The 54,542-nt window shown below is 64.7% G+C and carries 59 protein-coding genes and 2 pseudogenes (2 of these 61 only partly in view); 27 read left to right on the forward strand and 34 right to left on the reverse strand.

Features of this window, described 5'->3' with window-relative positions:
* Positions 1–658: the 3' portion of a LacI family DNA-binding transcriptional regulator gene (locus tag AC1DRE_RS05965; protein WP_476983890.1), read on the forward strand. It extends 320 nt beyond the left edge of the window; the window shows 658 of its 978 coding nt (coding positions 321–978); the start codon falls outside the window, past its left edge; its stop codon occupies positions 656–658.
* Here AC1DRE_RS05965 and AC1DRE_RS05970 read toward each other — a convergent pair.
* From AC1DRE_RS05970 to AC1DRE_RS05985, 4 genes are all read right to left on the reverse strand, one after another.
* Positions 655–1,308, reverse strand: a complete 654-nt coding sequence (locus AC1DRE_RS05970) for a DedA family protein (RefSeq protein WP_476983761.1) — start codon at positions 1,306–1,308, stop codon at positions 655–657. The two genes, AC1DRE_RS05965 and AC1DRE_RS05970, sit on opposite strands and share 4 nt — an antisense overlap.
* Positions 1,305–1,571 (reverse strand): hypothetical protein, encoded by a 267-nt coding sequence (locus AC1DRE_RS05975; protein ID WP_476983762.1) that lies wholly within the window; start codon positions 1,569–1,571, stop codon positions 1,305–1,307. The genes AC1DRE_RS05970 and AC1DRE_RS05975 overlap by 4 nt, the downstream gene beginning before the upstream one ends.
* A gap of 351 nt (positions 1,572–1,922) precedes the next feature.
* Positions 1,923–3,026, reverse strand: a complete 1,104-nt coding sequence (locus AC1DRE_RS05980) for an FAD-dependent oxidoreductase (RefSeq protein ID WP_476983763.1) — start codon at positions 3,024–3,026, stop codon at positions 1,923–1,925.
* A gap of 107 nt (positions 3,027–3,133) precedes the next feature.
* Positions 3,134–3,688 (reverse strand): cysteine hydrolase family protein, encoded by a 555-nt coding sequence (locus AC1DRE_RS05985; protein ID WP_476983764.1) that lies wholly within the window; start codon positions 3,686–3,688, stop codon positions 3,134–3,136.
* A gap of 240 nt (positions 3,689–3,928) precedes the next feature.
* Here AC1DRE_RS05985 and AC1DRE_RS05990 point away from each other — a divergent pair, with 240 nt between their 5' ends.
* The 4 genes from AC1DRE_RS05990 (at position 3,929) to AC1DRE_RS06005 (ending at position 5,774) form a co-directional block, all read left to right on the forward strand.
* A complete protein-coding gene (locus AC1DRE_RS05990; RefSeq protein WP_476983765.1) occupies positions 3,929–4,270 on the forward strand; it encodes a YegP family protein in 342 nt (113 codons plus the stop codon).
* 67 nt (positions 4,271–4,337) lie between these two features.
* Positions 4,338–5,030, forward strand: coding sequence for a hypothetical protein (locus AC1DRE_RS05995; RefSeq protein WP_476983766.1), 693 nt, complete (start codon positions 4,338–4,340; stop codon positions 5,028–5,030).
* Complete coding sequence (locus AC1DRE_RS06000; protein ID WP_476983767.1) at positions 5,023–5,424, forward strand: YidH family protein; 402 nt, start codon at positions 5,023–5,025, stop codon at positions 5,422–5,424. The genes AC1DRE_RS05995 and AC1DRE_RS06000 overlap by 8 nt, the downstream gene beginning before the upstream one ends.
* Before the next feature lie 2 nt (positions 5,425–5,426).
* Positions 5,427–5,774: a DUF202 domain-containing protein gene (locus AC1DRE_RS06005; protein WP_476983768.1), complete on the forward strand. Its 348-nt coding sequence runs from the start codon at positions 5,427–5,429 to the stop codon at positions 5,772–5,774.
* 38 nt (positions 5,775–5,812) lie between these two features.
* Here AC1DRE_RS06005 and AC1DRE_RS06010 read toward each other — a convergent pair whose 3' ends face one another.
* Positions 5,813–5,989 carry a hypothetical protein gene (locus tag AC1DRE_RS06010; RefSeq protein ID WP_476983769.1) on the reverse strand — a complete coding sequence of 59 codons (177 nt, stop codon included), beginning with the start codon at positions 5,987–5,989 and terminating at the stop codon, positions 5,813–5,815.
* Positions 5,990–6,310: 321 nt separating this feature from the next.
* Between AC1DRE_RS06010 and AC1DRE_RS06015 the strand changes: the two genes are divergently transcribed.
* On the forward strand, positions 6,311–6,781 hold the full coding sequence (locus AC1DRE_RS06015; protein WP_476983770.1) for a sensor histidine kinase: 471 nt from the start codon (positions 6,311–6,313) through the stop codon (positions 6,779–6,781).
* Positions 6,782–6,862: 81 nt separating this feature from the next.
* Here AC1DRE_RS06015 and AC1DRE_RS06020 read toward each other — a convergent pair whose 3' ends face one another.
* Positions 6,863–8,341 (reverse strand): MFS transporter, encoded by a 1,479-nt coding sequence (locus tag AC1DRE_RS06020; protein ID WP_476983771.1) that lies wholly within the window; start codon positions 8,339–8,341, stop codon positions 6,863–6,865.
* A gap of 84 nt (positions 8,342–8,425) precedes the next feature.
* Here AC1DRE_RS06020 and AC1DRE_RS06025 point away from each other — a divergent pair, with 84 nt between their 5' ends.
* Positions 8,426–8,803 carry a MarR family winged helix-turn-helix transcriptional regulator gene (locus tag AC1DRE_RS06025; RefSeq protein WP_476983772.1) on the forward strand — a complete coding sequence of 126 codons (378 nt, stop codon included), beginning with the start codon at positions 8,426–8,428 and terminating at the stop codon, positions 8,801–8,803.
* A 54-nt stretch (positions 8,804–8,857) separates the two neighbouring features.
* Here AC1DRE_RS06025 and AC1DRE_RS06030 read toward each other — a convergent pair whose 3' ends face one another.
* Both AC1DRE_RS06030 and AC1DRE_RS06035 read right to left on the reverse strand, forming a co-directional pair.
* The gene (locus AC1DRE_RS06030; RefSeq protein ID WP_476983773.1) at positions 8,858–10,114 is read right to left on the reverse strand and encodes an FAD-dependent oxidoreductase; all 1,257 of its coding nucleotides are present in this window, start codon (positions 10,112–10,114) and stop codon (positions 8,858–8,860) included.
* Entirely contained in the window at positions 10,107–11,447 is a 1,341-nt protein-coding gene (locus AC1DRE_RS06035) for an MFS transporter (protein ID WP_476983774.1), read from the reverse strand. The genes AC1DRE_RS06030 and AC1DRE_RS06035 overlap by 8 nt, the downstream gene beginning before the upstream one ends.
* A gap of 49 nt (positions 11,448–11,496) precedes the next feature.
* Here AC1DRE_RS06035 and AC1DRE_RS06040 point away from each other — a divergent pair, with 49 nt between their 5' ends.
* From AC1DRE_RS06040 to AC1DRE_RS06055, 4 genes are all read left to right on the forward strand, one after another.
* Positions 11,497–12,318, forward strand: a complete 822-nt coding sequence (locus AC1DRE_RS06040; protein ID WP_476983775.1) for an IclR family transcriptional regulator — start codon at positions 11,497–11,499, stop codon at positions 12,316–12,318.
* Between the two features lie 132 nt (positions 12,319–12,450).
* Positions 12,451–13,581, forward strand: coding sequence for a cupin domain-containing protein (locus AC1DRE_RS06045; protein ID WP_476983776.1), 1,131 nt, complete (start codon positions 12,451–12,453; stop codon positions 13,579–13,581).
* Positions 13,581–14,414 carry a fumarylacetoacetate hydrolase family protein gene (locus AC1DRE_RS06050; protein ID WP_476983777.1) on the forward strand — a complete coding sequence of 278 codons (834 nt, stop codon included), beginning with the start codon at positions 13,581–13,583 and terminating at the stop codon, positions 14,412–14,414. The genes AC1DRE_RS06045 and AC1DRE_RS06050 overlap by 1 nt, the downstream gene beginning before the upstream one ends.
* Positions 14,414–15,166, forward strand: a complete 753-nt coding sequence (locus AC1DRE_RS06055; RefSeq protein WP_476983778.1) for a maleylpyruvate isomerase family mycothiol-dependent enzyme — start codon at positions 14,414–14,416, stop codon at positions 15,164–15,166. The genes AC1DRE_RS06050 and AC1DRE_RS06055 overlap by 1 nt, the downstream gene beginning before the upstream one ends.
* A 94-nt stretch (positions 15,167–15,260) precedes the next feature.
* Here the strand turns inward: AC1DRE_RS06055 and AC1DRE_RS06060 are convergent, their stop codons facing one another.
* Positions 15,261–15,629 (reverse strand): VOC family protein, encoded by a 369-nt coding sequence (locus AC1DRE_RS06060; RefSeq protein ID WP_476983779.1) that lies wholly within the window; start codon positions 15,627–15,629, stop codon positions 15,261–15,263.
* A 60-nt stretch (positions 15,630–15,689) separates the two neighbouring features.
* Here AC1DRE_RS06060 and AC1DRE_RS06065 point away from each other — a divergent pair, with 60 nt between their 5' ends.
* Positions 15,690–16,136: a MarR family winged helix-turn-helix transcriptional regulator gene (locus AC1DRE_RS06065; RefSeq protein WP_476983780.1), complete on the forward strand. Its 447-nt coding sequence runs from the start codon at positions 15,690–15,692 to the stop codon at positions 16,134–16,136.
* Between the two features lie 31 nt (positions 16,137–16,167).
* Here the strand turns inward: AC1DRE_RS06065 and AC1DRE_RS06070 are convergent, their stop codons facing one another.
* The 3 genes from AC1DRE_RS06070 to AC1DRE_RS06080 form a co-directional block, all read right to left on the reverse strand.
* On the reverse strand, positions 16,168–16,488 hold the full coding sequence (locus AC1DRE_RS06070) for a GYD domain-containing protein (RefSeq protein ID WP_476983781.1): 321 nt from the start codon (positions 16,486–16,488) through the stop codon (positions 16,168–16,170).
* Between the two features lie 259 nt (positions 16,489–16,747).
* Positions 16,748–18,046, reverse strand: coding sequence for an Nramp family divalent metal transporter (locus AC1DRE_RS06075; RefSeq protein WP_476983782.1), 1,299 nt, complete (start codon positions 18,044–18,046; stop codon positions 16,748–16,750).
* 113 nt (positions 18,047–18,159) lie between these two features.
* A complete protein-coding gene (locus AC1DRE_RS06080; RefSeq protein ID WP_476983783.1) occupies positions 18,160–19,095 on the reverse strand; it encodes a dihydrodipicolinate synthase family protein in 936 nt (311 codons plus the stop codon).
* Between the two features lie 163 nt (positions 19,096–19,258).
* Between AC1DRE_RS06080 and AC1DRE_RS06085 the strand changes: the two genes are divergently transcribed.
* Positions 19,259–20,278, forward strand: coding sequence for a LacI family DNA-binding transcriptional regulator (locus AC1DRE_RS06085; protein WP_476983784.1), 1,020 nt, complete (start codon positions 19,259–19,261; stop codon positions 20,276–20,278).
* A 78-nt stretch (positions 20,279–20,356) separates the two neighbouring features.
* Here the strand turns inward: AC1DRE_RS06085 and AC1DRE_RS06090 are convergent, their stop codons facing one another.
* Both AC1DRE_RS06090 and AC1DRE_RS06095 read right to left on the reverse strand, forming a co-directional pair.
* Positions 20,357–21,142: a TM2 domain-containing protein gene (locus AC1DRE_RS06090; RefSeq protein WP_476983785.1), complete on the reverse strand. Its 786-nt coding sequence runs from the start codon at positions 21,140–21,142 to the stop codon at positions 20,357–20,359.
* Between the two features lie 419 nt (positions 21,143–21,561).
* Positions 21,562–21,972, reverse strand: coding sequence for a nuclear transport factor 2 family protein (locus AC1DRE_RS06095; RefSeq protein WP_476983786.1), 411 nt, complete (start codon positions 21,970–21,972; stop codon positions 21,562–21,564).
* Between the two features lie 1,018 nt (positions 21,973–22,990).
* Here AC1DRE_RS06095 and AC1DRE_RS06100 point away from each other — a divergent pair.
* The gene (locus tag AC1DRE_RS06100) at positions 22,991–23,425 is read left to right on the forward strand and encodes a transposase (protein WP_476983787.1); all 435 of its coding nucleotides are present in this window, start codon (positions 22,991–22,993) and stop codon (positions 23,423–23,425) included.
* On the opposite strand, the gene AC1DRE_RS06105 is transcribed toward AC1DRE_RS06100, so the two are convergent.
* The 7 genes and pseudogenes from AC1DRE_RS06105 to AC1DRE_RS06135 form a co-directional block, all read right to left on the reverse strand.
* The gene (locus AC1DRE_RS06105; RefSeq protein ID WP_476983788.1) at positions 23,422–24,417 is read right to left on the reverse strand and encodes an aldo/keto reductase family protein; all 996 of its coding nucleotides are present in this window, start codon (positions 24,415–24,417) and stop codon (positions 23,422–23,424) included. The two genes, AC1DRE_RS06100 and AC1DRE_RS06105, sit on opposite strands and share 4 nt — an antisense overlap.
* 11 nt (positions 24,418–24,428) lie before the next feature.
* Positions 24,429–25,316: a LacI family DNA-binding transcriptional regulator gene (locus AC1DRE_RS06110; RefSeq protein ID WP_476983891.1), complete on the reverse strand. Its 888-nt coding sequence runs from the start codon at positions 25,314–25,316 to the stop codon at positions 24,429–24,431.
* Positions 25,317–25,367: 51 nt separating this feature from the next.
* Positions 25,368–25,496, reverse strand: a pseudogene (locus AC1DRE_RS06115) (LacI family DNA-binding transcriptional regulator); the annotation flags it as partial.
* A gap of 1,497 nt (positions 25,497–26,993) precedes the next feature.
* Positions 26,994–27,284 carry a hypothetical protein gene (locus tag AC1DRE_RS06120; RefSeq protein WP_476983789.1) on the reverse strand — a complete coding sequence of 97 codons (291 nt, stop codon included), beginning with the start codon at positions 27,282–27,284 and terminating at the stop codon, positions 26,994–26,996.
* Positions 27,285–27,373: 89 nt separating this feature from the next.
* Positions 27,374–28,015 (reverse strand): RraA family protein, encoded by a 642-nt coding sequence (locus AC1DRE_RS06125; protein WP_476983790.1) that lies wholly within the window; start codon positions 28,013–28,015, stop codon positions 27,374–27,376.
* Between the two features lie 30 nt (positions 28,016–28,045).
* Positions 28,046–29,035, reverse strand: coding sequence for a hydroxyacid dehydrogenase (locus tag AC1DRE_RS06130; protein ID WP_476983791.1), 990 nt, complete (start codon positions 29,033–29,035; stop codon positions 28,046–28,048).
* Between the two features lie 9 nt (positions 29,036–29,044).
* The gene (locus AC1DRE_RS06135) at positions 29,045–30,361 is read right to left on the reverse strand and encodes an MFS transporter (RefSeq protein WP_476983792.1); all 1,317 of its coding nucleotides are present in this window, start codon (positions 30,359–30,361) and stop codon (positions 29,045–29,047) included.
* A 173-nt stretch (positions 30,362–30,534) separates the two neighbouring features.
* Between AC1DRE_RS06135 and AC1DRE_RS06140 the strand changes: the two genes are divergently transcribed.
* Positions 30,535–32,154, forward strand: coding sequence for an IclR family transcriptional regulator (locus tag AC1DRE_RS06140; protein ID WP_476983793.1), 1,620 nt, complete (start codon positions 30,535–30,537; stop codon positions 32,152–32,154).
* Between the two features lie 261 nt (positions 32,155–32,415).
* On the opposite strand, the gene AC1DRE_RS06145 is transcribed toward AC1DRE_RS06140, so the two are convergent.
* Entirely contained in the window at positions 32,416–32,757 is a 342-nt protein-coding gene (locus AC1DRE_RS06145; RefSeq protein WP_476983794.1) for a DUF3592 domain-containing protein, read from the reverse strand.
* 81 nt (positions 32,758–32,838) lie between these two features.
* On the opposite strand from AC1DRE_RS06145, the gene AC1DRE_RS06150 reads away from it, so the two are divergent.
* Positions 32,839–33,753 (forward strand): CobW C-terminal domain-containing protein, encoded by a 915-nt coding sequence (locus AC1DRE_RS06150; RefSeq protein WP_476983795.1) that lies wholly within the window; start codon positions 32,839–32,841, stop codon positions 33,751–33,753.
* A gap of 53 nt (positions 33,754–33,806) precedes the next feature.
* On the forward strand, positions 33,807–33,929 hold the full coding sequence (gene ykgO / locus AC1DRE_RS06155) for a type B 50S ribosomal protein L36 (RefSeq protein ID WP_011693081.1): 123 nt from the start codon (positions 33,807–33,809) through the stop codon (positions 33,927–33,929).
* A gap of 7 nt (positions 33,930–33,936) precedes the next feature.
* Here the strand turns inward: ykgO and AC1DRE_RS06160 are convergent, their stop codons facing one another.
* On the reverse strand, positions 33,937–34,632 hold the full coding sequence (locus AC1DRE_RS06160; protein ID WP_476983796.1) for a GntR family transcriptional regulator: 696 nt from the start codon (positions 34,630–34,632) through the stop codon (positions 33,937–33,939).
* Between the two features lie 171 nt (positions 34,633–34,803).
* Here AC1DRE_RS06160 and AC1DRE_RS06165 point away from each other — a divergent pair, with 171 nt between their 5' ends.
* Entirely contained in the window at positions 34,804–36,024 is a 1,221-nt protein-coding gene (locus AC1DRE_RS06165; protein ID WP_476983797.1) for a glycerate kinase, read from the forward strand.
* On the opposite strand, the pseudogene AC1DRE_RS06170 reads toward AC1DRE_RS06165, so the two are convergent.
* A pseudogene (locus tag AC1DRE_RS06170) lies at positions 35,990–36,511 on the reverse strand (sugar phosphate isomerase/epimerase family protein); the annotation flags it as partial. The gene AC1DRE_RS06165 and the pseudogene AC1DRE_RS06170 sit on opposite strands and share 35 nt — an antisense overlap.
* On the opposite strand from AC1DRE_RS06170, the gene AC1DRE_RS06175 reads away from it, so the two are divergent.
* From AC1DRE_RS06175 to AC1DRE_RS06185, 3 genes are all read left to right on the forward strand, one after another.
* The gene (locus tag AC1DRE_RS06175) at positions 36,509–36,925 is read left to right on the forward strand and encodes a substrate-binding domain-containing protein (protein ID WP_476983798.1); all 417 of its coding nucleotides are present in this window, start codon (positions 36,509–36,511) and stop codon (positions 36,923–36,925) included. The pseudogene AC1DRE_RS06170 and the gene AC1DRE_RS06175 overlap by 3 nt on opposite strands.
* The gene (locus AC1DRE_RS06180) at positions 36,879–37,079 is read left to right on the forward strand and encodes a substrate-binding domain-containing protein (protein ID WP_476983799.1); all 201 of its coding nucleotides are present in this window, start codon (positions 36,879–36,881) and stop codon (positions 37,077–37,079) included. The genes AC1DRE_RS06175 and AC1DRE_RS06180 overlap by 47 nt, the downstream gene beginning before the upstream one ends.
* 81 nt (positions 37,080–37,160) lie before the next feature.
* Complete coding sequence (locus AC1DRE_RS06185) at positions 37,161–37,496, forward strand: hypothetical protein (RefSeq protein ID WP_476983800.1); 336 nt, start codon at positions 37,161–37,163, stop codon at positions 37,494–37,496.
* A 42-nt stretch (positions 37,497–37,538) separates the two neighbouring features.
* Here the strand turns inward: AC1DRE_RS06185 and AC1DRE_RS06190 are convergent, their stop codons facing one another.
* Positions 37,539–38,288, reverse strand: a complete 750-nt coding sequence (locus tag AC1DRE_RS06190) for a LysR family transcriptional regulator substrate-binding protein (RefSeq protein ID WP_476983801.1) — start codon at positions 38,286–38,288, stop codon at positions 37,539–37,541.
* A 164-nt stretch (positions 38,289–38,452) separates the two neighbouring features.
* Here AC1DRE_RS06190 and AC1DRE_RS06195 point away from each other — a divergent pair, with 164 nt between their 5' ends.
* Positions 38,453–38,857: a DUF5997 family protein gene (locus AC1DRE_RS06195; protein WP_104174676.1), complete on the forward strand. Its 405-nt coding sequence runs from the start codon at positions 38,453–38,455 to the stop codon at positions 38,855–38,857.
* Between the two features lie 48 nt (positions 38,858–38,905).
* Here the strand turns inward: AC1DRE_RS06195 and AC1DRE_RS06200 are convergent, their stop codons facing one another.
* Positions 38,906–39,382, reverse strand: a complete 477-nt coding sequence (locus AC1DRE_RS06200; protein WP_476983802.1) for a hypothetical protein — start codon at positions 39,380–39,382, stop codon at positions 38,906–38,908.
* A 309-nt stretch (positions 39,383–39,691) separates the two neighbouring features.
* On the opposite strand from AC1DRE_RS06200, the gene AC1DRE_RS06205 reads away from it, so the two are divergent.
* Entirely contained in the window at positions 39,692–40,306 is a 615-nt protein-coding gene (locus AC1DRE_RS06205) for a dTMP kinase (RefSeq protein WP_476983892.1), read from the forward strand.
* On the opposite strand, the gene AC1DRE_RS06210 is transcribed toward AC1DRE_RS06205, so the two are convergent.
* The 7 genes from AC1DRE_RS06210 to AC1DRE_RS06240 form a co-directional block, all read right to left on the reverse strand.
* A complete protein-coding gene (locus AC1DRE_RS06210; protein WP_476983803.1) occupies positions 40,275–41,090 on the reverse strand; it encodes a hypothetical protein in 816 nt (271 codons plus the stop codon). The genes AC1DRE_RS06205 and AC1DRE_RS06210 overlap by 32 nt on opposite strands.
* A 216-nt stretch (positions 41,091–41,306) precedes the next feature.
* The gene (locus tag AC1DRE_RS06215; RefSeq protein WP_476983804.1) at positions 41,307–42,842 is read right to left on the reverse strand and encodes a glycoside hydrolase family 32 protein; all 1,536 of its coding nucleotides are present in this window, start codon (positions 42,840–42,842) and stop codon (positions 41,307–41,309) included.
* A gap of 135 nt (positions 42,843–42,977) precedes the next feature.
* Positions 42,978–44,072, reverse strand: a complete 1,095-nt coding sequence (locus AC1DRE_RS06220) for a LacI family DNA-binding transcriptional regulator (RefSeq protein WP_476983805.1) — start codon at positions 44,070–44,072, stop codon at positions 42,978–42,980.
* 100 nt (positions 44,073–44,172) lie between these two features.
* Entirely contained in the window at positions 44,173–45,537 is a 1,365-nt protein-coding gene (locus AC1DRE_RS06225; protein ID WP_476983806.1) for a right-handed parallel beta-helix repeat-containing protein, read from the reverse strand.
* A 27-nt stretch (positions 45,538–45,564) separates the two neighbouring features.
* Positions 45,565–46,518 carry a carbohydrate ABC transporter permease gene (locus tag AC1DRE_RS06230; RefSeq protein WP_104174670.1) on the reverse strand — a complete coding sequence of 318 codons (954 nt, stop codon included), beginning with the start codon at positions 46,516–46,518 and terminating at the stop codon, positions 45,565–45,567.
* Positions 46,518–47,405 (reverse strand): carbohydrate ABC transporter permease, encoded by an 888-nt coding sequence (locus AC1DRE_RS06235; protein WP_364124600.1) that lies wholly within the window; start codon positions 47,403–47,405, stop codon positions 46,518–46,520. Before AC1DRE_RS06235 ends, AC1DRE_RS06230 begins: the two co-directional genes overlap by 1 nt.
* Positions 47,406–47,488: 83 nt before the next feature.
* Positions 47,489–48,766: an ABC transporter substrate-binding protein gene (locus AC1DRE_RS06240; protein ID WP_364124603.1), complete on the reverse strand. Its 1,278-nt coding sequence runs from the start codon at positions 48,764–48,766 to the stop codon at positions 47,489–47,491.
* Positions 48,767–49,110: 344 nt separating this feature from the next.
* Here AC1DRE_RS06240 and AC1DRE_RS06245 point away from each other — a divergent pair, with 344 nt between their 5' ends.
* From AC1DRE_RS06245 to AC1DRE_RS06260, 4 genes are all read left to right on the forward strand, one after another.
* Positions 49,111–49,302 (forward strand): hypothetical protein, encoded by a 192-nt coding sequence (locus AC1DRE_RS06245; RefSeq protein ID WP_476983807.1) that lies wholly within the window; start codon positions 49,111–49,113, stop codon positions 49,300–49,302.
* A 57-nt stretch (positions 49,303–49,359) separates the two neighbouring features.
* Positions 49,360–50,565: a NosD domain-containing protein gene (locus tag AC1DRE_RS06250; protein WP_476983808.1), complete on the forward strand. Its 1,206-nt coding sequence runs from the start codon at positions 49,360–49,362 to the stop codon at positions 50,563–50,565.
* Positions 50,566–50,667: 102 nt separating this feature from the next.
* Positions 50,668–53,259, forward strand: coding sequence for a GH32 C-terminal domain-containing protein (locus AC1DRE_RS06255; RefSeq protein WP_476983893.1), 2,592 nt, complete (start codon positions 50,668–50,670; stop codon positions 53,257–53,259).
* Between the two features lie 58 nt (positions 53,260–53,317).
* Entirely contained in the window at positions 53,318–54,382 is a 1,065-nt protein-coding gene (locus tag AC1DRE_RS06260; protein WP_476983809.1) for a LacI family DNA-binding transcriptional regulator, read from the forward strand.
* On the opposite strand, the gene AC1DRE_RS06265 is transcribed toward AC1DRE_RS06260, so the two are convergent.
* Positions 54,366–54,542, reverse strand: the 3' portion of a protein-coding gene (locus AC1DRE_RS06265; RefSeq protein ID WP_476983810.1) for a PspC domain-containing protein. It continues 3 nt past the right edge of the window; the window shows 177 of its 180 coding nt (coding positions 4–180); its start codon lies off the right edge, out of view — the gene reads right to left on this strand; it ends in the stop codon at positions 54,366–54,368. The two genes, AC1DRE_RS06260 and AC1DRE_RS06265, sit on opposite strands and share 17 nt — an antisense overlap.

The following is a 54,542-nucleotide window of genomic DNA, read 5'->3' on the forward strand; positions in this document are numbered from 1 at the left end:
CATGGCTCTCCGGCCCGCCGGCCTGCTGGTGGACGCCCCCAACGCCAAGTTCCTGGAGGAGCTGTCCGCTGCCGGTCCCCTGGTGCTGCTCGACGCCCCGGGGCTGGAGGGCTACGCCCCGTCAGTGAACCTCGATGTGGCGCACGGCGCACGGGAGCTGGCGTCGCACCTGGCCGCTTCGGGGCACAAACGTGTTGCCTATGTGGACAGCGTGACCGGCACGGCCACCTTCGAGGTGAGGCGCAGCGCCTTCCTCAAGGAGGCCTCGGAACGCGGGATTTCAGTGCCGCCCGGATGCATCATCAGCACCACGATCGACGTCGGCACAGCGGCGAGCGCGTTCGCCGTCGCCTGGCCGCAGTGGCAGCGGCAAGGTGTCACCGCCGTCGTGTGCGGCACCGACACGCACGCCTATGGCGTGCTTCAGGAAGCCCGCGTCGCGGGAGTCCGGATCCCCGAAGAACTGGCGGTGGCGGGGTTCGACGACCTGCCGTATTCAGCGACCAGCAATCCCAGCCTGACCAGCGTGCACCTCCCGGCCACTCCCCTGGGGCTGAAGGCCGGCGAGCAACTGCGCTTCCTCATGGAGGGCCGCCCCTTGGACCAGCCGCAGGTGACGCTGGAGAGTTCGCTGGTTGTCCGCGGCTCCACAGCCTAGCGCCCGTTCTGGCCGACCCGCTCCCGCTGCCGCCGGTACGCCCTGACCGACAACCACGCAACGGTGGCCGCAATCGCGGCATAGACGGCGTAGTTGAGGTACTTGGAGTACTCCTCAATCAGCCTGTACTGGGCCCCGAGGAGAACACCGAGACCGATCAGCAGGGCATTCCACAGCCCGCTGCCGGCAATCGTGAACACGCTGAAGGTGGCCAGGTTCATCCTCCCTGCACCGGCGGGGACGGAAATCAGGCTGCGCACCCCGGGGAAGAACCTGCCGAAGAACACCGCCGACTTGCCGTGGCGCTGGAACCAGTCCGCAGCCTTTTCGAAGTCCTCGCGGTCCATCAGGGGAAGCCTGGACAGTGCGCTGATCGCGCGTTCCAGGCCCAGTCTGGCGCCGAGCCAGTACAGCAGCAATGCACCGGCGTACGCGCCGAGGGTGCTCGCGAAAAATACGAGGCCCAGGCTCATGGTCCCCTGCTTGGTGAGAAACCCGGCCAGCGGCAGGATCACCTCGCTCGGGATGGGCGGAATGATGGTTTCGGCAAGCGTAAAGAGGCCCACGCCCCACTCGCCCATTGCGTCGATGCCGCGCGCAGCGAAGCCGGCTATCTCCGTGAGGTCGTCCACGGCATTTGCGGGCATCATGACCGGGCCTGGGCACCGGGGCGGATCCTCATAAAACCAAAAACTGAGGAGAGCAGCAGCATCCCGCCGCCGATGGCAATCAGGTATCCGGCCACGGGGACGGCCCCCTGCTCAGCCCTGCTGGAACCCGGCGCTGCCGCTGCCAACGTCCGGGCGGACCGGGACAGCGGCGAAGGCGTCATCGCCGGCGGGGTAGCCAGGGCTGCAGCTGGCTGCGTTCCGGCGGACGAGGCTGGCGTCGGCGACAATCCCTGGCCGGTCACGGCTCCCTGGGACGGCACGCTTTCCGCGCCGGACCCGGTGACAACGGGCCGGGTTTCGGCGGGACGTGCTCCACCCTGCCCGGGTCCGGGGCTGTCCGGTTCAGCCGGGGAAGACGCCGGAGATGTGGGCGCCGGGGAAGGCGGGCCGCCTTTCACGCAGAACCCTCCAGCGGCAGCCGGAACCTGTTTGTCAGGACACGGCTCAGCGCTTGCGGGCACCGCCAAAGCCAGAATACCGGCGGCGACGACGGACAGCACCGCGAGGACGCAGAGAAGCAGCCGACCGTTGCACATGTCATCCAACGGTACCCTCTGTAGCGGGTTCCGGCCTGCTGACCGCCGGCCAGGGCCTTAGCGGCGGGCTGTGAAGCGGGCCGGTGCAGCACCGCCGTCCGCCAGGTCCGCAAGCACCCGGCCCACTGCCGGAGTGAACTTGAAACCGTGCCCGGAGAAGCCGGCGCCGACGACAACCGGGCCAGAGCGGTCCAGCACAAAGTCCTCGTTGGCGGTGCTGGTGTACGTGCAGCTGATCGGAACAGCCGATGCCGGATCAACGCCCGGGAGCCACTCACGGACGTACCGCGCCAGCGCCTCCAGCTGGACCGGTTCGGGGATGAAGCTGCGGGCGTCAGGGTCGGTCACCGGCCCCACGCCGTGCCAGCCGGCCTTGATCCCCTCACCCGGAGTGAGCATTCCGTAAACCGGGCTGTACCAGTAAGAGTCCCGGCGATCGTCCGGGTCGGGGTTGTGGTTGAAGCTGGGCCAGACCAGCGAGTCGTCCAGCGGCGTGAAATGCGCGGGTTGCTCCTGCGTCACCACGAGCCTTGGAAGACTGACCAGGTTTGCCACAAGCTTGCCGGTCCAAGCTCCGGCGGTGACCACAACGCGGCGCGCGGTGATCTCGGCTGAGTCTGTCACGACGACGGCACGGTCGTCGCCGGCGACGCGGATGTCACGGACCGGCGTCGAATACTCGAAGCGCGCGCCGTGTGCCTCCGCGGCCTGGCGCAGCGCCACCAGGGCCTCGGCGGCCCGGACACGCCCCGAGCCGGGAACCACCAGGACGTCGCCCCGGAAGTTCATGCCCTGCCAGCGGCTGGCCGCCTCCGACGCCGAAATGAAGTGGCTTTCGATGCCCCGCTCGGCGTGCGCCGAGCGGACGTCCTGCAGCCGGCTAGCGTTGCCGTGATTCACTAGGCCCACGAGGTCCAGGAGCTGCCTGCCCGATTCGACGGCGAGCTCGTCCCAGAGATCCTTGGCCTCGGCAACCAGGTCGAGATAGTCGGCCTCCGCGTACGCCATGTTGAAATTGCGGGTCGCACCATGGGAAGCACCGATGTGGTGCCCCTGCTCGAACTGCTCCAGAAGGACAACAGACCGGCCACGGCGGGAAAGCTGCCACGCGGCAGCAGACCCCATCGCCCCTCCGCCGACCACAACGACGTCAACTTCCACCACGGCTCCACCCAACTCAGTCCCGAAGCCTCCTCTTGAGGCCTGTGCCGGTTCCTATTCTGCCAATCCGGCCGGTGGTCCGCGTCCGTGGGACCCGGTTGTCCGCCTCAGCCCGCGAAAGTCACGTCCTTTGTGTCCTCGACCGCGGCAGTCCGGTCCGGGGCCGTGTGGTACTTCCAGTAGAGGTTCGTATGTGCGATGACCTTGTCCGGCGGCGGAGCGCCCCACTCACTCTGGTCCTCGGTGGTATGAGCGTCACCGACGAGCGTCACGTCGTAGCCGCGGACAAAGGCCCCATGGATCGTGGACCGGATGCATTCGTCCGTCTGCGCGCCGGCCACAACCAGGCGTCCGATCCGGGCCCCGGCCAGCACCTCTTCCAGGTCGGTGTCCTCGAAGGAATCCGCGAACGACTTGTGCACCAGCGGTTCCGATTCTTGGCGTTTCAGCTCCGGGACGAACTCCCAGGCTTCACTCCCCTTCGTCAGCTGCTCGGACGAATGCTGGACCCAGACGATCGGCACTCCTTCGTCGCGGGCCCTGTCCACGAGCGTGGCGATGTTGGCCACCACCTCATCGCGCTGGTGCACCCCGGCCACGACGCCGTTCTGGACGTCGATCACCATCAAGGCGGTGTTGGGTCGATCTGACAGTTTGGTCATGACGAGCTCCTCTGCGCATTGGACGGATCCCGGTTTGGCATCCGTCGCATGCATTTTACGTGGGCTTAACTTGATCGGTCTTGTGAGGGTACAAGGGACCACGACAGACTTGAAGCACTTGATGAACCGATCAATTCTGATCGTTCGACCAGACCAGCGGAAAATGTTCGCAGAGATGCGTGCGGCCTGTGCGCGGCGAAGCCGCCGAGGGACAGGCTCCGCCGACCGGAAGGATTAGTTATGGCCGGCAAGTTTGAAGTTTTCGTTGACGCAAAAGCCCAGTACCGGTTCCGGCTCACTGCCCCGGACGGAACAGAACTGGCTGTGTCGGCTGCGTTCAGCGACAAAGCGGCGGCCGTGGCGGGCATCGAGGCGGTCCGCGAATGTGCGGGCATGGGGCTGATCAGCGACCTTTGCCCGGCCGGCGGTTCGGCTCCGGCCGGCATCCCGGTGCCGGCGGCCCTGCTGGCAGTCCCGGTTCCTCCGGCCTGCGAACCGCGGCGGACAACGGTGGATGCCGTCCGCATCCATGCGACGGCACGCCGGGCCGCGGCTGCGCCGCATTGGTCCGGCGCAGCCTAGGAAGCCCGTAGCCTAACAAGCTCCGGGGCGCTGCCGCAGCATTCCGACGCCCGATGACGTCAGGAGCATGATCCCGCCGAACGCCAGCAGGTATCCGGCCATCGTCATCGTTGTCCCGGGCGGCGCTGGTTGCCGTGCGGCCATGCCCGCTGCCGGACCGCCCGGGGAGGCGCCAGCTGATGAGCCGGGGACCTGCGACGCCGTCACCGCGGGAGATGCGGACGACGACGGCGCGGCTCCCCCGGTGCCCGCGGCTCCCGGATCGCTGTCAACGTTTTCCGGCGTTTGGCTGCCGGGTGCCGTTGGCATGACCTCCACCGCCGTGGCGCTCGGGCCGGGCTGGCCCGGGGCGGGGGCCGGCGCCGGGGTTTCCGTGGGCGAGGGCGCCGCCGTCGGCGTCACTGGGGGCGACGGTGCCGGCGTCGTCGGAGGCGGGACAAGCGGGCTCAGCGGGACGCAAACCCCACCTCCGCCGAGCGGAACCTGGCCGGCGGGGCAGGGCTCCGCCGCTGCCGCCGTCGCGATCGTCAACACGCTGACGACGACGGCGGACCACAACGCCACAATGCCCAAAACTTTCCGTCCGGTGCCCACGCCGTACAACGCTACCCAACTGTCGGAGGAAACGCGGGACCCCTCCGGCCGTGGCTTCCTGGGGAAACGCCGACCCGGGCCACCTGACCGGAACGGCGGAAACGTGGTAGGCAATAGGGGGCAGCACCGGCAGACCGGCCGTGCACGGAAGGACCACGTTGACTGAAGATTCGAACACTGGCGGGCCGGAGGCGAGGAACCGTTTCACGTCCCGGATCCTCCGTGGCGGCACCGAGCCGGATCCGAGGTTCACTCTGGCGAACGAACGCACCTTCCTGGCGTGGATCCGCACGTCACTGGCCCTGCTTGCCGGCGGCGTCGCCGTCGAGGCGTTTATGGCCGGCCTCCTCGGGCCCGAACTGCGCAAGACGATTTCCGTGCTGCTGCTGGTCCTGGCACTCGTGATTGGCGGCGGCTCCTTCTTCCGGTGGCTCAACGTGGAACGTGCCATGCGGTCGAAAACCCCGCTGCCGCTCCCCCTCATGGCCCCGGTGCTGGCAATCGGCGGGGCCCTCGTGGCGGCCATCATGGTGGTTTTCGTGATCGTCCGGCCGGCCTGAGCATGGCCGCCCGCAGCGGTGCCTCCTGGCACGGCGATACCGGCCTCCAGCCGGAACGCACTGACCTGGCCTGGAGCCGCACCACCCTGTCCATGGTGATCGCTGCGTCCGTCTTCCTGCGGTGGATGCCCCACCACGGCTGGTTCGTCGGGACGCTCGTCGGCGGCGCCGTCGTCACCGCACTGGCCATCAACCTCACCCAAAAGCGCCGTTTCCACCGGGCCGTCCGGGGCATCACGCAGGAAACCATGCCACCGCACATAGGTTCGACGGCGGCCGTCGCGGCCAGCGTGGTCATCCTCGCGGCGTTGGGAATCTACACCGTGCTGTTCCTGCCGCTGCAGCCTTGACGGCGGAACCGTAATTCGTGCAGCCGTGATTCGAATGCTCAGAAAAGGCTCAGCTGGCCGCCGGCGGAGCCGTCGGCGTCAGGCGGGCCCCACTCGGGCGGTGTCATTCCCAACACGTCCTTGAAGTCCGGTAGCAGCTCGCCAATGCAGGTCTGACCTTCCAAAACCGGGATCACCACCGTGTTGGCACTGCCGTCGGTGCTGGAATCTTTCACCGGGTGAGTTTACGGCAGGGCCCCGACAGTGGCGGGGTTCGACACTGTGCCGGACCTGGTACCGAGGCCTTAGACGCCTTCGGGAAGCCGAGGGCCGCGTCGATATGCATGCGATGACCCCTGGCCATGAACCGCCAGGTGAAGCTACGCGCACCGGGCCAAGACGCTGTTCGCCTTAATTCTGCCGGAAATTTGCACGAGACCTGCGGATAACTGCCGGAACCCTTGATGCTTGGAACTCAGACTTGATCCAGTCGCACCGATCCAGCCAGACCAAGTGTGCGGATGCTCAGCAAGGTATGCAAGGAAGCAGGGAAAGCCGTGAGTCAAGCAGCTCTGGACGAACGTACCGCCGCCGCCGCCGCCGTCATTACGGGTGACATAGCTAGTGACTTCCACACCTTGGGACTCGCCGGCTGCATGGATAGGCTGACCATTCCCCTACGCCAGAACGGTGTATTTGTGCGCTGGGAGACACCGCACCATGGCGTCGAGATACCGGCAGCCTGCGCTCTGCTGCTCTATCAGGCCGCGCAGGAAACACTCACCAACGCGTTCAAATACTCCCAGGCCACCGAACTGACCCTCCGGCTGTCAGCCGTCTACCACGGTGTCCGGCTGACGATCACGGACAACGGCGTCGGCTTCCAAAGCCAACTCCTTGGGGGCAGGCAGCATGGGTACGGCGTGTGCCTGATGACCATGGCTGTCCACGAAGCCGGCGGTACCATCTCGATTGATTCCGCCCCCGGCAAAGGCACCATGGTGTCCATCACCTTTCCCCTGGACTAGCGGCCCAGAGGAATCCGAAGCACCGGCCACGAATCGGCCCGCGCCAGCCAGGATTCGTGTGGGTCCTGGCTGGCGGGCAACTCATCTGCCTGTTGTCGCCGGCTTCCGCTGGCGGGACGGCGCCGCGGCAATCAGGAGGGCGGTCACCGCCACCGCTGCGCTCAGGATCAAACCCGGGCGGTACTGTTCCAGCATCGCTGCCGCATCCACGACGGCACCCGGTTCGGGCGCATTGCCGTGTCCGCTGACCATTGCCGTGGTGACGGCCAGTACCAGGGCAGCACCCACTTGCGTACTGGTCTGGATCAGGCCTGCCGCCAGGCCTTGCTCGGAATCCCGGATACCTGCGGTGGCCTGGACGTTGATGGAGGGGAAGGCCAAGGCGAAACCGACGCCCAGCAGCAGGACTGACGGCAGAATGTCGGTCACGTAATTGGGCGAGGTGCCCACGCGAAGGAACAGCACGTATCCGAGCGTCAACGCCGCCAGCCCGGTCAGGATCAGCCGCGGAGCACCAAACCTGTCGATCAGCCGGTCCGCGAAGGGTGCGCTCGAGGCCACCAGCAGGCCGGTCGGGAGCAGCGCCAGGGCCATGCCAAGCGGGCTCCATCCCAGCACGGACTGCAGGTAGAGGGTCAGGATGAACTGGAAGCTCAGATACGAGCCGAACAGCCCCACGGCGCTGAGGTTGGCCCGGGCCACCCAGCCTTCCTTGAGGATGCTGAACCGGATCAGCGGGTGCTTGACGCGGTTTTCGATCACGGCGAACGCTGCCAGCACCGCTGCGGAGGCCACGAATCCGGCGATAGTTGCCACAGACCCCCAGCCGTTCGCGGGTGCCGCAACCAGCGTGTAGACCAGCCCCAGCATGCCGGCCGCGAGCGTGATGGCGCCCCAGACGTCATGCCCGCTCTCTTGCTCCCCGGTTGCGTCCTTGCCTGCGGCGCCGTCCCGGGGGATGTACTTCAGGCCAAGGATCACGACGGCGACTGCCACCGGAACGGAGACCAGGAAGGTCCAGCGCCAGCTCAGTGACGTCATGAGGCCTCCCACAACCAGGCCGAGGGAGAATCCGCTGGCACCGAACGTGGTGAAGATGGACAAGGCGCGGTTGCGTTCGCGCCCCTCCGCGAAATTGGTGGTGATGATCGAGAAGGCAGTGGGAGCCGTGAATGCGGCGGCCAGGCCCTTGACGAAACGGGTGGCGATCAGCAGGGCCGGGTCATCCACCAGGCCGCCGAGCAGAGATGCGGCGGCGAAGACGCTGAGCGCAATCAGGAAGATGCGCCGCCGGCCGAGTAGGTCCGCCATCCGTCCGCCCAGCAGGAGCAGGCTTCCGTAGCCGAGAACGTAGGCGGAGACGATCCACTGGAGGGATTCGGTTCCGAGATGGAGTTCGGTGCCGATCGAGGGCAGGGCCACACCGACCATGGATACGTCCAGTGCGTCGAGCGCCAGGACGGTGCACAGGACCAGGAGGAGCATCCATTGTGCCCGGGTCCAGCGCACAGCTGATAGCCCGTCTCCGGCTGATCTTTCAAGGATGGAAGTTGAGGTCATGGCAACAACTTATATGACGCGTCATTGAATGACAAGGAATATTATGACGTGGACTTTTAATTCGTCATGAACTAGAATCGCTGCATGGCAACACCGCAGGACCAACAGCTGGTTGAGCAATGGCGCAGCATCCAGAACACGTATTTCCGCACGGCAGGCGCGATTGATCGTGCCCTGGAAGCGCGGTTCAGCATTGGCCTGACCGAGTTTGAAATCCTGGACCTGGTGGCCGACAGCACGGACGCGGCGTGCCGGATGAAGCAGCTCGGTGAGCGCACCCCCATGACCCAGAGCGCCATGTCCAAGGTGGTGGACAGGCTTGAGAAAGCCGGCCTCATCGCCCGCCGTTCCTGCGAAGATGACCGGCGCTCCCTGTTCCTGGAGCTCACCGACGCCGGCCGCGCCCTTCACGGCGAGGCCGCCGTCGAACACCGCGCCCTGCTCAAGGAAAACCTGGACTAGGACGGGGGCGCGCCCCCCAACGGCCTCTGTGCGAGGCCGCCGGGGGCCGCAGGATCAGGCAGAGATCCGGTCCGCCAGCCGGGCGGGAGCCGCCTCAACGGCCGGCACGCCGTCGCCCTCCCGGCCGTACAGCCAGTCGTTGTACTGAAAATCGTTGTCCTTCCGGCTCTTGAAGAGCAGGTTGCGCAGCGTCCGGGCCAGTCCGGAGACGTGCCAGGATTCGCCCCAGATGCGGGCCGTGCGCTGGACCCGGGCGGTGCGGCCGGCACGGAGGTTGTTGAATTCCCGGATGGCATCGTCCCAGCCTCCCGGGTTCACGTCGTCCGGGGTGAATACGGTGCCGTTACTGGCGTCCTGCAGCACGGCTGCGTCCTCGAGCGCCTGGCAGGCGCCCTGGGCGAGGTACTGGAGCATCGGATGCGCGGCGTCGCCCATCAGCACCATCCGGCCGGCGACCCAGTTTTCGATCGGGTCGCGGTCGTACATGGGCCAGCGCATGCCGGTGCCCAGGTTTTTCAGCGCTTCCCGGACGGCCGGGACACAGTCTTTGTACGCAGCCTCGAGCTCGTCCACTCCCCCGTACTGCTCTTCGCCGCGCGCGAAGGAGGCGGACTTGAAGACGGCCACGGTGTTCAGCAGCTCGCCCTTCCGCAACGGGTACTGCACGAGGTGGCAGTCCGGGCCGAGGTAGACAATGACGTCCTCGAGGTCGGCCTTGGGTGTGTTCTCGGTGATCGGCACGGTGCCGCGGTAGGCAACGTAGGCCGAGGGGACCGGCTCGTCACTGGCCACGAGCGGACGCAGGGTGGACTTTAGTCCGTCGGCGCCGATCACGACGTCGGCCTCAAAGTCCACGCCGGCGGCGGTGTGGGCCACGCCGCGGCCGTTCACGGTTTCAACACTCTCGACCATGACGTCGTTGACAAGCTTGACGCCGGCCGCCTCACAGCCCTCGAGCAGCACCCGGTGCAGGTCGCTGCGGTGGATCACGACGTACGGCGCGCCGTAGCGTTCGGCGAATTCCCCGCCGAGCGTCTGGCGGGTGAGCTCCTCGCCGGTGACGGCGTCGCGGAAGACCAGGTGCTTGGGCTGGACACCGATTTCCAGCGCCTTTTCCAGCAGGCCCCAGCGCTGCAGGACACGGGACGCGTTCGGGGCCATCTGCAGCCCGGCGCCGACCTCGCCGAATTCGGGGGCCCGTTCCACGAGGGTGACGTTGGCGCCGTTTTCGCGCAGGGCGAGGGCTCCGGCCAGTCCGGCCATCCCCCCTCCGATGACCAGGACATCGGTGGACGTGGCGTGCTCAGACATTGCTTGCTCCTGTTGGTGAGAGTGAGGGTGGGGTTGAGAGTTTGGATTTGAGTTTGAGGCCGACGGCGGCCAGCAGGACCGCGGCGAAGGCGGCTGCACCGGCGAAGGCCAGGAAGTTGGAGTTGACGCCCAGCCCGGCGGCCAGGAGGAGGCCGCCTACCTGGGGTGCGGCGACGGCGCCGATGCGGCCCGTCCCCAGCGCCCAGCCCAGCGCGGTCCCCCGCAGATGTCCGGGATAGTGGCTCGCGACGGCGGCGATGATGAGGCACTGGGTGCCGTGGGTGCCGACGCCGGCGAGGACCAGCATGAGGTACACGATGGCCACTGACGGTCCGGTCACCAGGACCATCAGCGCGCCGGCGGCGACGGCGGCCGCGGCGATTGCGGTCGGCACCGGCCCGAAGCGTGTGCCCGCCCAGGCCGTGATGACCGAGCCGGCCACCGCGCCCAGGTTGAGGGCCAGGGCGAAGGTCAAAGCGGAACCGAAGTTGTAACCGGCCAGCTGCATCAGGTTGGGCAGCCAGGTGCCCAACCCGTACCAGGCGAACAGGGTGGCGATTGTTGCCAGGGCAAACAGCAGGCTGACCCCCAGGTATGGGGCGCGGAGCAGGGATTTGAAACCGGACGGCTCCTTGACCGCATGGTCCGTTCCGGCTGCCATGCCTGTGGCGCTGACCGGGGCCAGGGTTTCCGGGAGGTATTTGAATCCGAGCGGCACCACGATCAGCAGTGCGAGCACGGCCACGAGGAACATGGATTGCCAGCCGAAGGCGGGGATCAGCTGGATGCCGACGAGGGCGGCGATGGATCCGCCGATCGGAACGCCGGACATCATCAGGGTGGCGATGGTGGACCGCCATTTGCTGGGGACCAGTTCGGCAACGAGGGCATTCGCCGATGGCACCAGGCCGCCGAGTCCGATGCCGGCGAGGAGCCGGAGGGCGCCGAAGACGGCGGCGTTGGGGGCGAAGGCGCACAGGACGGTGAAGATCGAGAAGACGATGGCGCAGCCCAGGATGGTGCGGCGGCGGCCCCATGAGTCGGCCATGCGGCCGGCGAAGATCGCTCCGATCATCATGCCGAGGAAGGCCATGGATCCAATGGTTCCGGCGGTTGCCTTGGTCAGGCCCCAGCCGGTCTCGGATATCAGGGAGGACTGGACGGTGCCGTAGACGATGAGGTCGTAGCCATCGAAGACCACCAGAAGCCAGCAGACGAAGACGGCGAGTGCCGAGCCTTTGGAGAACCGTGAGGCGGTCCCAACAGCGGTGGTGGGGGCGGGAGCCCCCGGCGAAGACCGGTGCGGCGCTGCAGCGGAAGGTGTGTGATTCATGCCACTCACTCTCCTAGCGGTAGCAGGTGAACCACAATACAATTCTGATGTGCAGAACAAGCCAGCGTCCAAGTCGGCCCGGAAGCCAGTGCAGAAGCGGCCGACCTATTCCATCGAGGCGGTCGACAACGCGCTGCAGCTCCTGCAACTGCTCCGCGACGTCGGGACACTGCGGCTCAAGGACGCCGCCGGGGAGCTGGGGGTGGCCCCGTCCACCGCGCACCGCCTCCTGGCGATGCTGGTCTACCGGGGATTCGCCGTGCAGGACGAGACCCGCCGCTACGTGCCCGGTCCCGCCATGGGCGTCGGTCCGGCCGGGCTGGGCTGGACCAGACTGCTCCGCTCGCTCGCCCAGCCGCACATGGAGCTGCTCTCCGCGCAACTCAACGAGACCGTCAACCTCATGGTGCGGGTGGGGACGAAAGTGCGTTTCCTGGCCACCGTGGAGGGAAACAATGTGTTGCGGGTGGGCGACCGGCAGGGAACCGTGATGCCGGCCAACAAAACCTCCGGAGGCAAGGCGATGCTCGCCGAACTGGAACCGCACATGGTCGATCAGCTTTTCCGCAGCAACAATGCCGAGATTGGCGGGGACAACATTCCGGCTGCCGACTACCCCTCGTTCCTGCGCGAGCTGGAATCCATCCGCGGCAACGGCTTCGCGGCCAATTTCGAAGGCACGGAGGAGGGCGTGAGCGCCCTCGGCATCGCCCTGCACAACCGGCACGGGCACGTCGTGGGCGCGCTCAGCGTCGCCACTCCCGCAACCCGGTTCCGCAGGGTGTTCGACGCCGGACTCGTCGGTGCCCTGCGCGAAACCTGCCGGCAGCTGGAGATCGATATCGCGGCCAACCCGGCGGATCCGGACTGAACCTCCTTCGGTCCCGATAATTCAGGCTCGAACAAACAATTCTGACCAGCAGAATATGCTGGGGGTCACACTGCTGCGTCCGTAGGGTCGAACTACGCCAAAGAACGTTTCTGACCTATCGAGGAGGCCCACGTGTCCATCAGCGCCGAGAACACGACCCATGAATCAGTGGCCGCGCAGCACGTCGCTGCGGAGCCGACGCCGGAGGAGGCTGCGCAGCTGGAGGAGCTGTACCGGGATTTTGACCGCGAGAATCTGATCCCGTTGTGGACCGAGATCGGTGATCTGATGCCGATGGTCCCAACCCCGAAGGCTGTGCCGCATGTGTGGCGGTGGAGCGATCTGTACCCGCTGGCCGCCCGCGCCGGTGACCTGGTTCCCGTGGGGCGCGGCGGGGAACGCCGCGCCATTGCCCTGGCGAACCCGGGCCTGGCCGGTACGCCGTACGCCACGCCGACCTTGTGGGCGGCGATCCAGTACCTTGGGGCCCGCGAGACCGCCCCGGAACACCGCCACTCCCAGAACGCGTTCCGCTTCGTCGTCGAGGGCGAAGGCGTCTGGACCGTGGTGAACGGGGACCCCGTGCGGATGTCCCGCGGGGACTTCCTGCTGACGCCGGGCTGGAACTTCCACGGCCACCACAACGACACCGATGAGCCGATGGCCTGGATCGACGGCCTGGACATCCCGTTCGTGCACTACGCCGACGCCGGGTTCTTCGAGTTCGGCACCGAACGGGTCACGGACGAGGCCACCCCGGACATCTCCCGCTCCGAGCGGCTCTGGGCCCACCCGGGCCTGCGCCCGCTCTCCGGCCTGGATGACACCACGAGCTCCCCCATCGCGGCGTACCGCTGGGAATACACCGACCGCGCCCTGCGCGAGCAACTGCTGCTCGAGGACGAGGGCCACCCGGCCACCGTGTCCCAGGGCCACGCCGCTGTCCGCTACACCAACCCCACCACGGGCGGCGACGTGATGCCCACCATCCGCGCCGAATTCCACCGCCTCCGGCCCGGCGCCGCCACCGAAGCCGTCCGCGAGGTCGGCTCCAGCGTCTGGCAGGTCTTCGAAGGGACCGGCTCCGTGGTCCTGAACGGCGAGACCAGGACCCTGGCCAAGGGCGACCTCTTCGTCGTCCCCTCCTGGCAGGAATGGTCCCTGCAGGCTGAGAGCGGGTTTGATCTGTTCCGCTTCAGTGACGCCCCCATTTTCGAACGGCTGAACTTCAGCCGCACCTACACCGAAGGACGCAACAAGTAATGAGACTCCTGACACTCCGCCTCGCAAATGAGGGAACAACAGTAACCAAGGCTGTCCGCCAGGACGGCGACACCCTGACCGAAATCAACGGCTTCGCCGACGTCGGCGAACTCCTGAAGGACTCCGCGTGGGAAGAGATCGCGAAGGCCGCGGCCGGCGCCACGCACCCACTCGACGGCGCGGACCTCGACGCCGTCGTCCCCTTCCCCGGGAAGATCATTTGCGTGGGCCACAACTACCGCAACCACATCAAGGAAATGGGCCGGGAAGTCCCCGAGTACCCCACCCTGTTCGCGAAGTACCAGGAATCCCTGATCGGCCCCAACGATGACCTGGCCCTGCCGCAGGAATCCGACACGGTCGACTGGGAGTCCGAGCTCGCCGTCGTGATCGGCAAGAACGGCCGCCGGATCAGCGAAGCGGACGCCGCCGGGCACATCGCCGGGTACGCCGTGCTGAATGACGTGTCCATGCGCGACTACCAGTTCCGCACCGTCCAGTGGCTGCAGGGCAAGACCTGGGAGAAGTCCACCCCGTTCGGGCCCGCCCTCGTCACCAGGGACGAGTTCAGCGGCGGCCTCATGACCACCGCCGTGGACGGCGAGATCCAGCAGCAGACGCCCACGAACGACGTCGTCTTCACCCCCGAGTTCCTGGTCTCCTACATTTCCACCATCATCACGCTGAACCCGGGCGACGTCATCGCCACCGGCACCCCGGGAGGGGTGGGCCACGCCCAGGACCCGAAGCGGTACCTGCAGGACGGCCAGCTCCTGGTCACCACCATCGAGGGCCTGGGCCAGCTGAAGAACCGCGTCATCAAGGAAGCCTGATGGCCGCCCGCACTGACCGGACCACGGACCCGGCGCTTCTGCAGGCTTTGCTGCAGGCGCGCCGGGGCACCGCGTTCTTCGCCCGCAAGCTCAACGAACTCACCGACGCGGAACTCGACGGCGATTCGCTGCTGCCGGGCTGGACCCGCCGCCACCTCACCGCGCACATCGGCTACAACGCGCGGGCCATCGCGCGGCTGGTTGAGTGGGCGGGAACCGGGGTGGAGACACCGATGTATGCCTCCCCGGAGGCCCGGAACCACGAGATCGAGTTCGGGGCCACGCTCTCGCCGATCGCGCTGCGGCACCTGTTCGACCACTCCGCGGTGCACCTGAACGTCGAATGGCGCGACCTCCCGGCCGAGGCCTGGCACCACAAGGTCAAAACGGCCCAGGGCAGGATCGTCCCGGCCGAGGAAACCGTCTGGATGCGCACCCGCGAAGTCTGGATGCACGCCGTCGACCTCGCCAACGGCGCCACCTTCACCGACATCCCGGAACCCGTCCTGGAACGGCTCCTCACAGACATCACCGGCGCCTGGAAGGTTCGCGGCGCCGATACGGATCTGGTAGTTCAAGTGACGGACACTGATCTCACGTTCGGGGACACGACGTCGGACTCCCCCACCGTGGTGTCCGGCACCCTGGCCGCCGTCGTCGAATGGGCAGCGGGCCGCGGCACCCAGGGCGTCACCGCCACCCGGCCCGGCGCAGCCAACGGTGCCGCGCCCGCCGCGCCAAAGTGGATCTGAGCCCTCCTTCGGCAAGATTCCGGCAACGGACGAGAAAAGCCCCTCAGCGAGGGGGCTTTTCTCGTCGTCGGCGAGCGATCGGGACGGTTCCATTTCAGACACCGTCATGGATCGTGATCCGGTACCCGTCCGGATCGGCGAAGGTGAATGTGCGCCCGAAGGGCCCGTCGACCGGCGCCGAGGTGATCGGGGTGCCGCGCGCGGCAAGATCATCATGAAGCTGCTGGGCGTCCGTCGCACGGAGCCAGAGTGCAATGCCTTCTCCTGGCTGGGGGACCGAGTCGAGGTTGGTTCCTGGTACCGGTTCGCGCACCGCAAACGAAACAGGATGCGTGTCGAAAACGACAGCGTGCGGCGGGCCGGCCTTGGATCGCGCAAGCCCTAAGTGCTGTTCGTAGAATGCCGCCGAGCGCTCCAAATCGCGCACCTGCAGGGAAATGAAATCGGGACCAATAGCAGCCATGGAAGTGCCTCCTCGTTATGTCAGTACATTGACATGCATAACGTATGTCAGAATATTGACATGAGTCAAGGCGGCGTTGGAGTGGACCTGGATACTTCCCTGGGCTACCTCCTCAAACAGGCGCATAATGTGCTGCGGGCCGGGATGGATGCTGCGCTGCGTCCGCTGGGGATGACGGTGCCGCAGTACGCATGTCTTGAGCTCCTCGCCCAGCGCCCCGGTCTCTCCAACTCCGACCTGGCCCGCGGCGCCTTCGTGTCCCGACAGTCGATGAACGTCCTGCTGCAGTCGCTCGAACGGGATCAACTCGTCTCCCGGCCTGATAAGCCCTCCACCGGACGGGCCCTCCCCGTCCAGCTCACGCCCTTGGGCCGGGAGCGGCTGCAGGCCGCCAGTGCCGCTGCCAGGTCCGTGGAGACTCAAATGGGCCGGGGGCTCAACATCGCCCAACAACAGCAATTGCGGGATCTGCTCGCATCGTGCGTCAGGTCCCTATCCGAATCATGACCGGCCGCATACGGACCCCCGGACCAACCAGTTACTGGCCGGGTGCCCGGTAGGCAGGTGTCTTGCCCACTGCTGCGTCAATATCCTCAGGCGTCATGAGCGGCGTGAGGTGCAGGTTCACGGTGCCGGTGGAATTGATCATCAGGGAAAGGGCCACGGCACTGGGCTGATCGGGAATCTCGAAGACCCCCAGGACGTCCGTCTCACCGAACGCGTAGTAGAAGCATTCCAGTGAACCGCCAACGGAATCGAGGGCCTTAACCACCGCGTCCCGACGCTTGGACCCGCCCTCTTGCATCAGGCCTTTGATTCCCTGGCCCACGTAGTTTGCTTGGAAAAAGTACTTGGTCATGGCTGACTCCCGTTCTGCTTGTGCCCAGAACACGAACCATTCCGCACGCCCAGAACATCGGATGATTGAAGGGTTCTGGAGTTCTCCCCGACAGGGGTTGTGGGCTGAGTCTAGGCCTCCCCAAAGGAACTGACAACGGTCGGCTGCCCGGCTTCAAGGTCTCTGCCCGAGCATTATGCGCGGCCGGTCGGAACGTCAGGGCAGCGCCCTCGCCTGTTGGGCGAGGGCGCTGCCTGTTTTGGCTGGTGATTGCCAGACTTTAGCCGAGGAGGGTGGTGATGAGCCGGAGGGATGAGGCGATGATGGCGATGAGTCCGATGGCGCCGAACAGGTTTTGCCACCATTTGTTGCGGAGGTCGCCCATGACGGCCCTGTTATTGGCCATGATGACGATGAGGGCGCCAAGCAGGGGTGCGATGAGGACGGTCAGGGACTGGGCTATTACGATGAGTCCGACAGGTGAGGCCTGGAAGGACAGTGTGACGACCAGGCCGAAGGCCAGAATGACACCGGTGAATATGCGGGCAGTGGGTGACCCGGCTTTGGCGCCGCGGCCAAGGCCGTCGGAAAGCATGGTACCGCCGGCGGTGGCGTTGGCGATCATGGATGAGAAGGCCGCGCCGGAGAGGCCGAGGGCGAAGAGCATGGACCCAACGGGCCCCGCCAAAGGTGCAAAGACGGAGGCAAGGGCGTTGATGGTGCCGGCTTCGGCTCCGGTCTTGCCGAGCACAGCGGCGGCCACCATGATCACCAGTGCCGTCATGATGCCGGGGGCGACGATGCCCGGGATGGTGTCCACGAGGGTGATATCACGGTAGTCGGCCCGGGTGCGGCGGTTTTCCTTGATGCCGTAGGAGGTGTAGAAGGCGGCGTTGATCGAAAAGTTGGTTCCGACGAGGGCGACGATGAGGATCTCGCTCCCGGGCGGAAGCGTCGGGACCATGCCTTCCACGGACCGGTACCAGTCTGGCTGCGCGACGACCGTGCTGGCGATGAAGGCGATGCCCATGAGGACGACGATGACCAGCAGGGCTTTTTCCACGATGCCGTAGACGTTGCGGAAGGCCAGGACGAAGCCGACGGCTGCTGTGCAGACGACGGACCAGAGAACGGGGGAACCGCCGAAGACGAGCGAGAGGCCCAGGCCTGAGCCGACGGCATTTCCGACAGAAAACATGAGGGTAATGCCGAAGACACCGAAGCCGGCCAGGACGCCGACCCATTTGCCGAGATGCTCCTTGATGGCGGTGATCAGGGAACCGGGGGCGGTAATGCCGAGCCGGACGCTCATGTCCGTGAAGAAGATCATGAGGATGGTGGAGACGGCGATGACCCAGACGAGGCTGTAGTCGAACCGGCTCCCGGCCTGCACGGCGGTGGTGAGGTTGCCGGGCCCGAATTGCCAGGCGCCGACAACGAAGGCAGGGCCCATGAGGGCGAGGTAGCCAAGGAACGTCCGGCGTTTGGCCGGGGCCGCGGGCGCGGGGTCGGCAGGGGTGTTGGCCTTGTCCACGCGGTGAGCCTGCGGGGACGTGATGGTTTTGTTCGGCTCGCGCATTGCGAGTCCTCCTTCTCCAGCTGGGGTGCTGGGGGTCGTCGTTGACCTAATTGGAGAATAAGGCATGGTGTCAGGGGTGGCGGGCTTCGCCCGCCACCCTGGGGACCTGAAGATCAGGCGGGTACCGTGACGCTGCCCAGGTTGGCGGACTTCAGGGCGCGTGCGATCTCGTCGCCGGCGCCTTCCGCCAGGGGAAGCAGCGGCGGCCGGACGGTGGCGTGTTCGAGAATGCCGCGGGCGATGAGTCCTTCCTTCAGTGCGACGGTGCCTTCCATGTGGGATCCGCGGTGGTAGACGTTCTTGGTCACGGGAAGCAGGCGGTCGTGGATCGCCCGCGCCGCGGCGTAGTCCTTGGCCTTGCCGGCGGCGATCAGTTCCACCAGCGGCTCGGGTGCGAGTCCGCCGTAGCCGACCAGTGCGCCGTCGACGTCGAACATCGTGTGCAGCAGGTACTCGTCGTGGCAGGTGAGAATCTGCAGGTCAGGATAGGTTGCCCGCAGGACAGGGATTTCGGTGTCCCAACGCTTCATGTTGCGCACGCCGTTCTTGGTGGCGAACACGCCTTCCTGGCCCGCGATCTCCAGCTGGGTTTCCAGGTCGTAGGTGGCCTTGGTGGCATCGGGGTACTGAAAGAGGATCAACGGCAGCCCGGAGGTTTCGTAGATTTCCTTGTAGCGGGTCTGCGGGGCACCCTTCTGGTATCCGAAACGGAGCCAGCCGTGCGACGGGTAGACGAGTCCGGCTTCGGCTCCGGCCTCAACCGCGCGCTTCGCTTCCAAGGCAGCGACCATGTTGCCCTCGCCGGTGATGCCGGCGATGATCGGGATTTCGCCGTTGACGGCGTTCTTGAATTCCCGGATGACGAGTGCCTGCTCGTCCTGGGTCAGGAACGTGCCTTCACCGGCGTGGCCGAGAACCACGAGGCCCTTGACGCCCTCGACGCTGGCCAGCCAGCCGCCGAGGCGGTGGATCGCGTCGACGTCGACGCTGCCGTCGCGGTTGAACGGGGTTACGGGTGCGGGAACGAGCCCGCGAAGATCGATGGTCATGAGAGCTTCCTCTGTCTTGTGGATCGGTAGTTCCGCTAAGATGTGAGAACGTTTGCGGGAACGTTTTCATTCTGCGGCGTGGCCCACGTCACTGTCAAGGGGAAAGTTCCGAACAAGAGGAAATAGAGTGTCTACTAAGACCACCCCGAACAGGAGAATTCGTATGGAACCGGCTCCAGGCACGAACGTCACCCTCAGGGACGTTGCGGCCGCCAGCGGCGTGAGTCTTTCGACCGCCAGCCGCGCACTGGACGAGCGCGGCACAGCCTCCCGGTCAGCGGCAGCTGCGCATGTCCGCAAGGTCGCCGAGGAGCTTGGGTACCGCAGAAACTCCTTCGCCTCCAGCCTGCGCAGGGGCGAAACCCGCACGCTCGGAGTGCTCGTGCCACGCTTGAGCGACACGGTGATGGCATTGATGTTCGAGGAACTGGAGCGCGCCGCAGCAGCCCGGGGCTACTTCGCCATGGTCGCCACCAGCGGCGACGACCCCGACGATGAACGCCGGGCCGCGGAAACACTCCTCGACCGAAATGTCGACGGGCTCATCCTGGCCACGGCCCGGCTCGACGACGAACTCCCCCGGTTGCTGCGGAAACGCGGCGTGGCCCACGCCCTCGTGCTGCGCACCGACGGCGAGAGCCCATCAGCACTGGGGGACGATGAAGTAGGCGGTTACCTGGCCGTCCGCCACCTCATCGACTTAGGCCACCGGGACATCGCCGTCGTCACCGGCCCAGCCTTCACCTCCACGGGCATCGCCCGCCTCGCCGGCGCCCGCCGGGCGATGGAAGAAGCAGGCCTCGACGCGCGGGACGAGTGGCTGATCGCCGCCGGTTACGGTATCGAAAACGGATACACGGCAGGAGAAGCGCTGCTGGCGAAAAAACCCGGGGGACGCCCGTCCGCCGTGTTCGCCGCGAATGACAACATTGCGATGGGGATCATGGCAGCCGCCCACCGATCCGGCATCACCATCGGAGACGAACTGGCGCTCGTCGGTTACAACGACATACCGCTCTCGGCGAGGCTCCCCACTCCCCTGTCCTCCGTTCGCGTCCCTCTGGACCAGATCGCCGGCACCGCCATAGACCTCATCGTCAACCCCGGCAAGGAACCGCACATACGCCGCGCCATGCCGACACTCATTCCCCGCGAATCCAGCGGCCCACCCAGGCGCACCTGAGCGGAACGCCGACCACAGTGAAAACAAAAAACCCGCCGTCCACAACGGGGCCGCGGGTTCTTGCCGGAGAATCGACTGCTAACCGACCGGAGCCGTCAGGGTGAAGGTCGATGCCTTGTCGCCGAAGTCATCCATGATCGCGATAGTGGTCGGACCGTTTTTGATGTCAAACGCAATTACCCCGCTGTGGACCTGCCCAACCTGGCTGTTCGTTTCGGTCGGCAGGCTCCCCTCCTCCAGGTAGATACGTTCGCCTTCATTGCCGTCTGCATCGTATGCCTCGAAGTTTGCAGGGTTGGAGCTGCTGCTTCCGGTCAGCGTCTCCCAGGAGACCTCCACCAGGAGAAAGCCTCCGTTGTTCGGCTTCAGGTAGGACTGGGTGGGAATCTCAGTGACATAGACGGAGTCAGTGACGCTGACCTTCACCGTATTGCCCTCGGACACGGTGACCACGAAGGAGTTCGCATCGTTGGCGGCTCCCGAGGACGGAGCGGGCGCCGCTTCCGTAGCTGCAGGGTCCTTTGCAGCGGCAGACTGTGCTGCCGGGGACTTCTGAAGTTCCTCCACCATGGCGGCGGTGGACGCAATGGTAGCCAGCGTGACCACGGTTCCCACGATCAAGCCGACGACCCAGACGACGCCGGTGACGATCCATGCCATCTTCTTGTTCTCCGGGTAGCCTTCCAACGGACGGCCATCCTTGTCCCTGGCGCTTCCGGTCAGAGTGATGATCAGGTCCACGATGGACCAGATGCCGAATCCGCCGGCAGTCAGCAGCTTGGCGACGCCGGTGCCGATCTTGCCCAGGTAAAAGCGGTCCACACCCAGGCCGCCCAGGAGGAGGGACAGAATCCAGGTGGTCACGAAGGACTTCCCCGGACCATTGGCGTAGGGAACGTGTCCATAGGGGCCCGGGCCGGGTCCTGGCTGGTAGCCGCCCTGCTGTCCGCCCGGGTACTGCCCTCCGAAGCCGGCCGGCGGGATCGGGGGAGCTCCTGCTCCGGCGTCATTCTGGGGCGAATGAGGGTAACTGGGGTGACTCATAGTTCTTAAATTCCCGTTTCTGCTGGCCGATGGCGCTCATAGCACGGGGAATCCATGATCGGCTGCCCCCATTACCGATGATGCTTCGAAAAGTCTAAACGACGGTTCGGGGGTCCGCGGTAACCTTGATGACCCTGCCGGTTCGCGGATGCCCCTTCCCGCTCCGACGCTGGCGGTGAGGATCCGGCCTGTTCCGGGGTGGGTGGTGTAGTTGACCTCCCGCTCGCCGGCCGGGCTCCCTACGACGCTTCCGGCTGCACCACCGTGTCGGCGTGGCGGTGGGCCACCTTCCACTCCCCGTCTTCGCGGCGGTCAACCTGGGTTACACGGAGGGTATATGTCCTCGGCTCTCCGTTCACCGAGGCACTCGTGTGCTCGTAGCCAACGGTGTAGGCGATGTCCCCGACCACGTCGGCCGCGATGATTTCGTGCGAGTACGACGTGCATTCCGAGAAGGAGCTTTCCAACTGGCGGAAGATGTTCCCCACCTCCTCGGGTCCGGTGCCTGACATCCAAGCGCCCAGGACCGTGACCGGCGCCCTGCGCGACCAGATCGCAAACCGCGGACCGGCATCCCCGTTGTGCAATGCGATCTCGGCGTCTTTGAGTCGGGAGCCAACCCAAGTCATGAAATCGTCTCGGTCGCTCACACCGGACCTCCAAGGAATCGTGTTCGTCGGCACCCGAGGGGACAGGAAGAAACCATCGGTGTCGTTTTCAGAAGCTGACTGCACAAACTTCCCCATGGTTCTGTAAGTCTTTACCCGGTTGCTCAGTGAGCGGCTGGCAGTCTGGTGCTGTGGCCGGGCTGGGGTGTGACTCACCCATGGGTTTGCCTCCGAACTGAGCTTTCCGGAGTGCGCTTTCTTGGATATGTCCACCCTGGCCGGGCCCAGCATCGGTTCTGTCTACAGCGCTGGCCTGATTAGAAGCATGCCTTCCCGCGCACCGGGTGTGGCCCATTACAGACCTGCCACCGTAACCCACCGACGCGCTTGCGTTCCCGGCACCAAGGAGGAACAGATGATTGTGGCAGAGCATTCGGCTTCGTCGTCGGCATTGGTACCCACGCCAAAACCCACACCCTCGCCATCATCGACACCGTAAGCGGTGGAGAGATCGCGAACGAAACATTCCCGGCCACCGCAACCGGAGGCAATCGCGCCCTGTCCTGAATCCTGCGGCGCACCGACGCTTCCCGTAAGCAGGTTCTACTCTCCATGGAGGGAACAGGATCGTACGGTGCGAAACTCAGGCAACAAGCCTCCGACGCCGGCTTCCAAGTCACCGAAGCGCCAGTCCCTAACCAACGGCTTGGCAGGCACCAGGGAAAATCCGATTCCATCGACGCAACCCGCGCAGCACGAGCCGTTCTAAGCTTCCCCAACCCACCGTCTCGGGGAACCACGGTCGGGCCAGAACCAGATGGCACTCCGAGTCCTCACAAATGCGCGCCGATCCATGACCCGCGAACGCACCGCAGCCATCAACGCTCTGACGGCCCTCCTACGCATCGTGGACCTCGGCATGGATGCCCGCAAACCCTTAACCGTCACATAGATCCAGACCATCGCAGCCTGGAGAGAAAGGGATGAGGAATTCGGAGTCCAAACCTGCCGCCGCGAAGCCACACGCCTTGCCAAGCAGATCCTGACCCTCCAGGAACAGATGGCCAAGAACCACTCAGAACTCGAAACACTCGTGCAGCAAGTCCAGCCGGATCTTCTGAATGTCAACGGAATCGGCCCGGTCCTTGCCGCAATCATCCTCACCGCCTGGTCACACACCGGAAGAGTACGCTCCGAAGCCGCATTCGCAGCCCTGACCGGCACCTGCCCCGTCCCGGTCTCATCAGGTGGCACCACCGGATTCCGGCTGAACCGCGGCGGTGACCGCCAACTCAACAAGGCGATCTACACCATCGCCCTCATCAGAATGAACCGCGACCAAGCCACCAGAGACTACGTAGCCAGGCGAACAGGCCAAGGACGCACCAAGAAGGAGATTATCCGCAGCCTCAAGCGCTACATCACCCGGCAAATCTTCCGGCAGCTCAACAGCGTCGACACCGGCGCTGGCAGAGTTGCGGCGGCCCAGACTTAGACACGCTGGGGGAACGACTCCACCTTGGAGGGGTCGCGCTCGACGACGTCGCCCAAGGCGCCGTCGATCAGGTCCAAGGTGTCCTGGTCCAGGACCACGTCAACTGCTTTGACCGTGTCTTCGAGCTGCTCGGGACGGCTGGCGCCTACAATCGCCGCGGCGACATTGGGGTTGGCCAAGACCCAGGCGACGGCAAGGGTGGCCAAGGGCATGCCGAGATCTGCGGCAATCGGTTTGAGCTTCTCCACTGCTTCCAGAACTTCGGGCTGCATGAACTTGTGTTCAGTTTTCACCCCGCCGTCATCGGAGCTAAAACGGCTACCGGCCGGAACAGCGGAGGCGCCGTACTTGCCGGTCAGCACGCCTTGGGCCAGCGGTGACCAGCAAACCTGGCTGATCCCGAGTTCTTCGCAGACCGGCACTATCTCGGGCTCGATCACGCGCCAGAGCATGTTGTACTGCGGTTGGCTGGACACGAACCGGATGCCCAGTTCGGCCGCCAGCGCTGCGCCGGCACGGATCTCTTCCACGGTCCATTCGGACACGCCGATGTAGTGGGCTTTACCGGCATGGACGATGTCCGCGAAGGCCCCCATGGTTTCCTCCAGCGGGGTTTCGTAGTCGTAGCGGTGAGCCTGGTAAACGTCGACGTAGTCCGTCTGCAGACGTCTCAGCGAACCGTTGATTGATTCCATGACGTGCTTACGGGACAGGCCGCGGTCGTTCTTGCCCGATCCCGTGGGGAAGAACGCCTTGGTCATGATCTCCACGCCTTCGCGGCGGACTCCCTTTAGGGCTTCACCGAGCATGGACTCAGCCTTGGTGCCTGCATAGGCGTCCGCGGTATCAAAAGTGGTGATGCCCAGATCCAGCGCTTTGCGGACGCATTTTGTGGCGAGATCCTGGTCCACAGTTTCGCCATGCGTAGCCCAGTTGCCCAGTGCTATGGCGCTGACGTACATGCCGCTTGTGCCGAGTTTGCGGTATTGCATGAAGGTTCCTTTCAGGGGGTGCCGGAGAGTCCGGCGGAATGAGGAGAATCCGGGGTGCTCGCAGTTGAACGAAGGGTACGGGGAGGCGCGGTGGTCTCCCGGACAACCAGGCGCGCCGGGCGCAGGAGGGCGGCAGGGGGCCGTCCATTCAAGATGGCCAGGAGGATCCGGGCGGCGTCCTGTCCTTGTTCAGCTACTTCGTGGTCCATGGTTGTCAGGTCCACGACGTCACAGAGTTCGTGATTATCGAACCCCAGCACGGAGAAATCCCGTGGAACGTCCAAGCCTGCCTTGCGGAGGACTTTGAGAGCACCGAAGGCCATCTCATCGGAGGCGACAAAAGCCGCTGTCGGGATCTGTTCCGCGACAAGCAGCCGCGACATGGCAGCGGCACCCCCGGCGACACTGTTCTCATCAAACTGTTCAAGCTTGCTGTCCGGGGCCAGTCCGGCTTCGGAGAGGGCCTCCCGATAGCCCGTGAGCCGTTGCAAGGGAGGTACACCGCCGAGGTTGCTGCCTTCATCATCACGGATACCGATGAACGCGATCCGTTCGTGGCCGAGATTTAGCAGATGCCTCACGGCAGCCCGCCCGGCGCCGACGTTGTCCACGGATACTGATCCGATGCCCTGCGCTTCAGCGCCCAGCAACGCCACTGCCTGGCCTTGGGCGGTGAGTGTTTCCAGCTCCGCTTCACTGGGCTGCAAGGCCATGATGATGACCCCATCAGTTCGGCCGTGCAGATGCGCACTACCGAAGAACCGCTCTCGCTGCCCAGGGGTGGCCAGTTCGAAAAGGAGCACATCGAATCCGGCTTCCCTGAGCGTATGCGTGGCTTCACCGATGACCTTTCCGAAGAACCACTTAGCCAGGATCGGTACCACGATGCCCACTGTCATGGTCCGCCCCGTCGCAAGCCGCGATGCAGCCGGAGACGCCGAATAACCTAGTTCGTCGGCAGCATTTTGCACGCGCTTGCGAGTGGCGGCGGAAACGCCAGGAACCGAGCGCAGTGCGCGAGAAACCGTAGATACAGACACCCCGGCCCGTTCCGCAACCGCTTCAACACTAATGGCCATGGAGTTCAGGTTACATACAGTCCGACAATTAGCGCAAGCGCTTGCAAAATATCGCGCACACGTCTCGCCGCGCCCCTTGCCGTCCTAACCAATCGGCCTGAGCCGCTTGACGGAACATAGAAGCATCCAGGATCTGCGAACAGGACTTCTGAACGCTGGCCGGTCGATACATCCCTGCACGAAAGTGCTTTTGTTCGGTACTCCTAGCTGACGATGTCAGACGCCGCATGGGAACGGGCCAGGATTCGAGCTTCGGTGATCGGCCCGTTGGCCGAGCGAGGCATCACGGGGATTGTTGCCGCTGACAAGGCAACTTTGGAGCTCGGCGTTTCCCGGCGTCAGGTTTATACGTTGTTGGGCCGTTACCGCCAAGGCGCAGGTCTGTAACTGATCTCGGGGTCCATCGTTCCACCGGTGGCAAGGGCGGAAACCGCCTGCATGAACCTGTTGAGGAAATCATTCGTGACCTGATCCGCCGGCGGTTCCTGACATGACAGAAACTGAGCGCGGCGGCACTCCACCGGGAGATCGTCCGGGCCTGCGCGTCCCAGGGAATGAAGGCTCCGACGAGAAACACGGTGACCCGGCGCATCTCGATGCTCAACCCGGTTGAGGTCGGACGACGCAGGGAGGGCCGTGATGCTGTGAGGCCGCTGCAGTCCGCTGGCGGTGAGGTGCCGATAATTGGTTCGATCTTGGAATAGGTACATATCGATCACACCGTCATAGACCTGGTCATCGTGGACGAACGCGAGCGTCGATCGATTGGCCGCTCATATTTAACCGTCGCCATTGATGTTTTCAGTCGGGCCCTTGTCGGCTTGGTTCTCACGCTGGAACCACCATCGGCTGTGTCGGTGGGACGGTGCCTGGCTCACGCCATCGGTGACAAACGGCCGTGGCTTGAGCAGCTCGGCGTGGATGTGGAGTGGCCGATGAGCGGTAAGCCCAAGTGGATAACGCGGCGGAGTTCAAGAGCGAGGCATTGCGGCGTGGCTGTGAGCAGCACGGCATCCGTTTGTCCTATCGACCTCCTGGACAACCCCACTACGGCGGCATTGTCGAACGCGTGATAGGGACGGCCATGAGCAAAATCCACGAGCTCCCTGGGACAACTTTCTCCAACCCGGGAGAGCGAGGCCGGTATGACTCCGAGAACATGGCCGCACTGACTCTGCCGGAGTTGGAGAAGTGGCTGGTGCCTGCGGTAGCCAGCTACCACGGCAGCAGACATGGCACATTAGGCCAGACGCCGGTAGCTACGTGGGCTGCCGGGGTCGTTGCCACCGGCATTCCGGCTGTCACCGCGAACCAGACATCGTTTCTCGTGAATTTCCTCCCGGTTATCCGTCGTACCCTGACTCCAGCTGGCAGTACTTACCCGACTTTGTCCCCTATACCCCCCAGTGTCCCGGCCTAGCACTAGGACCGCCCAGGTTCAAAGAAAGTAAGACAGCTCGTAGCGGGTACCGCGGGTGGCAATAGCCGGCCGGGGCCTTATGTGCAGCTTGTGGGGTTCTTGCCGAAGATCTGTCTGGTTGTCATCCGGCAGCTGAGTTCGCCGGAGAGTGCTTGTGGCGTGACCCACACCTGGTGGCCTTGGCACGCTTCGAACATTTGGCGCGGGTGGGTGCGGTCGGCCGCCAGCCAGAGTGCAGAGGAGTCGGGCATGACGTCTTCGACAAGGCCGGTTCTGATCACCTGGCCGTTTTGGCGGATTTCCACTAAAGCGTTGATCAACAGGCTCCAGTCACCGTGTTTACGCGGCGTTACTCGGTTCAGTGTCATGGGCTTTCCGGTTTTCGTCTAAAAGAGTGGCAGCGGCCCATGCCGGGTCGCTGCCACTCTTGTCGGCGGGGAGAGAGCCGTGGTGGCCTCTAGGAGGCGACGGCTTCCTTGATCCGGTCGCGGATCTGGCGTTCGAGGTTTTCCTGGGCGGGGAGGGCCTGAAGGGTTTCGTTGAGTTCTGATTGGGGGATGACCACTATGCCGTCCTGATCGCCGATGACGACATCACCTGGGTTGCAGACGACGTTGCCGCACGCGACCGGTTTGCCGACGTACCCGGGGCCGTTCTTGGAGGGCCCGGCGGGAACCACGGCGCGGGCAAAGACGGCAAGGCCCATCTCGTTCATCTCTTCGATGTCACGGACAGCCCCGTCGACGATCACGCCCGTGACGCCTTTATGGAGGCAGATTTCGGCGAGGATGCCCCCGAACACGGACCGGTTGGTGACGCCGTTCCCGGAGATGACGAGGACGTCCCCGGGTTTGGCTTCGTCGAGTCCGCGGTGGATGGCGAGGTTGTCGCCTTCCCAGATCTGGATGGGGAGGGCGGTCCCGGCCAGCCGTGCGCCGGGGGTGAGGCAGCGGATGTCCGCTGACATCATGTCCAGGCGTTTGCGTACGTCACCGATCAGGGCCGGAGGGAAGGTCGCAAGTGCCTGGACGAGTTCCTGCGCGGGGCGTGGCCATTCGGGGTAGACGGTGATGTTTTCGGCAGAGGCGTTGATGTACACGTTGGGTTCCTTGACTAAAGGCCGGGAGGCTTAGGCGGCGACTGGGCGCAGGGCGTTGGCGTTGACGGGGAATGTCGGGTTTTCACCGGCGAGCACGGCCTGGACCTCGGCCCAGGCCGTTGTTCCTGCTGCGAGGAACGCTTCGTGGGTCTGGCCGGCGACGTGCGGGGTCACGAGCAGGTTCGGTACCTCCCCGAAGGGGAGGCGGTTCTGGGCCAGCGGGTCCCTCATGTCGACCGATTCGGCTTCGAGGACGTCCAGGGCTGCGCCGGCAATGTCACCGGCGAGCAGTGCCTTCACCAGGGCACCCTCGTCGATCAGGCCGCCGCGTGAGGTGTTGAGGACCACCGCGGTGCTCTTCATCAGTCCCAGCTCGCGGCCGCCGATCATGTGCCGGGTGCTCGGCAACAGCGGCGCGTGCAGAGTGATGATGTCCGCACCGTCGTAGAGGGTGTCGAGTTCGACGAGGTCAGCCCCTGCCGCTGCTGCCTCTTCAGCGGTGGCGATCGGGTCCGAGGCCAGCACGTGCATGCCAAATCCTTTGGCGATGGCCGCTACGCGTTTGCCGATGGCACCGAAGCCGACGATTCCGAGCGTACGTCCGGAGAGTTCGTAGCCGATGAGGTCGCCGCGGCCTTCGGCCCAGGTTCCGTCCAATACGCGGTTTGCTGCCGGGACGACCTGGCGGGTCAGGGAGAGCAGGAGCGCGAAGACGTGTTCTGCGACGGCGTTGCTGTTCGAGCCCGGGGTGCTGGTCACCCAGACGCCATTTTCCGATGCTGCTCGAATATCGACATTGTCAGTGCCGACACCATGCCGGGCAATGATCTTCAATCGTGGTGAGGCTTCAATCATGCCGCGGGTGAACGTCTCGGCCCGCAGGATCACGGCGTCAACGTTCTCGCTGATATCGAGGTAGCTGACCTTGTCGGGGCCGTAGCCGACGTGCACGAGGGCGTTCTTGCGGATGTCTGCCAGGACGTCCTCGTGGATGACGTCGGAAATGTAGATTTCGGTCACGGTGCGGGCCTAACGGTAGAGATGGGAAGAAGGGTCGGAGTTAGCCCTGACCGTGAGGCCGACAACCAGCAGTCCAAGGGCGCCTGCACCGACGAGGATGAAGGCGGGCACGAAGGTGTTGCCGGTCAGGTCGATGAGCCAGGTGGCCAGGTAGGGGCCGGCGCCGCCGCCGATGACGGCTCCGACGCTGTGGCCAAACGCGACGCCCGTGTGGCGCACCCGAGTGGGGTAGAACTCGAGCATCGCGCCGTAGGTTCCGGCCTGGCACAGAGCGTAGGGGATGATGCCCAGGCCGAGGCCCAGGAGTGCCAGGACGAAGGAGTGCTGGTTCATCATGGCGAAGGAGGGGATGGTGACGGCGACGTAGGCCACGTAGGACCAGAGCAGGACTTTCTTGCTGCCGATGCGGCTGCCGAGCTGGCCGGCCATGGGGATCAGGAGAGCGGCGAACAGGACCGCGATGAGAACGATGGTCGAGGCTTCGCCCTTGGTGAAGCCGAGGACTTCGCTGAAGTAGACGGCCACGAACACGGTGCCGATGTAGGTTCCGAGGTTCTGCACGAGGGAAATGGAGGTGACCTTGGCCAGTGCCTTGGGGTACTTGGTCATGACTTCCTTGAACGGAGCTTTGGAGGTACCTTCCGTGGTTTTGTTGATGGCCTGGAACTCCGGGCTGTCTTCGACTTTCAGGCGCATGACCAGGCACAGGATCCCGAGGGGCAGGGCGAGGAGGAATGGGATACGCCAGCCCCACGCTGCCAGGTCGGCGGCGGGCATCATTGCCGCCGCGAGGGCTGCCAGGCCGGCGGCGAGGCCCTTGCCGAGCTGGGCGATGCTGGGGATGAGTGAGACGAAGAGGGACCGGCGGTTCGGTGCAGCCCATTCGTGGATATACGCGGCTGCACCGCCGATTTCACCACCGGTGGAGAAGCCCTGCAGCATGCGTAGCAGCACCAGCAGGATCGGTGCGAGCACCCCGATCTGCGCGTAGCCCGGCAGCAGGCCGGTCAGCGTAGCCGCAACACCCATGCAGGTGATGCTTGCGATCAGGCTCGTCCGTCGGCCCATGCGGTCACCTAGGCGGCCAAAGAACACGGCGCCGAGGGGACGGACGATGAATGCCGAGCCGAACACCAGCAAGGTGTTCAGCAGTCCGATGACAGGGTCATCGCCGGGGAAGAAGACGATGGCCAGGGTCGCGGCAACGTAGCCGTAGACGCTGAAGTCGTAGTACTCGATGAACGTGCCGAAAGCAGCAACGCCAGTGGCTTTCTTGGCCTTGGTGCGCCGTGCAGCGTCCGGGACTGCCAATGTGGGAATGGTCATTCGAAGACCTCTCTGTCTTAGAATATTAGATAAATGGGACGATGTCTCATTCGCGGGATTGATATAAGAATGCATGTGTTCTGCGCCACTGTCAAGGTCCGAAAGTTGCGGGCCCTCATAATGTGACTGCTTCACCTGAAACGGGGGCGACGGGAGCGTGAGATACTGCGGAAATGGAACAAGCGGACGCCCCTGGTCAGCGCGATGGTTCTATCGAGGTCTTCGAGGTTATTGAGGCTCTCATAGGCCGCATCAGTTATGGCTGGGGAGTGCGAGAGCTTGCCGAGCAGCTGGGTGCCAGCAGGAGCACGGTCAACAGGATTTTGGCCAAGTTGGTTGAGGAGCGCCTTGTCTCCCGGGACGTCAGTGGGGCATACATCGTCGGCCCGCGACTTAAAGTGCTGTCCCGAACGCTGCACGAACATCATCCCCTGTTCATTGATGGCGCCCGCATCCTCTCCCAGCTGAGCAAGGAAACAGGCGCTACCGCGCTCTTGGCAGTCGCTTCTCATCAGCCTGAAGAGTGTTTTGTCCTCATTTCCTCCGAGCCTGACTCCCCGGTTCGGTACACCCTCAAGGCCGGGACCAAGCTCCCAATCCATGCCGGCGCCCTGGGGCTGGCGATCCTGTCCCGCCGCGGAACACAGGGCCTGCCCGAGCATCTGAAGAAATTTACGGACGACTCTATGGACACGAGGGCCCGGGTCGAGGAGGCCCTGCGCGCATACTCGTCCATCGGCGCTGTGGTCAGCGTTGGCCAGCACATCCCGGACGCCGCCGGACTCGCCGTGCCCATCAGCCTGAACGATCACCTCATAGGGTCAATCTCGTTGTCCAGGCCCAGAAATGAATTCGACGAAACTGCAGTTCCCCAAGCAGCAGAGATTCTGCGCCGAGCAGCGGCTGAACTTGAGACTGCCCTGCAGGCACAAACCACCCGGACGGCAACCCCCGATAATCAAGGACGCGCTTCCTCAACCCTCATCGAGCGTATTTCCCGCCTTCTGACAGAGCTGTGCCTCAGGCCCCTGGCTGCACTGGGACCGGGCCAGCTCGCCTCGGTTGTTGGCGCCGGATCTGTGGCATCACGACGGCTCGCTGAGTCCGCCGGTGAATCCGGACTGATGAGCCGGCTTGGACCACGAGCTTGGGCTGCGGGTCCCACACTGCTGCGATGGGCCGCAGCACTGGGTCCTCACGCTGCCCTGACGGAACTTATCGGTGATGACCTTCGCGAACTTTCAGAGGCAACAGGGGAGACGGCAGGTCTGGCACTCCTGGACCCCAAATCCGGAGCTGCCCACGTCGCCGCGACCCACACCACGGCCGCCAGTGGCGTCCGGTACGTCTCAGAACCAGGCTCACGGATACCGCTACACGCCGGAGCGGCAGGTAAGGCAATCCTCGCGTACCTTCCCCAACAGGTCTGCGACGAAATTACTCTAGAGCCCTTCACGGAACGCACACTCACCAATCCCGATGCCCTGAAGGCCGAGTTGGAGCAGATCCGTGCGCGCGGCTGGGCAACTGGCGAAGGCGAACGAATATCCGAGGCATACGGCACCGCCGCACCCTTCTTCATCAACGGCAAAATCTGCGGATCAATAACCATCACCGTGCCGCGCTACCGCATGGAAAACGTCATCAGCAACGACCTGGCCGCGGCCGTGCTCCATAGTGCCGCGAAGATAACGCGCCTCTTGTCCACCGAAAATTTCAGTCGCGAAACCCACCAAGGGCAACATTCCCCGGCGTCGGAACACCTCCAGCAGGATTACGCACCCTCTAGGTAAATAGCGTAGCCACTTCGTGAGACGCCTCGTATCCCTATGGTTGTGAGACAGGCACGAGCGTTGCGGGGTGCGGAATGACACACCCGCGGCCACGCACTGATGCCCCTAATTGGACCACTTTGAGATTCTCCTGTCTCCACCTGACCACTGCGGGACAGCGAAATAGAACAGTTCCCAAGTCCAAGACATAGCGCTGCCGGCTTCCAGCCTTCAGGCACCCCAGACTCCCTCATCAGCGCAAGAGGACGTTGCCGCCCAGCCCTACGTTCTGCAGGAATGCCTGCCGACAGGCTTGGGCTTGCACCTAGCCAACCGGCCTTTGGCGAAATGGGCCGGGCGCGTAGATTCAGCGGGGTTGGCCGGGTTGTAGATCACTGGAATGGTAGTGCCGATGATCTCCTGGTCCGGGCCGTAGATATCCGCCTGGCCCAGCCACCGCTGGCCGTGGGCGTCGTGGAACTCGTAGGACGGGGCAAAGCGGTGCATGCCGCTGCTGGCTGGGCCGTCTGCGCCGTGCAGGTTTCCGGTGACGGTGGCCTGCACCGGCACCCAGTAGCGACGGCGATTGCTCGTGCCGCCGGCCCCGTCGCTCCATCCAGCCACACTTCCGGTAACAATGACGGCAACTTATGGGGTGCGAAGGAACAGTTGTAAATGCGAACCATTCTCATTTAGAGTGGAGGCATGCTTCTTACTGTTGTCAGTTCCCTCGATGTCCTGTGCCGCCGGCGTGCCTGCGAAGTGCTGGCCGCTGCCCATCCTGCGGCCATGCTCGTTGTGCATGACCTGCTGGACGACGGCGTCGTCGTCCGCCGCATCTTCAGCCCCAACGCCCCCGTGGACCGCGAGGAGACCCGCCTGGAGCACGGATGCCTGAGCTGCACGGTGCGCATGGATGTGGTCCCGACCGTCGAACGCCTGCTCGCCCGCGGCGAGGAGCACATCATCATCGCTTTGCCGCCCGCGGTCCCCGCCGCGGCGGCGGTCAGCGCCCTGAAACAGGGTTTGACGAGCCGGTTCACCGTCCGCTCTGTGATGCTGGCGTGCGCACCGGATTCCCTCGAGGACCATATCTGGGACCACCACACCCTGTTCGAATCCGGGTTCACGCCGACGCCGGAGGACCAGCGCACGCCCGGAGAATTCCTGATCGGTGAACTCGCCTTCAGCGATGCCTCACCGTTCGTCACCGTTACACAGCGAGTCCAGCGCCCACTCCACGCCGAACGCTTCCGGGACGCCCTGGCAAGGCTGACCGAGGGCTGCTGCTGGCTGCGCGGCCGGCTGTGGATCGCGACGGCCCCGGACTGCAGGATCGCCATCCAGGGAATCGGACCCCGCGTCTGGCTCGAAAACACCGGCCCCTGGCTGGCCGATCAAGCGGCACAGTTCCCGGCCAGTGGGGCAACGGACCGCGATCCCTCCCTGGACTGGCACTCCGACCATGGCGATCGTGGAACCGTCATCGCGGCAACCGGCGAACACCTCGACCCGGCGGAATTCGCCCGGCTGCTTGAGGACTGCCAGCTCACCGACGCCGAAATGGACGCGCGCCCCGCGGACCTGCCCGACCCGTTCGACTTCACCCTGACCTCCTAACCGAGGCTGGCCACAACCCCCACTCCGCCACCCAAGTAAAAGGAGAAACACCCATGAAAGTACGGAACTCACTGCGGGCACTGAAGAAGATACCGGGGGCGCAGATCGTGCGGCGCCGCGGCAGGACCTTCGTCATCAACAAGAAGAATCCCCGGATGAAGGCCCGCCAGGGCTAGGGCCTGCCTAGCCCTGCGCGTCCAGTGACGACCCGAGGTCGGCCTCAGGACCGGGGACGCCGCCCACGGCTGCGACCAGCCGTTCCCGGGGCCGGCTCAGGTGCTCCTCCAGGAATGCCGTGGCAGCCGGCCCGTCGCCGGCCTCGATAAGGTCGAGCAGGTGCTGGTGCTCCCTGACAATGCGCTCGGGTTGGACCAGCTCCAAACCTTGCACTTGTGCCATGCATAGCCTCACCTGCGAGACGAGGGATTCGTACATCCGGCTGGTCCGGGGGCTGCCGATGCTGTCCACGAGCGCCATGTGGAACCGCATGTCAGGGTCCACGGTGTCCAGGCCGGAACCCGCGTCAACCCTCTCCAGGTCGCGCTGGGCGGCGGCGGCGGCCGGTGGCACGGTGCGGGACTCCGCCAGCTCCAGCAACACCGCCTTCTCCAGGCGCGCCCGGGTGAGGTAGATGTCCCGGACGTCGTCCGGTCCCAGCGTCATGATTTTTGCAGTCTTGTTCGTGCGGCGTTCCAGGAGTGACTCGGAAACCAGTTTTTCTATCGCGGCCTTCGCTGTAGGCCTGGCGACTTCGTACCGGGCGGCCACATCCGTCTCCGTGAAGGACGTGTCCGACGGGTACTCCCCGCGCAGAATCCGTGAGCGGATATCGTCGGCGATCGCCTGAACGATGGAAACGGTCATCAGCTGCGTGGCCACGGCTCTCTCCTCAGTCTCGGAACAAATATTACGTCAGTGGCAAAGACAAGACTACCTGCTAGCCATGTGCACTTGCTAGACAATCAAAGTGGAATCGTGTGTACTTGTTAGACAATCCGAGGCTGACGATAGCCAAATCCTCCTCCACCGACCACACCGGAGACCACCAGAATGCTGCCATCCGCCAATAGCACCCACGGAACCGACGATTCCCGCGCCGAGGCCCTGCCGGAGGCAGCGCGCCCGGTCCGCATCCTGATTGCACCGGACAAATTCAAGGGCTGCCTGAACGCGATCGGCGTCGCTGGCGCCATCCGCTCAGGCATCGAGTCCGCCGCAAACGGCACCCGCCTTGAGGTCACCGTCCTGCCACTGGCCGACGGCGGGGACGGCAGCGTCGAGGCGGCGGTCTTCGCCGGCTCACAGCCGCAAACAGCCGAGGTGACCGGCGCAGACGGAGAACTGACGGAGACGCAGATCGCGTTTGACGGGACCACTGCCGTCGTCGAGGTGGCCGGGACGTGCGGCCTGGCCACCCTGCGGGGGGCGCTGCGCCCGTTGTCGGCTTCCAGCCGCGGCCTGGGTGAGGCCATGCTGGCAGCCGCTCAGCTCAAGCCTGAACGAATCGTGGTGGCCCTGGGCGGGAGCGCCAGCACCGACGGAGGCGCCGGAATGCTGGCAGCCCTGGGCGCGGTATTCCGTGATGCCCACGGGAACCCCGTGGAACCGGACGGCAGGTCACTGGACCGGATCGTCCAGGTGGACCTGGGCGGCGTTTTCGATTTCGGCGGAACAGCAATCATCGGCGCCAGCGACGTCACCAACCCGCTTCGGGGACTGCAGGGTGCTGCACACGTTTTCGGGCCGCAGAAAGGGGCGGATACCGCCCAGGTTTCGCTGCTGGACCGCGGACTGGATCGTCTGGTCAACGCCTGCCGGCCGGTTTCGGGGATCGACGCCGAGGCCCTCGCCGGAACTCCGGGTGCGGGCGGCGCGGGAGGCATCGGCTTCGGACTGCTGCTTCTGGGCGGATCACTCGTCTCCGGAGCGGACTACTTCCTCGACCTCCTGTGCTTCGATAGGCTCGCGCAACAGGCCGACCTGGTGGTGACTGGGGAAGGCCGCCTCGACGCCCAGACATCGGACGGCAAACTCATCTCCGCCGTCTGTACGCGCGCCGCTGGCACGCCGGTGTGGGCGGCAGTCGGCACCTCGCTGCTCGACGCGGAAGCAGCCAGCGAGCTGGGCCTGTCCGGAGTTGTGGCCCTTACCGACATCACCGCACACGACACGTCCAGGGACCCCGGCTTGGCAGCCGAAGCCCTGCAACAGGCCGGCCGGAACATCATCCAGCACGTCAAGGCACACGCGCCGGCGTTCGCCACCGAGTAGGCAGGGCCAGGGCCGCGTCCCGCAGGACCTTGGCCGCCACCTGAAGGCCTTCGATCCGGCCCAGGGAGGTGTCCTCGTGCTCGATGTTGACCAGCATGTTCGGGTCCACCTCGTACAGCGCGCGCAGGAATTCGGTCCAATACGCGGTGTCGTGTCCGCGGCCGAGGGCCACAAAGTCCCAGGCCGAGTTTTTGGGCCAATCATTGGCCCACTCGTCGCCGCCGACGTTAGTGCGGTCTTCCTCCGGTGCAAGCCGGCGGAAGCTGTTGTCCAGGACGCCGTAGAGCGCGGCGTTCACGGCGTTGACGCGGACGTCCTTCGCGGCGGCCGGGAAGACCAGCGGACCGAGTTCACGGACCACCGCCACCGGATCCATCTGCTGCCAGAACAGGTGCGAGGCGTCCAGCTCGACGCCAACGTGCGTGGCGCCGGTCAGCTCGATGAGCTTGTGGACATCGGCGGTGTTGAACACAACATTCTGCGGGTGCTGGAATCCGCGCTGGCGGCGCACGGCTACCAGGTGACCGTGGCGGACTCGCGGCCCGGGCAGAACCGGATCAAGGAGGCGACAGAGGGCCTGCTGGCCATGCACGTCGCGGGTCTCGTGATCGCCGCCGAACCCAGCGAGGCAATGCTTTCAGGCACCTGGGTCCCCACCGTCGTCGCAGGCTGGCGTCACGGTGTTCCGGCCGGCGCCGACCTCATCACGAACGACGACGACGGCGGCGGCCGCTTGGCGGCGAGCCACCTGTTAAAGCTCGGCCACACCCGCATCGGGCACCTTTCCGGTTCGGACGGGGCGGCCGCGCACCGGCGCGAAGGCCAGGGGCCTGTCCGTACCGGAAGACCTTTTGGTGATCGGCTACGACAACTCCCAGCTGGCCAAATCCCGGTACCTTGACCTCACCTCCGTTGACAACCGGAGCGACCTGGTGGGCGTTGACGTCGCAAACACCCTGCTGGCACGGATCCAGGACCCCGCCCTCGGACCCGGCCGCAAGCTGATCGCGCCCGCCCTGATCGTGCGCGGCACCACGGGCCGCGCCTCCGGCTGACGCAGCGGCGCAGGCGGCTTGGATTCGGGCCGCCGGCACCCGGTTGAGCCGACGCGCGGAAGCCCTTGTTAGGGTGGAAGCATGAAATTCAGCCTCGCCACCCTGTCCTTTGCCGCCCTCATCGTTGTGCTGGCCGGTTGTGGTCAGGTTCAGGGAGCAGCCGAAAAGGCCGTGAGCGACGGAGCATCCCAGGTGGGCACCGCAGCCGCCGACCAGGTCAAGGGCCAGATCTGCACACTCGTGGAAGACGGGCTCGTCAGCGTCAAGGACAAGGAAGTGCTGGGTGGCCTTGCGGCCGGGGCGGAGACCGCAGGCGTGCCGTCGGAGATCACCACTCCCCTGCGGCAGATCGCCGAAGCCGGCGACCAGGTCCCCGCTGAGTCCGTCACAGCCCTGAAGGACGCCTGCACCGCCTAAGGGCCGCGGCGTCAAAAAACTGCGCAGCCCACGGCAGGAGCCTTAGCGCTTTCCCTTCTTGCGTGAACCCTTCCCGCGGCCTTTATCCGGATTGGGAGCGTAGCGCTGGGCAACCTTGGGCTTCTTGACACCGGTCCCCCGCCGGTCCGGCTTCGGTTCCTTCTTGGGCTTCTCAACCTGCGCCGACGGCTGGCGGGAGCTCTGGGCGGTCCGTCCGCGGACGATCCCGATGAACTCCTCAATCACCTCGTCCGGCGCATGGTCGTTGGGCTCGCTGGACCAGGCAAGCGCAATCTGCGTGGTCGGGGCGCCGGTGAGCTTCCGCGCCACCGTATCCTTCACGTTGAAGTGGCGCGCAACCGACATCGGCAGGATGGCGAGCCCCGCGCCGGAGGCAACCACCTGCAACGCCATTTCCGGCCCGCCAAGCCCAGTCACGTCCAGGAACGTTTCGGCTGCAAGGTCTGCCAGTGCCACCTCTTCGAACACCGAAATTTCGTGGCCCTTGGGGGCAACTACCACGGGCTGCTCTTCATACAGGGGAATCACGTTCAGGCCCTCGCGCTCCACCGGGAGGCGGACGAAACTGAGGTCCGCGGCGCCGTCGCGCAGGACTGACAGCTGCGCGCCGTCGTCGGACATAAAGGAGCTCAGCGGAACGTCCGGCATCCGCTCTTCCCAGCGCCGGATCCATTTCCCCGGCGTCACGCCGGCAACGTACGCGAAGCGCAGCCCCCGCCCTTCCGGTTCCGAAGGTGCGGGTGCTTGCGGGAATTCTTCTTCAGCGGACACACGTTCACAGTACCGCCAGAGCTGCAGGATGGCCCCGCGCCGAGGGCGCACGGTGCCCGGCTGGCGCGGGCTGGTGCTGCGCTGGTCCGCTATTTGCACCGCGTTGGTGCTGTATTGGCACTGCGTTGGTGCCTTGCAGGCGGCCCGCCGGATACCCTTGAAGTATGACCTCTGCAAACTCCCAGTCCATGAAGCCGGCCACCGTTGCCAAGAAGCTTGGCATCTACCTGCCCGCAACACCCCAGGAGTTCCAGGATTCGGTTATCACCCGCGCCGATTTCGCCGAGCTCCAGGCCAACCCGCCGGAGTGGCTGGCCGAACTCCGCCGCAACGGCCCGCACCCCCGCCCGGTGGTGGCTCAGAAGCTGAACGTATCCATCAGCGGCCTGGCACGCGGCGGCGTCGAGGAAGCCCTTACGTCGGCGGAAATAACCGCGCTGCTCCAGGCGCCCCCGGCCTGGTTGGTCACCGAGCGCTCCACGCACGCCGCAGTCCGCGCCGAAGCCCAGCGCGTGAAGGACGAGGCCGCCAAGAAGGACGCCAAGAAAGCCCGCGCCAAGGCCGAGTAGGTCCTGTAGTTGCGGTGTGGGAGATGCCCAACGCCGCTGACAGGGAAACTAGCGCACGGGGCGCAGTTCGTCCGGGTCGCCTCGGTGGAACATGCGCCGCGGTGCAACACCGTCGAAGAGCACCCACACCGTGGAGGCATCCTCGGTCATGGTGTCCACGATGCCCGAGGCCGTAACGCGGTTGCCGCGCACGATGGACACCCTGTCGCCGGGGCGCAGCTCGGACCAGTCGGTACCTGTCGGCAACGTCCCGGCTGCGGCGTCCGCTGCTTGTCCGTGCGGAATCTGCGGGGCTGCTCCGAACAGCCAGGCGGAAACGTCGCTGCGCAGCACAAGATGCGGTCCGCCCGTTGCGCTCACACTTCCGGTGGGCACGTAGTACCCGCGGCCCGCACCTGACCCGCCAGCCGCCCTGTCCAGGGCGTCGACGAGTTGCCTGGTCAGATGCCCTTGCGGGCCGAGGACCCGGAGGTCGTCGAGCTCTTCCGGGGTGAGCCGTCCCAGCACAGCGGCAATGTCGGCCATGATGGATCCCTTCTAGCGGATGGTGCCTGAGGAACCACACTAGAAGGCCGCCATTAACGGCGGATGAAATCCGGACGGCGAACAGCGAACAAGATTCGCCGCCGCCCCTGAGCCAGCACAGCCCGGAGCCCCCGCCGGGCCGCAATCCCGACAACCGCCGGCGACCGTGGGGGACAACAGGGGCGGGTCCCTCGTTGAAGTAGTGACACCCGGCGCCAGCCCCCCGCTCCCGACACACAACCTCCAACGCGCAACCTCCACCACCCGACCTGCGGCGCACGAGCTGCCGCCCAACGAAACGAGCCACCTCTGCTGATTGTCCTGACCGGAATTGACGGTGCCGGAAAGACCACTGCCGCCCGCGGAGCCGTGGAAGCTGCTCGTCTGGCCGGCGGCAAGGCGCTGCTCCTGCGCAATCATGCCGGACGCCGGAACCTGACGCAGTGGTCGGCCCGCTCTGGAATCCCCCTTAACCCCCGGCTGGCGGATGCCCTGGAAACCGTGATCCGGACGTTCAATGTGGTGGTTTCACATACCCGCGCCATCAGGTTTCCCGGCCTGGTGGTCATGGACCGCCACATCTATTGCCAGCTTGGGCTGCGCAGCGTCCGCGGGATTCCGCGCGGCCGGTTCCTTCCCTGGCTCCTCCGGCACCTGCCCGGACCGGACCTCGTGATCCACTTCGACATCGCTCCGGAGCAGGCCCTGGAACGCATCCTGCTGCGCGGGACCGACACGGAAACACTCGAGGAACTGACAGCGCTCAGCGAGGGCTACCGTGCCCTCCCGGAGTTCCCCGGATTCCTCCGGATCGATGCCGGCGGCGCCCAAAACGAGGTGCTGGACGCACTCACTGACGCAATCAACGCTGCCGCCGGCGGGGCAGGGCCGATCAGCGCGAGACAATCGACGTCACTGCAGTGACGAAGACAGGCAAGGCCGCCACCGCTGCCATGCCGAGAATCCCGCGCCCTGCCCAGTCAATGGCCCCTCTACGGCGGGCGGCACCCTGCGGCCCGGCCGCACGCACCCTGTTGCCGGCACGCAGCCGCCTGGCATGGAAGACTGCAGCCAGCCGGGCCCACACGATGACCGCCAGCGCACCGATGCCGAGCACCGCGCCCGCGGGCACGAACACGACGGCCGCCAGCAGCGGCAGGTAGTATTTCCAGTTCTGTCGGGAGGGCAGCGGAAGGCGCCCGCTGAGTGTGCCCGCCACTGCGGCCACAACGGCACCGTGCAGGATGGCCAGCGCGGAGAAGAGCGCCACGGACAGCCAGCCCGGACCCACAATCGCAAAGTCGATATTGTCGGCCCGGAACGGTTCCACGGAGGCGCCGAAGACCAGGAGAAGCAGCACTCCAAGCACCGGTCCCGCCCACCTTCCGGCGGGGAGCCAACGGCGGAGCAGCACATAGATGAACGCGGCAGTGAAGCCCGCCGGGAGTCCCCCGAAGAACAGCAGGGCAATGCTGCCCTCAATGGTGGGAAATCCCACGTTGGCCTGCGCCTCGGTCAGCCGCCCCTGGGCCGAGGCCGGCGAGGTGGCGGCCAGTATGCGCATCGCCAGCCTGCCGCCGGCCCACGCCACCAGGATCCCGGATGCGAGGGCGGCCACCGTTGCCACGTTGGCCCACCAGAGGTAGCCGCGCAGTGCCGAAACGCGGGCCTCCGCGGCGACACCCCCTGCGTCCGCTGTTGAAGGCACCGGAGGATCCTCCGTCGACTCGGGCCCTCGCGGCCCCCTTACGGAGCGTCCTCCCCAGGCGATGACCATGGCCACGGCAACCAACAGCAAGAACGTGCAACCGACCACGACTGCCAGCGCCACGCATCATCACCACCAAGGTAAAGGTGGACTCATTGTGCTCCCGTTGCGGACCGTTGAACAGGCCGTGGGTGGGAGCCGCAAGCGGTGGTGTCTTTAGGACAAGGCCGTGACGGCCAGTTTCCGCACAATGGCCGTGCCGCCTTCCACGCGCACGTCGGTGCCCCGGTTCCCGGACAGTGGGAACACCAGATCGCTCAGGACAACCCTGCCGCCCTGGGCGAAGACCTCCACCGAGCACTGGTCGACGATCACACGCAGCCTTAGCACGCCGCCGTCGAGCTTCACGGGTGCCCACTCAGCCGACGCGAACTTTCCGTGGAAGGCGGTGTTTCCGGAGTTGCGGCGATCCAGGCTGAGCCGGCTCGTCACGGCATCAAAGCTGAGAACCGTCGCGGCGCTCCCGCCCGCTGCGCCGAGAAGCCTGAAAGCAACGGTCCGGGCCGTCCCGGGCAGGATCTCGGCCTCGATCAGCTGGGCTGATCCGGGCACCGCGTCTGGCAGTTCCAAGGCGGAATCGTGAAGTTCCAGGTCCCGGATGATGCGGGCCGGCTCCCTACAGCCCAACGGCAGCACCGGGCGCTGCACCAGGCGCGGCAAACCGTCCACCGTCACGAGCTCGACCTCGCGGGCAAGAGACATCCCGGAGCGCCACGGAGACGTGGGCAAGGAGTTGGCATAGTCCCAGTTGTTCATCCAGCCGATCATGATGCGGCGGTTCTCCGGCGCATCGCTGAAGGAAACGGCGGCGTAGTAGTCACGTCCCCAGTCGAGCCACAGACAGTGTCTGAGATCCGTGTTCCCCTGCGAATCCGCCTGAACCAGCGAATCAGGGTCGGCGGTGAACTCCACCCCGTCGAAGTCGCCTACAAAGTACTGCCCTCCCGAGCCGCCGGCCACCGCACCCGGGTTGATGTTGACCACCAGGATCCACTTGACGTTGCCCGGGTTTCCGTCGACGGGAAGCGGGAACAGGTCGGGGCACTCCCATTCACCGCCGCCCGCATTGGCAGGGCCGAAGGTGCTCAGGTATTCCCAGTCCTTGAGGTTGGCCGAGCGGTACAGCACAACCTGCTGGTGCTGGGCCTCCACCGCCACCATGACCCAGGAGGAACCGGCCGGTCCCTCGTGGCGGAACACCTTGGGATCCCGGAAATGGGCCGAGCCGCGGCCAAGAACCGGGTTGCCTGCGTATTTACTCCACGTCATGCCGGCGTCCGTGGAGAAGGCGAGGGACTGGGCTTGTGTCCCTTGGTGCACCGAGCCTTCCTTGAAGGCGCTCGTGTAGATGGCCACCAAGGCCGGATGTTCCACTGTGCCGAATCCCGATGTATTGCCGTGGTCCACCACGATGCTGCCTGAAAAGACGTCTTCTTCCTCGTCGCAGGCGATGGCAACCGGGTGTTCGGTCCAGTGCAGAAGGTCAGTTGAGGTGGCATGTCCCCAGGACATGTTGCCCCAGACGTTGCCGAAGGGGTTGTTTTGGTAGAAGAGGTGGTAGAGACCCTGGTGCCACACGAGTCCGTTGGGGTCGTTCAGCCAAGTGTTCTTGGCTGTGTAGTGAAGTATCGGCCGGAAGTTGGGGGCTGTTTCTTCGGCGGGGCCGGCAGGGTGCGTTGTTGTTTCAGTCATCGGAGTTCTTTCGGGAAGTCTGGGCGCGCCGAGTCGCCGACGACGACATCCGTTTCAGGGCGTGGCGGAACTGGGGAGCTGTGCATTCGAGGTCCTTGGAAGGTTGGGCGCGTCCTTTACTGGACGCGCTCGAGGTCAGGTGTTGGCGAGCGTAGGTGAGTCCAGTGCTGCTCCACTCGAAGCGCCCTGACGTCTTGGGGAGGCGACGGAATCGCGAAGAACCATGGGACAGGGAAGAGCGGTTGGGTGAGCGGCGAACAGCTGCAGGTCCGTTTTTCCCTCGATGGCGTCGATCAGGTTTTCGGTTGCCCATGCGCCCATTTCGTAGTGGGGCAGGGTGACGGTTGTCAGCGCGGGGTAGAGGTTTTCGGCGATGAGTTGTTGGTTGTCGAACCCGACCACGGAAATGTCGTCCGGAATCGTAAGACCAAGTTCCCGGGCCGCCCTGTAGGCGCCCATGGCCATGCGATCGTTGTAGCAGAACACGGCCGTGGGCCGGCTTTCAGGTTTCAGCAGGCGCAGGGCCGCCTGGTGGCCGCCAGGCACCTCCGAAAGCTCGGACTGGACCAGTTCTTCGTGGAACGGCAGCCCGGCATCTGCCAGCGTGTCCTTGAAGGCCCTGAGCCGTGAGTATGTTGCCGGCACGTCATCAGTGTTGTTGAGCATCCCGATCCGGGTGTGCCCGGCGTCGATCAGGGTTTGCACGGCAGACCTTGCGCCGCCCATTTCGTCGGGGATGACGCAGGAAACAGTGTGGCTGATGTCTTCGGAGTCCACCAGGACCGCCGGAAGTCCAGCCAGGTTCTTGGGGACAGCCAGCTTCCGGTGGTACATGGTGGCGTACAGGATGCCGTCAACCTGCCGGTCCAGCAGATCCGCCACCTGGCTCTCCTTGGAATCCTGGGAGCTGGTGCTGGTGGAGTTGATGATCATGATGCGGTACCCGCGGGCACGAGCCGTTTCCTCGGCCCCGAGGATGATCCTGCCTGCGTGCGGGGTGGTGGCAATTTCCTCGCTGATGAACCCGATCATCCCGGAGCGTTGAGTGCGCAGGGCCTGGGCGAGCCGGTTGGGCCCGTAACCCAGCCGTTGGGCTGCTTCGTGGACCCGTTCCCTTGTTCCTGCGCCCACTCGAGCGTAGGCAACGTCATTGAGGACGTGGGAGACGGTCGTGACAGAGACCCCGGCCGCGGCCGCCACGTCCTTGATGCCGACTGATCTATTGGTCATTTGGTCTCCCACGTCATGGTGTTGGTGGTGATACTACGTTCGGCTCATTCGTCCCGGAGCCCGTATGGCGATCCCTTGGGTCCCGCCGGGCCTGAGCGGGTTACTGGGCCACAAGTGCAGGTGCCGTCTGGAAACCGACGGTGGGTGTGGCCCTCAAGGCGTTAACAGCCCTGTCTGCGATAACTTGGGCGTCAGTTCCGGAGTCAAGGATCGTATTCCGGGCTGATTCGGAATCGACCATGACGGCCGTAACGGCGAGGCCGTTCGCAGCCTCGGTGGTCAACAGAGCGTCCACTTGAGCCTCGAAGCAGGAGTCACTTGACGTGGAGTGAACGTCCATCGCCACCACGTGGTTGTTGGAGACGAAGTTGCCAACCCCCGCCATGAGCCGGATGATGACAGGCGTCGCACCTGCTGGCCGGATGCTCTGTGCGTCGATGATCTGGGAGAAGTGGTTGCCGACGACAGAGTTGTTGCTGCCGCTGACAGAGAGAAGTCCGTTGAGGTCGTCCAGTCCGTTGTCCACTCCCAGGAAGGGCGTCCAGGGCTCATGGTCACGCAGGAAGTGATTCGTGGCCACGAGGTTTTCCGAACTATTCGCGAGAATCAGCATTCCGGGATAGAACGAATGCAAACGGTTGTTGGTGACGCTTGACCGCGTGACGCCGTTGAGATGGACGCTGCTCGCACCACGGGGGAAGACGTTGTTCGCGGTTATCAGGAGCCCGCCATGGTTCTCGGCGTAGATCGAGTGACCCTTAGGGCCTGCTCCCACCAGGTTGTCGGTGATCTTTGATGCCTGTCCCCACCCGCGCAGCTCGATGCAGCTTCCGCATTCAGCGATGAAGTTGTCGTGGATTGAAAGCGCGTCCGCGTTGTAGATGGTGAGCGCGTTCTCAAGATAGACGAAGCCCATGCCGTTCACCCGAAATGAGTCATTGGCGTTCGCGACATAGATCCCGGTCTTGCCGTTGACGTAGGTGTTCTCCGGATGCATCCCCGAACCATCCGCGTTGAAGTGCAACCCGTCGATGCAGAAGTTGGAGAACTCGACCGAGCTGATCCGCGGGCTCCCGCTTCGCTCAACGTAGAAGGCGGCTCGCTTGGACTCCTCCACGTCTCCGCCGAGGGGAATGTCGACGATAACGCGACTCCCTCCGGGCCACAGCTCATGCAGGTCGGGCCATTCGTCTTCGGGAACGTTGAACCGGATGCTCGACGACGTAAAGCCGTGTCCCGAACCATGGATCCTGAGGAAGCTGACATCGATGACCACCTGCGTGCGGAGGTGGTAGTCCCCGGGCGGAATGTAGATCACCGCGCCTGGCTTTCCTCCATGGTTCGCATCGGTGACCGTCTGCCGGTCCTTGATGTCAGCGATGATGCTGTTGATTACTTCACCGACGTCCTCGGACGGATTGCCGACGGGCCACGTAGTCACGTCGTAGCAGTTGTTGCTTGACATAGCTTCTTCCCTTTGTGCTGTGGTTTCTCAGCCCTTGACGGCGCCGAGCGTCATGCCTGCGACGATCTTGCGCTGCAGGAGAAGTGTGAGGAGGATGACCGGAATCGAGTAGACGGCAGCCAGTGCCGTCATGGATCCCCAGTCGAGGCCGAACTGGGTCTGGAAATTCGCGATGACCACGGGAGTGGTCTGGGAGCGGATCGCCGTCATGAGGAGGGCGAAGAGGAACTCGTTCCAGGAGGCCAGGAAGGCGAAGATCGCGGTGACGGCGATGCCGCCGGAAACCACAGGGATCACCACCCGCCACAGGGCGCCCAGCCTACTACACCCGTCCACTGTCGCTGCCTCCTCCAAGTCCTGTGGAACAGCTTCGAAGAAGCTGGCCATCAGCCAGATGGACAAGGGAAGTGAAATGGTGGTGTGGGCGATGGACAGGGCAATCGGAGTATCGGCAAGCCCGGCCGAGGCCATCATGGAAGCCAGCGGGATGCCGATGGCCACTGGCGGCACCATGCGGGTGACCAGCGCGGCCATGATGAACACCCTTCCGCTGGCGGTCTTGTACCGCGTGATGCCGTAGGCCGCAGGAACGGCCAGGAGCAGCGACAGCAGCGTGCTGATGATGGCCGTCTGGGTGCTGTTGATGATGGAGGCCACCACGCCGCTGCGGCCCAGCGCATTGACGTAGTTCACCAGCGTCCATTCCTTGGGCAGGATGGTGGGCGGCACGGCGATGGTGTCGATGGGGGGCTTGAAGGATGTGAGCAGCAGGTAGAGGAACGGGAAGCCGTACAGCACCAACGAGGCTGCGAGCAGGATCCACAGGATGGTGCGCGTGCTGCGTTTACCGGCCTCCAGTCCTTCGCGGTTCACGGCCCGACGCCGGCGCATGCCGGCCGGCACGGACGCCTCCGCAGAAGGCTGGGCAGGCACTGCAGCCGGCATCCCACCGTCGTGCTTAATTTTTTCTGCAACGCGCATCAGGTGTCCTTTCCTGGCCGCCAGATGGTGGCCACGGCGAAGAACGCAATGCCAAGCATGGCCAGCAGGTAGATGGTTCCCATGGCACTTGCCAGTCCGGGATCGCCGAAGCGGATCATGGTCCGGTAGATCAGCAGGCTCATGGTTTCGGAGGCGGACTGGGGCCCGCCGTTGGTCTGGATCAGGATGGTGTCGAAGGCGCGGGCTGCGTCGATGCCGCGGACCACCAGCGCAACAGCGATGACAGGCCGGAGCAGGGGCAGGATAATCCGGAACAGCATGGCCGGTGCGCGTGCCCCGTCCAGCCGGGCCGCTTCGATCAGGTCGCCCGGAATGTTCTGGAGGCCGGCAAAGAGCACCAGGCACATGAACGAGGTGGTCAGCCAGATGTCGGGGATCGCAACGGAGAACAGGACGATGTCCGGATTCGACAACCAGCCGATCTGGTTCGGGTCGGAGAGGATGCCTGCCTGGTGAAGGAGGGTGCCGATGAGACCGAAGTTGTCGATCATCAGGAACTTCCACAGCAGGCCGGCGACGATCGGGGCGATCATGAGCGGGTAGAGGAAGGCGGTCCGCCAGACCTGGGACTTCCGGCCAAGGGTGGTGAACAGCAGCGCCATGCCCAGACCGAGGGCGAACTCGAGTGTCACCACCACCAGGGTGTAGGCGAGGGTCCGCCAGCCCGCACCCATGAAGGCCTCGGAGGCGAAGGCCCGGACGTAGTTGTCCAGGCCCACGAAGTCGCGGGGACCGCCGAGGACGGGGGAAATCCTGAAGAAACTGTCGGCCACGAGCCTGAACAGGGGGTAGGCAACGAATACTGCGAGGAACAACGCTGCCGGGGTCATCAAATAGAGGGCGAAGCGGCGATCAGTGATACGCACGGGGTTCTCTTCCGCTGGTTGGGTCCGCGGCCGGCACCCCTTCTGCCGTCAGTGCAGCATCAGGCGGTGCCAGCCGCGAAGTCTTACTTGACGAGGGCCTGGATCTTGGTCTTGGCCTCAGCCAGGAGGGACGCGCTGTCTCCGCCGGCCACTGCCTTCTGCAGGGTCGGAACAAGTACGGTGTCCACGATCTGCTGCCATTTCGCCGTTGCCGGGCGGGTTGCCGTGGCTTTGCCGTTGAGCGTCTCGATCAGTGGCCCGAAGCTCTCATAACCGGGCTTGTCCTGGTACTTCTCGAAGGCCGAGATGCGGGCGGCTAGGCCCAGCGTGGACTCGATACCCAGATCGTTGTGGTCGTAGGCGCACTTGATGAACTTCTTGGCGGCGTCTGCGTTCTTCGTCGCCTTGGGGACGGAGAGGTACCACGGCCCCGGGACACCGGCAACGCCGGCGGATCCGCCAATCATGGGCGCCGCGCCCACCTTGCCGTAGACAGCGGCGTCGGTGGGAATCTGTCGGTAGGCGTGGGCCCAGAACTTGGTCATCGCGGTCTTGCCCTGGTTGAACAGGTTCTGCGCGGCGGCCCAGTCAACCTGCGCGGCTCCGGACGGTGCGGACTTCACAAGGCTCGTGTAGAAGTCGAGGGCTTCCTTGTGGGCCGCGTTGTCGACCACGACGTTGTTCTTGTCGTCCAGAACCATCGGGGACCCAGCCTGGAGAACGTGGGCCAACCATTCCGTTTCGACGGCGCCCTTCACGTCCGTGCCGTACATGCCGTCCTTGGTGAAGAATTCAGAGATGTCCTGGTACTGCTTCCAGGTGGTGGGGGCTGCCAGCTCGTAGCCGTACTTTGCCTTGAAGTCGGCCTTATTTTTGGCGTCCTCGAAGAGGTCCTTCCGGTACAGGATGATTTCGGCATTGGTCCAGGCGGGCATGCCGATGAAGTGGCCATCGATGTTGGCTTCCTTGACCAGCGCGGGGAAGATGTCCTTCTTGGCCTCATCTGTGAACAGCTCGTCGATGGGCTGGACTGCGTCCTTGAAGCTGGGGAGCCACACGGAGTCCAAGGCGGCGACGTCGAAGGAGACGGTGCCGGAGGAGAGTTCGCTGGAAAGCCTGTTGAACAGGCCGTCGTAGGGCAATTCGACGAAATTGACGTCGAGGCCGGTGTCCTTTTTGCAGGCCTCAGCAACGCCGGCAAGCTCGGCGTGCCCGCCGGCTTCGACGAGGACGTTGACGGAGCTTGCAGCGCTACCGGATGACGCCGGGCCCCCTGCACCGCACCCGGTGGCCACAAGGGCGACTGCGGTGCAAAGGCCGCCGATGGAGGCGAGCCTGGAGATGGTCTTTCGAGTGGACATCGCTGTCGACTTTCTCTCGGAACGGGATGGCAAGAGTGTTTAGGGGTGGAGAATCGTTTTGCCAAAACGACTTGGCATCACTTTAGGGGCGCCAACGGAAGGGTGTCAAGCGTCACAACGCGAAATATTTTGGGCCTTGACGTGCGGTGCAGCGCGGCCCTAGAGTCAGCGGCGCAGGCAGACAAACCGTTTTGGCATATTTTGGCTGATTTGGCAAGTTTGGCATCCTCCGCTTCCCGCCTGACGGCGCACCTTCCCGTCCGCCGGCAAACCGCTCTTAACCTTCGGCCCCCTTCCCAAACTGTCGTACGGCACAGCCGGGGACCCCATTCAAAGGAGAACGCATGAAACCCATCCCGGACATCAGCCGCCGGAGCGTGCTGCGCGCCCTCACGGCGTCGGCAGCAGTAGCAGGCGCTGCCTTCACCTTGGCAGCCACCGGCAGTGCTGCCGCCGCAGCACCCGCTCAGGTGGCAGAAACGGCCGAGGCCGGCATACCGCCCACGGGACACCGCCACCTGATCGGCGTCCTCTAGTCCCGACTACCGAAAGCACCAACGTTCAATCCCCCAACGATGTGAGGAGAACCAGCTTTGACCACCGTCTATGACGTCACCACCTGGAGCGTGCCAGGGAATCCGTCCGCCACCCCGTACAACGACATCGGGCTCATCATGAACAGCATCATCGCTGACATCAAGAGCCAGCAGACCAGCCAGGCGTCCAAGCCCGGTGCCGTCATCTACATCCCGCCGGGAGACTACTCCCTCAAAACCCGCGTCAACGTGGACATCAGCTTCCTGACCATCCGCGGATCGGGCCACGGCTTCACCTCCCTGAGCATCCGCTACAACGCCGGCAGCACCTCAGGCTGGCACGAGATCAATCCCGGCGGCAGCCGCGTCCGGGTGGAAAACACGGACGGGAACACCGACGCCTTCCGGGTCTACCGCACCGGGGATCCACGGCTCAGCGCGGTGGTATTCGAAAACTTCTGCCTCGACGGGGTGTCCTTCGGGTCCAACGAGAACGACTACACCAACGGCAAAACAGGCATTCGCATCGATTCTGCCAACGATTCCTGCCGGGTCGAAGGCATGGGAATGGTGTATCTCGAGCATGGCCTCGTGGTGAGGGATGCGGACGCCCTGAGCGTCAGCGGCAACTTCCTGGCCGAATGCGGATCATGCGTGGAGCTGGCCGGATCGGGCCAGGCCTCGAAGGTCACGGACAACCTCATTGGGGCCGGATACGTGGGATTCTCGATCTTCGCCGAGGGACACATGGGCCTGCTGGTCACGGGCAACAACGTCTTCCCGAGGGGCAAGAGCAGCGTGCACTTCAAGGACTGCACGCGTTCCTCCATCACGTCCAACCGTTTCCATGCGTTCTACCCCGGCATGGTGAATTTTGAAGGAAGCTGCACGGAAAACCTTGTGGGGGCCAACCACTTCCTGCGCCAGATGGAACCCTTCGATCCGCTCAAGCCCTACAACAACGGGCTGGACGATCTCTTCGGACTGGTTCACATCGCGGGCAGCAACAACACCGTCACGGGAAACCACTTCAGCTTCGACGTGGCCTCCGGGTCCGTCACACCGTCAGGGCAGACGCCCACCATCATCCTGGTGGCTTCCGGCAACAACAACTACATCGCCACCAACAACACGGTGTCAGCCATCACGGTGCATACCGTTGTGCTGGACGCGTCAACTTCCGGGTCGAAGGTGCTGGACAGCGGCGATAGCAACCAGGTGGTGCGGTTCGCGTCCAACTACGCGTTCAGGGCCACGCCGTAACCGCACGGCATGAATAACAACGACGGCGGACGCCGCCCCCAGGGTGGGTCCGCCGTCGTCGTCGTACTGCAGCGAAAGCCCTTGACGAAAGGTCTGTCAAAGATGACAAGACGCACCAAAGCCATAATGTCGATCGGGGTGGCCCTGGCGCTCACCGCCTCCTCATTCACCGTTGCCGCCAGTACCGCCCAGGCCACCGACCCGGACCCGGCCACCCAGCAATACCGGCCGTACCTGCACTACACTCCGGAAGCGAACTGGATGAACGACCCCAACGGGCTCGTCTACCACAACGGGAAATACCACATGTATTACCAGTACAACCCCAACGGGACACGCTGGGGGGACATGAGCTGGGGCCACGCTTCCTCCACCGACCTGATCCACTGGGAGGAACAGCCGCTCGCCATCCCCCGGGGTTTCAACGGATCCGGCCAGGTCATCGAGGAAATCTTCTCGGGGTCGGTAGTGGTGGACACCCAGAACACCAGCGGACTGGGCACTCTCCAGAATCCGCCACTGGTGGCCACCTACACGAGCAATTACACTGCCGCGCACCCCAGCCTCGCCGGCAAACAAGCGCAGTCACTGGCATTCAGCACCGACGACGGGCAGACCTGGACCAAGTACGGCAACAACCCGGTCCTCAACAGGAACACCTCCAGCTTCCGCGACCCCAAGGTCTTCTGGTACGACAACCCGACCGGTCCGGACTACTGGGTGATGGCCGCCGTTGAAGCAGACGAGCACCGGGTCCTCTTCTACAAGAGCAACGACCTGCTGCAATGGAACTATCTGGACGACTTCGGTCCGGCAAATGCTACGGGCGGGCAGTGGGAATGCCCGGATCTGTTCCCCCTTGCCGTCGACGGAGACCCCAATAACGTCAAGTGGGTCCTCGCCGTGAACATCAACCCCGGAGCCGTCGCCGGCGGCAGCGGCGGACAGTACTTCGTCGGAACCTTCAACGGCACAACGTTCACCGCCGACAACATCGATCCCGCCGACCAGCTTCCACCCGGCAACGTCCATGCCGGCTTCAACGGCGGCAACTATAGCGGCTGGAACGTCCAGAACGATCCATCGAACAGTTCCGGTCCCTGGGGAAGCGCCCCCGCCCCCGGAAGTCTTTCAGGACAAATGGCGGTCACAGGCAACATCGGAGGCGGGCTGGTGAACGGCTTCCACGGCGGCGACAACCCGGTTGGCACCATGGAATCAGCACCTTTCACGGTGGACAAGGACTACCTCAACTTCCTTGCCGGCGGCGGAAAGCACCCGCAGGAACCCGGCAAGCAGTCGGGGAACCAGGCCCCTCCGGGCTATCTGCTGTTCGACGGCTTCGACTACCCCGGAACGCTCACCCAAGCCGGCTGGCAGCTCGCCGGCGATTTTCAGGCGGCAGTCAACCCCTCGACGTCGGGCGGTGAATTCGCCATCGGAAAACGGATCAACACCTTCGAAGGCGGACCGTATCAGGACAACAATGTGGGCACCATAACGTCCCCGGAGTTCTACCTCACCAACACCAATATCGGTTTCCTTCTTGGCGGTGGCCAACGCACTGACGGTCAGCTCCAGGTCGAACTGCTGTTGGGCGGCGTGCCGGTGCGTACCGCAACCGGAACGAATTCAGGCGACCTGAACTGGCAGAACTGGGACGTGTCCCCCTGGTACGGCCAGATCGCGCGCATCCGGGTTGTGGACAACGCAACGGGGCCATGGGGCCACCTGACGCTTGACCACATGGTGCTGGGTTCGGAGCAGGCGAAGCCCCGAAGCAACGAAACCACGGTGAACCTGGTGGTGAACGGCCAGACCGTCCGGACCGCCACCGGCAACGACTCCGAACACCTGGAGTGGAAAGCCTGGGACGTCAGCGCCTACAAGGGCAGCCAGGCCACCATCAGGATCGTGGACAACAACCGCGGCGGCTGGGGACACCTCCTGGCGGATGAGTTTGTTTCCTCGGACGCCTCCCACCTCGAGCAGCACGACTGGCTGGACTGGGGTAGGGACTACTACGCCACGGTGTCCTTCAACAATGCGCCCGGCGGCAAGCGCATCATGGTGGGCTGGATGAACAACTGGGACTACGGCCAGGACACCCCAACCACCACCTGGCGGGGAACCATGGCCTTGCCGCGTGAAGTCGTACTGACCCAGACGTCCATGGGCCCGCGGCTGCGGCAGCAGGTGGTGTCCCAGGCCGATGCGTTGAAGAACACGGCAGCCACGTACACGGCGCCGGCCCAGGACATCGTGCCGGGAACCACCACGCTTCCGGTCACAGGGGACGTGGTGCAGATTGATGCCGAGTTCTCCCCCGGCACGGCGTCGTCGTTTGGCCTGAAGGTCCTTGGCAACGGAACCGAAGCCACCCGGATCGGCTACGCTCCGTCCACGAAACGGCTCTCCATCGACAGGACCAGCTCCGGCAACGAGGGGTTTCATCCAGCCTTCAGTTCAGTAGACGACCCGCGGGTCGAGTTGATCAATGGCCGGCTCCTCCTGCGCCTGTATGTGGACCGTGCATCCGTGGAACTCTTCGCCCAGGACGGCCTGACGACCATCACGGACCAGGTCTTTCCGGACGCTGGCGCGACCAACATCTCGGTCTTCTCCGAAGGCGGAACCGCACGGCTCGAAAGCATGACGGTGACTCCCCTGAACCGGGCCATGTGGGGAGGCTGACCGCGGCCCGCGTGGGCCGCACGTAGAATCAGCAACAACATAAGGACGTGGGAGACGCATGAGCAAGTCAGTGGGAATCAAGGACGTAGCAGCCGCGGCCGGCGTGTCCGTCACCACCGTCTCCCACGTCCTTAACCATGTTGCCTACGCGCGGGTGGGGGCTGAAACCCGGGAACGGGTCCACGAGGCTGCCCGCCGGCTCGGGTACGGCCCGAACCGGCTGGCGCAGGCGCTGCGGACCCAGCGCTCCGGGATGATCGGGTTCATCAGCGAGGAAATCGCCACTACTCCGCACGCCGGCAGGATCATCCTGGGCTCGGAAGAAACCGCCAAGCGCCGCGGCTACAACATCATGATCATCAACTCCACCAGCTCCGGATCGGCGGATTCAAGGGAGAACGATGTTGCCGCGTTGCTGGACCGCCAGGTGGACGGCATCCTGTACGCCACGATGTACCACCGCCGGTTCAGCGTGCCGAAAAGCCTGGCCGGGCTTCCGTCCGTTCTGGTCGATTCCGAGGACGTGGGCCACACCGTCCCGTCGGTGATCCCTGATGAGGAGGGTGGGGCGCGCGCGGCGGTCCAGACCCTAATCGATGCCGGGCACACCAGGATCGGGATGATCAACAACACCGATGACGTCCCCGCCACGCACTCCCGGCTCAAGGCCTTCAAGGAGACCCTCGCGGATGCCGGCCTGGAGTTCCACTCCCGACTGGTCCAGTCCGAGCACTCCGAAGTTCCCGGTGGCTACCAGGCGGCGGTGCGCCTGCTGCAGTCGGAGGACCGGCCAACGGCCGTGTTCTGCTACAACGACCGCATGGCCATGGGCCTGTACCGGGCCGCCGGCGAACTTGGCCTCAGGATTCCGGACGAGCTCTCGGTTGTTGGCTTCGACAACCAGGAACTCATCGCCGAGAACCTCCATCCGGCCCTCACCACGGTGGCACTGCCGCACTACGAGATGGGCGTCTGGGCCACGGAAAACCTCATTGACGCCATTGAAGGCAAGACTGATCTGGGCCCCTTCGCAGCCCACCCCACCGTTTTGGCATGCCCCCTGGTGGTGCGGGATTCGGTGGCGGCACCATGCTCAGGACAGGAAGTCATTCCTTCGGAATAACGATCCACAACGCGATGTAGACCAACTCACCCACGCCGAACAGGCCGAACAGCACAAAGCCAATTCGGACGAGGGCTTTCGAAATACCGAACCTTGCCGCTAGGCCGGCGCAGACGCCGGCGATCATCTTGCCATTCCTGGGCCGAACCAAAGCTGCAGT

The sequence above is a fragment of the Arthrobacter sp. P4_H3 genome, assembly GCF_056400885.1.

Bases quoted from the DNA above. Each gene is read 5' to 3' on its own strand.
- AC1DRE_RS05970 (WP_476983761.1), bottom strand. From the start codon at position 1,308: ATGATGCCCGCAAATGCCGTGGACGACCTCACGGAGATAGCCGGCTTC.
- AC1DRE_RS05985 (WP_476983764.1), bottom strand. From the start codon at position 3,688: ATGACCAAACTGTCAGATCGACCCAACACCGCCTTGATGGTGATCGAC.
- AC1DRE_RS05990 (WP_476983765.1), top strand. From the start codon at position 3,929: ATGGCCGGCAAGTTTGAAGTTTTCGTTGACGCAAAAGCCCAGTACCGG.
- AC1DRE_RS05995 (WP_476983766.1), top strand. From the start codon at position 4,338: ATGATCCCGCCGAACGCCAGCAGGTATCCGGCCATCGTCATCGTTGTC.
- AC1DRE_RS06005 (WP_476983768.1), top strand. From the start codon at position 5,427: ATGGCCGCCCGCAGCGGTGCCTCCTGGCACGGCGATACCGGCCTCCAG.
- AC1DRE_RS06020 (WP_476983771.1), bottom strand. From the start codon at position 8,341: ATGACCTCAACTTCCATCCTTGAAAGATCAGCCGGAGACGGGCTATCA.
- AC1DRE_RS06025 (WP_476983772.1), top strand. From the start codon at position 8,426: ATGGCAACACCGCAGGACCAACAGCTGGTTGAGCAATGGCGCAGCATC.
- AC1DRE_RS06030 (WP_476983773.1), bottom strand. From the start codon at position 10,114: ATGTCTGAGCACGCCACGTCCACCGATGTCCTGGTCATCGGAGGGGGG.
- AC1DRE_RS06035 (WP_476983774.1), bottom strand. From the start codon at position 11,447: ATGAATCACACACCTTCCGCTGCAGCGCCGCACCGGTCTTCGCCGGGG.
- AC1DRE_RS06050 (WP_476983777.1), top strand. From the start codon at position 13,581: ATGAGACTCCTGACACTCCGCCTCGCAAATGAGGGAACAACAGTAACC.
- AC1DRE_RS06055 (WP_476983778.1), top strand. From the start codon at position 14,414: ATGGCCGCCCGCACTGACCGGACCACGGACCCGGCGCTTCTGCAGGCT.
- AC1DRE_RS06060 (WP_476983779.1), bottom strand. From the start codon at position 15,629: ATGGCTGCTATTGGTCCCGATTTCATTTCCCTGCAGGTGCGCGATTTG.
- AC1DRE_RS06065 (WP_476983780.1), top strand. From the start codon at position 15,690: ATGAGTCAAGGCGGCGTTGGAGTGGACCTGGATACTTCCCTGGGCTAC.
- AC1DRE_RS06070 (WP_476983781.1), bottom strand. From the start codon at position 16,488: ATGACCAAGTACTTTTTCCAAGCAAACTACGTGGGCCAGGGAATCAAA.
- AC1DRE_RS06075 (WP_476983782.1), bottom strand. From the start codon at position 18,046: ATGCGCGAGCCGAACAAAACCATCACGTCCCCGCAGGCTCACCGCGTG.
- AC1DRE_RS06080 (WP_476983783.1), bottom strand. From the start codon at position 19,095: ATGACCATCGATCTTCGCGGGCTCGTTCCCGCACCCGTAACCCCGTTC.
- AC1DRE_RS06085 (WP_476983784.1), top strand. From the start codon at position 19,259: ATGGAACCGGCTCCAGGCACGAACGTCACCCTCAGGGACGTTGCGGCC.
- AC1DRE_RS06100 (WP_476983787.1), top strand. From the start codon at position 22,991: ATGGCCAAGAACCACTCAGAACTCGAAACACTCGTGCAGCAAGTCCAG.
- AC1DRE_RS06105 (WP_476983788.1), bottom strand. From the start codon at position 24,417: ATGCAATACCGCAAACTCGGCACAAGCGGCATGTACGTCAGCGCCATA.
- AC1DRE_RS06110 (WP_476983891.1), bottom strand. From the start codon at position 25,316: ATGACAGTGGGCATCGTGGTACCGATCCTGGCTAAGTGGTTCTTCGGA.
- AC1DRE_RS06120 (WP_476983789.1), bottom strand. From the start codon at position 27,284: ATGACACTGAACCGAGTAACGCCGCGTAAACACGGTGACTGGAGCCTG.
- AC1DRE_RS06135 (WP_476983792.1), bottom strand. From the start codon at position 30,361: ATGACCATTCCCACATTGGCAGTCCCGGACGCTGCACGGCGCACCAAG.
- AC1DRE_RS06140 (WP_476983793.1), top strand. From the start codon at position 30,535: ATGGAACAAGCGGACGCCCCTGGTCAGCGCGATGGTTCTATCGAGGTC.
- AC1DRE_RS06150 (WP_476983795.1), top strand. From the start codon at position 32,839: ATGCTTCTTACTGTTGTCAGTTCCCTCGATGTCCTGTGCCGCCGGCGT.
- ykgO (WP_011693081.1), top strand. From the start codon at position 33,807: ATGAAAGTACGGAACTCACTGCGGGCACTGAAGAAGATACCGGGGGCG.
- AC1DRE_RS06165 (WP_476983797.1), top strand. From the start codon at position 34,804: ATGCTGCCATCCGCCAATAGCACCCACGGAACCGACGATTCCCGCGCC.
- AC1DRE_RS06185 (WP_476983800.1), top strand. From the start codon at position 37,161: ATGAAATTCAGCCTCGCCACCCTGTCCTTTGCCGCCCTCATCGTTGTG.
- AC1DRE_RS06195 (WP_104174676.1), top strand. From the start codon at position 38,453: ATGACCTCTGCAAACTCCCAGTCCATGAAGCCGGCCACCGTTGCCAAG.
- AC1DRE_RS06200 (WP_476983802.1), bottom strand. From the start codon at position 39,382: ATGGCCGACATTGCCGCTGTGCTGGGACGGCTCACCCCGGAAGAGCTC.
- AC1DRE_RS06215 (WP_476983804.1), bottom strand. From the start codon at position 42,842: ATGACTGAAACAACAACGCACCCTGCCGGCCCCGCCGAAGAAACAGCC.
- AC1DRE_RS06220 (WP_476983805.1), bottom strand. From the start codon at position 44,072: ATGACCAATAGATCAGTCGGCATCAAGGACGTGGCGGCCGCGGCCGGG.
- AC1DRE_RS06225 (WP_476983806.1), bottom strand. From the start codon at position 45,537: ATGTCAAGCAACAACTGCTACGACGTGACTACGTGGCCCGTCGGCAAT.
- AC1DRE_RS06230 (WP_104174670.1), bottom strand. From the start codon at position 46,518: ATGCGCGTTGCAGAAAAAATTAAGCACGACGGTGGGATGCCGGCTGCA.
- AC1DRE_RS06240 (WP_364124603.1), bottom strand. From the start codon at position 48,766: ATGTCCACTCGAAAGACCATCTCCAGGCTCGCCTCCATCGGCGGCCTT.
- AC1DRE_RS06245 (WP_476983807.1), top strand. From the start codon at position 49,111: ATGAAACCCATCCCGGACATCAGCCGCCGGAGCGTGCTGCGCGCCCTC.
- AC1DRE_RS06255 (WP_476983893.1), top strand. From the start codon at position 50,668: ATGACAAGACGCACCAAAGCCATAATGTCGATCGGGGTGGCCCTGGCG.
- AC1DRE_RS06260 (WP_476983809.1), top strand. From the start codon at position 53,318: ATGAGCAAGTCAGTGGGAATCAAGGACGTAGCAGCCGCGGCCGGCGTG.